The following is a 57671-nucleotide window of genomic DNA, read 5'->3' on the forward strand; positions in this document are numbered from 1 at the left end:
GCCTTCACCGGCCAGTACGAGGGTGACGAGCAGGTCTACGTCGTCCCTGCCGATGGCGGCGTCCCGAAGCGCCTCACGTGGTACCCGGCGCACGGTCCGGGCGCGCCGCGGCACGGCGGCGACAACCAGGTCTACGGCTGGACGCCCGACGGGGCGAAGGTCCTCTTCCGCTCCCTCCGCGACGCCGAGAGCGCGATGGTCCAGACGGCGCTCTACATCGTCCCGGTGACGGGCGGCCTCCCGGTGAAGCTCCCGATGTACACGGCGGGCGCGGGCGAATTCAGCCCCGACGGCAAGCGGCTCGTTTACTCGCCCCTCTTCCGCGACTTCCGCACCTGGAAGCGCTACGAGGGGGGCTGGGCGCAGGACCTCTACGTCTACGACCTGGCGGCGGGGACGCAGACCGTCCTCGCGCCGTCGAAGCGGACCGAGCGCGACCCGATGTGGATCGGCGAGAAGATCTTCTTCGTCTCCGACCGGGACGGCACGCTCAACCTCTACTCCGTCGCGGCGGACGGCTCCGGGCTCGAGAAGCTGACGCAGTCGACGACCTGGGACGTCCGCTGGGCGAGCTCGGACGGCGCCGGGCAGATCGCCTACGAGCTCGGCGGCGAGCTGCGCCTCTGGGACGTGAAGGCGAAGAAGGAGACCGCCCTCGCCATCACCGTCCCGTCCGACGGCCTCGCTTCGCGGCCTGCCCGCGTCTGGGCCGAGAAGCGGATCGAGGGCTTCGGCCTCTCGCCGAAGGGTGAGCGCGCCCTCTTCGTCGCCCGCGGCGACGTCTTCACCGCGCCGATCGAGAAGGGGCCGACCCGCAACCTGACGCGCTCCTCGAACGCCCACGACAAGCACGCCACCTGGTCCCCCGACGGCAAGACGATCGCGTACGTCTCCGACCGCACGGGCGAGGAGCAGCTCTGGCTCGTCCCGCAGGACGGTTCCGGGAAGCCGGAACAGCTGACGACGACGTTCGGGTCGATGCTCACGGCGCCGGCCTGGTCGCCGGACGGAGCGCGCCTCGCCCTCGCCGACAAGGACGGGAAGCTCTACGTCGTGACGGTGTCCGGCAAGAAGGTCGTCGAGATCGCCGACGACCGCTTCGGCGGCATCTTCGACTACGCCTGGTCGCCCGACGGCGCGCACCTCGCGTTCTCGATGGGCGAGCACACCCAGATGCGCGTCCTCCACGCCTGGAGCGTGGCGGACGGCAAGGTCAGGCGCCTGACGAGCGAGATGTTCTCGTCGTTCGGCCCCGCGTGGGACCCCGAGGGCAAGCTCCTCTACTTCCTCTCGAATCGCGAGTTCGCGCCCCAGATCTCCGACATCGAGTGGAACTACGCCGGCAACCGCAGGACCGGCATCTTCGCCCTCGCCCTCCGGAAGGACGTCGCGAACCCCTTCGCCCCCGAGAGCGACGAGGTGAACGCGGCCGACGCGAAGGACGGGAAGAAGGACGCCGCAAAGAAGGACGGCGACGACAAGGACGCCGCCGACGCGAAGAAGGGCGACGCGAAGGACGCGAAGAAGGAGGCCGCGAAGCCGCCGAAGCCCGTCGTCGTCGAGTGGGACGGCCTCGCCTCGCGGGTGGTCCGCGTCCCGGTGGAGGCCGACAACCTCGACGGGCTCACCGTGACGAAGACGGCCCTCCTCTACGCGAAGGAAGGGGCGGCGTTCTACGGCCGCGACAGCGACCGGAAGACCTCCCTCGCGATCTTCGACCTGAAGGAGCGCGAGGAGAGCGAGCTCGTCGCCGACGTCGACGGCTGGGCCGTGTCGGACGACGGGAAGAAGGTCCTCGTCCGCGGCGGCGGCAAGGAGAAGGGCTTCAAGCTCTGGGACGTCAAGCCGAAGGCGAAGGAGCCGAAGAGCGTCTCGACGAAGGAGCTCGCCGTCGACCGCGTCCCCGCCGAGGAGTGGGCGACGATCTTCGACGAGGTCTGGCGCCGCTACCGCGACTTCTTCTACGTCCGCAACATGCACGGGTACGACTGGAAGGCGATCGGCGACCGATACCGGCAGCTCCTGCCGCACGTCTCGCACCGCTCCGACCTCACGTACGTCCTCGGCGAGATGGTCTCCGAGCTGAGCGTCGGGCACGCCTACGTCGAGGAGGGAGACATCGAGCGCCCGGCGCGGGCGAAGGCAGGGCTCCCCGGTGCCCGCTTCGAGCTCGACGAGAAGGCCGGGCGCTACCGCATCACGAAGATCTTCCGCGGCCACAACGAGGAGGAGAAGTACCGCTCGCCCCTCACGGCGGTCGGCGTCGACGCCCGCGTGGGCGACTACGTCCTCGCCGTCGACGGCGAGGAATTGAAGGGGAGCGACAACCCTTACCGACTCCTGGCGCACAAGACGCACCCCGTCACCCTCACGCTGAACGCGAAGCCCTCCCTCGAGGGGGCGCGCAAGGCGACCTACGAGCCGGTGGACGACGAGGCGGACCTCCTCTACCTCGACTGGGTCCTCGAGAACCACGAGAAGGTGACGAAGCTCTCCGGCGGGCGGGTCGGGTACCTGCACATCCCCGACATGGGCGCCCCCGGCATCTACGAGTTCCTGAAGTGGTACTACCCGCAGATTCGCAAGGAGGGGCTCGTCGTCGACGTCCGCTCCAACGGCGGGGGCAACGTCTCGCAGTGGATCCTCGAGCGGCTCGATTCGAAGCTCCTCGGGACCCGCTTCGGGATGGCGAGCGACGAGCCGATGACCTACCCCTACGCCGTCTTCCACGGGCACATGGCGGCGCTCATCAGCGAGACCTCCGCCTCGGACGGCGACATCTTCCCGGCGCGCTTCAAGAAGGCGGGCCTCGGCCCTCTGATCGGCAAGCGGACCTGGGGCGGCGTCGTCGGCATCTCGGGCCGCGGTCCGCTTCTCGACGGCGGGCAGGTCTTCGTCCCGCAGCAGGCGACGAACGACGTGGACGGGAGCTACATCATCGAAGGGCTGGGCGTGTCGCCGGACATCGAGGTCGAGAACGACCCGGTCTCGGTGGCGGCCGGGCGTGACCCGCAGCTGGAGCGGGGCGTGGCGGAGGTCCTGAAGGCGATCGAGAAGGACCCGAAGAGGCTCCCGAAGAGGCCCGCGGACCCGGTGAAGACGAAGTAGACCAGGGCGGGAGCGGGGAGCGGGCAGGGCCCGCTCCCCGTCCGGCGGCGGATCAGGGAATGCTGCCGCCGGCCAGGCGGGCCTCGGCGATCACGAAGAGCCCGTCGGCGCGGCGGGGCAGGTCGAGCCAGGAAGGGAGAATCCGGGCTTCCCGTGCGGAGAAGAGGGGAATCCACGGGAGGTCGGCGTCGAGGAGGTCCGAGAGAGCGCGGAGCTTCCGGAGGCGGTCCTCGGCGCGGGTCGTCGCCGCGAGGTCGGCAAAGGCGAGGTCCACCTCGGCGTTCGAGTACCCGGTCCGGTTGAGCGACCCGAGACCACGCGACACGTCCTTCGTGTGGAACGCGTTCCTGAGAGCCTGACCGGCGTCCTGACCCACGAACCAGCTGTAGAGGTAGAGCGGGCTCCGGCCGTCGATGCGCGCCACGAACTCGTCGGAGGTGTGGAGCACGACGCGAAGCCGTATGCCGGCTTGGGCGGCCTGTCTCGCGAGGACCTCCGCGGCCCGTCGCCCGTTCGGGTTGACGTCGAGATCGGCGTCGAACCCGCCCGGGAAGCCGGCGAGCGCGAGGAGGCGGCGCGCCTCCGCGAGGTCGCGCCGGGGCGGGGTCCGTCCCGGGTCGAAGCCGAAGGCGCCGGGCGGGATGAGCTGCCCCGAAGGAACTCCTCCCGCGACGGTTCCGGACTTCACCAGCTCCGGCAGGTCGAGGGCGAGGCGGAGGGCGCGGCGCACGCGGACGTCTCCGAGAGGGCCAGGGTCCGCGGAGAGCCCGACAGCGAGGTACGTCAGGCCGCCCGACTCCGTGACCACGACGCGGTATCGCGGGTCTTCCCGGATCTCCTCGACCATCGAGGGGGTCGGGTCGAGTACGGCCGCGACCTCGCGGCGGCGCAGGAGCCTGAGCCCTTCCGCTGGGCTCGAGAAGCGCCGGAACACGACTTCATCGAGGAGGGGGGCCGGGTGATGGGGGCGGGGATGCCGCCTGAGGAGGACCCGGTCCGGCGCGCTGGCGACGATCCGGAACGGCCCGGAACCCTGGAAAGTCCCGCCCGCTTTTCGCGGGATGAAGACGGCCGAGACGGTGAGGAGGAAGTCCTCCGCCGGCCTGTGGGTGCGGAACTGGACGGTCCGCTCGTCGAGGACCTCGATCGACCGCAGGTCGGCGAGCGCCGCGAGCGACCCGCGCGACGTCCGCGAGGCGTGGGCCGCGTTCACGATGTCCTGGCTCGTCACGGGCGTGCCGTCGTGGAACAGGGAGTACTCGGAGATGCGGAAGACCCAGGTGTCGGGGGTCGGGTTCGTCCAGCTCTCGGCGATCGCCGGCCGGATGCCGACCGCCGTCCCCTCGGCGAGCGGCTCGTAGATGGCGGTGAAGAGGCTGCGCGCCACGAGGCGCGAGTCGGCGTACGGGTCGAGGGTGGCCGGGAGCAGGGGGACGAGGACCTCGAGCGTCCGCTCCGGAGGCGGCCTCCGGCACGCCGCGCAGAAGAAGAGCAGGGCGGCGACACCCGCCGCCCCGACACCGAGCGCCGCCGGGGTTCTCGAGAGGGCACGCCTCACGACGCCAGGCCCGCGCTCCGACCGACCGGAGAAGTGCCGTGGCCGGGGATCCTTTCTGATCCTCACTTCGGTGGCAGCAGCTCCTTGACCAGGGCGTCCGCTCCGTCCACCCGTTCCATCATCCAGAGCGCGTATCTGAGGTCGACGTTCACGTTCCGCGAGCGTTCGGGGCTCCATCCGAAATCGCCCGCCACGTTCTCCCACACCCGGTCGAAGTTGAGGCCGACGACCTCGCCGTTTCCGTTCATCGTCGGGCTCCCCGAGTTCCCGCCGGTCGTGTCGCCGTCGGTCAGGAAGCCGACCGGGACACTCCCGAGCAGCGGGTCGGCCCACCGGCCGAAGTCTGCGGCGCGGGCCGCGTCGAGAACCCTCTTCGGCGAGGCGAACGGCTCGGCGCCGCGCTCCTTCTCGAGGACGCCCTTCAGCGACGTCCGGGGCGTGAACGTCACCGCCTCGCGCGGGGAGTAGCCCTTCACCGTGGCGAACGAGACGCGGAGCGTCGCGTTCGCGTCGGGGTAGATCGCCTTCCCCTTCGAGCTGCGCAGGGCTTCGAGTGCCGAGAGGTAATTTGGCCGCCAGACGAGGAGCGCTCCGTTCGTCTCCTTCCGCGCGGCCCGGAGGGCGGCGAAGTCGGGGTGGAGCGCGACGGCGAGCCTCACGTGCGGGTCGTTCGACGCGGCGAGCGTGGCCCAGGGCGCGTCGACGTTCGCGAGGCGCACGTTCTCGTCGCCGAGCGCGGTGGCGGCGTCCATCCCGGCGAGCCTGGCCTCGATGGATGCGACGGTCGCCTCCTTCCCGAAGGCCTCGTCGAACGCTTGAACGGGTTTCTCGCGAGATGCTGCCTGTGCCTTGGCGACGAGATACGCGAGCGCCCTGCGGGCGGCGGAGGGGGCGAGGGAACGGGTCACGTCCTTCTCGCGCTGGCGGGCGCGGTCCAGGTCGCGCTCCTGGTAGCCCGCCTCGCGTTCCAGGTCGGGCTTGCGCCGCTCGTCCGCTCGCCGGACGGCCGAGAGCGCCGACCCGAGGTGCGACGTGAGCTTCTCGATCTCCTCGAGGAAGAAGCGCCGGTCCTGCCCGGCCCGGTCGGCCGCGAGGACCCTTTCCAGCTCGGCAGGGGCGGCGGCCCACGCGGCGGGGAGGTCCTTCCGGTTCGCGAGAAACGCGGCCAGCTCCTTCGCCTCGGCCTCGGCCTTCGCGAAGACGCCGTTGCGCGCGAGCCCCTCGACCTGCCCCCGCGCGTTCGTCTCGCCGTTGCCGTAGCTCTTGATCGCCGCGGCGACCCGGAGCGCCGTGTCCGGGTCCTTCCTGCCTTCGGTCTCGAGGATCGCGATGAGATCCGAGAACGTCTTGCCGCGGAGCGGGTAGAACCACTTCTCCTGGTTCGCGACGGCGGAAGGCGTCAGGTAGCGCTGCGTCCTGCCGGGATACCCGGCGATCATCACGACGTCGCCCTCGGCGATCCCCTTCGAAGCGACCTTCAGCCACGTCTTCGGCCGGTACGGCACGTTCTCTTTCGAGAAGGGCGCGGGCTTGCCGTCCGGCGAGACGTAGACCCTGAGGACGGAAAAGTCCCCCGTGTGGCGCGGCCAGCGGAAGTTGTCCTCCTCGCCGCCGAAGTCGCCGACGTCCCGCGGCGGCGCGTAGACGAGTCGCACGTCGCGGAACTCGACCTGCTCCATCAGCCGGAACGTCCGCCCGTCCTCGAACGCCGCCACGGCGCAACGCCGGTCGGGCGCCTTCTCGCACTCGGCGACGATCTCGTTCTTCGCGCGCTCCACCGCATCGGCGCGGGCGGCGTCTCCCTTCGCCTTCGCGAAGGCGCTCTTCGGCCCGCGCACGCGGTCGGTGACGTCGGCGAGGCGGGAGAGAATGCGGACCCTTCCGGCCCCTCCGCGCGCCTCCACCTCCTCGGCCCGCGTCCGGGCGACGAAGCCGCCCAACAGGTAGTTCTTCTCGGGCGTCGAGGCGAGCTGGATCGCCGAGAAGGCGCAGTGGTGGTTCGTCAGGAAGAGCCCCTCCTCGGAGACGAGCGCCCCCGTGCAGCCTCCGAGGCCGAGGACGGCCGTGAGGAGGCCGCCGCCCTGGCCGTCCCAGAGGTCCCTGGCCGTCACGTTGAGCCCGCGGCTCGACAGCTCGCCCCAGCGGGCCGTGCCGAGCGTGGCGAGGGCCTCGGGGGGCCACTGGCCCTCGTCGGCGGGAGCGGGGAGTGGAACGGCGAGGAGGACGAGGACGGCGGGGAGGAGGAGGGGGTGACGGAAGCGTCGCGTCATGGCTTTTTCCGGCGGCATCGTAGCCCGCCGGAGGCCTTCGCGCCTTCCCGCGAGCGCTACTTCGTCGTTTCGGCGAAGAAGGCCTTCATCGCCTCCCAGGAGCGCCGGTCGGCCTTTGCGTCGTAGGCGGCCCCCTTCGAAGGGTCGGTCCCCGCGCCGGGATTCGTGAACGAGTGGACGGCTCCCGAGTAGTAGACCATCTGCCAGTCGACCTTCGCGTCGTCCATCTCCTTCTGGAAGGCGGCGACCTCGGCCGGCGGGACGTACGGGTCGGCCGCGCCGTGCAGCACGAGGACGCGCCCCTTCACGTTCTTCGCATCGGCGGGGTCCTTCGTCGCGAGACCGCCGTGGAACGAAACGGTGCCAGCGAGCGGGGCGCCGCTGCGCGCCAGCTCGAGGACCGTCGTCCCCCCGAAGCAGTAGCCGATGGCGAAGAGCTTCGCCGCGTCGACCCGGCCGTTCTTCGCGAGCGTGTCGAACGCGGCCCGGGCCCGCGAGCGCAGGAGCGGCAGGTCGCCCTTGTACTTGCCGGCGAGCTGGCCGGCCTCCTTGGTGTCCTTCGCGCGGATCCCCTTGCCGTAGATGTCGGCCGCGAAGGCGACGTAGCCGAGCCCGGCGAGCTTCGTCGCGCGTTCCTTCGCGTAGTCGCCGAGGCCCATCCACTCGTGGACGACGACGACGCCCGGGAGCCTTCCCTTCGCCGCGTCGTCGTACGCGAGGAACCCCTCGCAGGTCTGGTCTCCGTCCTTGTACTCGACGATCTCGGTCTTCACGGCTGCGAAGGCCGGAAGCGCTGCGGCGGCGCCGAGCGCCAGGGCGAGAGCGGGAATGATGTCGGACGTGGTGCGCATGGGGCTTTCCTCCTGAGCGGTCGGGTCGTTCGGGCGGGGAAGATACCCGAAACGGGCGGATTCTGAAAAGGCGTCTCAGGTCAGGCCGATCCGGAGATGGCCTTCGCACACCTCTTCTGCGGTGAGGCGAACCGTCTCGATCCTGGATGAGGTCTTGTTTATCCCTTGGATCTTCCCGGGAGCCGGGACCTGGCATCCGGTTCTCAAGACGACGCGTCATGAATCGTCCCGAAGGGAGCCTCTCGGCGAGGCAGACGTACCCGAGGCACGGGGAAATCGCTTCTCCAGGGGACGCAGCGACGCTGACCCGGGGTTCCCTGAGGGCCGGCGAGAGGGGACGAGAGGCGCGATCCGATGCAAGTTCAGAGAGACCAATCCCGTGGATTGGATTTGTGGCGGGTCGCGAGAAACCCGATTCCGGGAATCGCGCCCGGGGCGGCAGGTGCGTCGCTACCTGCAGGTCTCGAGCCCGGACTGCCAACGAGGAGGTGCATCGGCGGTCCGCTGTAGCCAGTCACGTCCCGAGGTCCATTTGCAGTTCACCTTCGATCGGGCGTCGAAACGCCCGGCGCGAGCTCTCCCGGTCTTCGGTCCCTTCAGTGTGTTTCCTGCCCAGCAGGGAAAGGAGAGGTCATTCATCATGAAGACACGCACCCTCCGGTTCATTCTCCTCGCCGTTCCACTCCTGGTGACCGTCACCCTTCTCGCCCAGGGTCTCCCGACCGGCACCATCAGCGGCAGGGCCATCAACGAGAACCTGGGCCTGCCCGGCGTCGTCGTGACGGCGAAGTCTCCGTCCTTGCAGGGGACCCGCACGGCGGTCACCTCGATCAACGGCGACTACGCCCTGCCGAACCTGGCGCCGGGCGACTACACGCTGACGTTCACGATGACCTCGTTCCAGACGGTCACGCGGAACCTCAAGGTGAACGCCTCGCAGTCCGCCGTGATCAACGTCAACATGCAGCTCTCGGCCGTGGCCGCGGAGGTGACGGTCGTCTCGACCTCGGAGTCGATCTCGCAGACGGCCTCGGCGGCGACGACCGTCACCTCCGACCTGACGAAGAAGCTCCCCGTGACCCGGACCCTGCTCTCGGCGGTCGCCCTCTCGCCCGGCGTCAACGCGAACGGGCCCGGGGGCGCCACCACGATCTCGGGCGCCGAGTCGTACGACAACCTCGTCACGATCAACGGCGTCGTCACCCAGGACAACATCCGCGGCTCCCCGCAGAACCTGTTCATCGAGGACGCGATCCAGGAGACGACCACCTCGACCGCCGCGATCTCCGCGGAGTACGGGCGGTTCACGGGCGGCGTCATCAACGCGATCACGAAGTCGGGCGGGAACGCCTTCAGCGGCTCGGTCCGCGCCACGCTGAACAACGACAGCTGGCAGGCGACGAAGCCGCTCCAGACCGTCGACTACACCGACAAGACGATCCCGACCTACGAGGCGACGCTCGGCGGCCCGATCTGGAAGGACCGGATCTGGTTCTTCGCCGCCGGCCGGAGCCGCGAGACGGACGCGACCGCGCAGACGTACCTCACGAACGTCGGCTACCCTTCGACGACCGAGGAGATGCGGCTCGAGGGGAAGCTGACGATCACGCCCTTCCAGAACCACACGGTCACGGCCTCCTACATCGACATCGCCAACGACGCGACGAACGTGAACCCCGGGTACTCCCCGATGGAGACCAAGGTCCTCTACAACCCCAGCTACCCGCAGTCGCTCCTCGCCTTGAACTACAACGGTGTCCTGACGAACCAGGTCTTCGTCGAGGCGCAGTACTCCCAGCGCAAGTTCGCGTTCGAGGACGCGGGCGGCTCCTCGCGGGACCTGATCGCCGGGACGAACATGATCGACGCGACGCTCGGCGGCCTCTACAACGCCTCCCCGTTCTGCGCCGTCTGCGATCCCGAGACCCGCGACAACGAGAACTTCCTCGCCAAGGGAACGCTCTTTCTCTCGACGAAGAGCCTCGGCTCGCACAACGTCGTCTTCGGGTACGACAACTTCAACAACAAGGTCTTCTCCAACAACTACCAGTCCGGGAGCAACTACACCGTCTACTCCTCCGCCACGATCGTCCAGGGGCAGGACGTCTACCCGGTCATCGGGAGCGACGCGTTCCTGGTCTACTGGCCGATCTTCGAGCTGAGCAAGGGAAGCAACGTCCGGACGCATTCGTTCTACGTGAACGACACCTGGCGGCTGAACAACAACCTCTCCTTCAACGTCGGCCTCCGCTACGACAAGAACGACGGGAAGGACAGCCGGGGCGTGACGACGTCGGACGACAGCGCGTTCAGCCCGCGCCTCGCCGCAACCTGGGACGTCAGGGGAGACGGCCGCCTGCGCGTCGGCGCGAGCTACGCCCGGTACGTCGGCGGGCAGCAGGAGAACTTCATCGGCGGCGCCTCGAGCGCCGGCAGCCCCGAGATCTGGGTCTGGTACTACGAGGGAGACCCGATCAACGACGACGAACCGGCGAACCCGGTCACGACGGCGGCCACGCTCGAGCAGATGTTCCGCTGGTTTGGCATCACGGGCATCAACCAGTTCCCGACCCGCCCCGGCATCTCTCCGATCCAGGCGACGGTTCAGGGCGTCTCGACTCAGATCCGCGAGAGCCTGAAGTCGTCCTACACGGACGAGTTCGGCCTGAGCGTCGCGGGGAGCCTCGGGACCCGCGGCAACTTCCGGCTCGACGGGATCTACCGCAAGTTCGGCGACTTCATCGACACGTTGACCGACACCTCGACAGGCAAGGTCACCGACTCGGTCGGGATCACCTACGACCTCGCGCTCCTGCAGAACACGAACGCCGTCGAGCGGACGTACGCGGCTCTCCAGGCCCAGGCGGCCTACCGCTTCTTCGACAGCCTGAACCTCGGCGGGAACTACACGTACGCGCACACCTACGGCAACGCCGTCACCTCGGACGCGACCTCCGGCCCCCGCCCCTTCGGCTGGACCTCCTACCCCGAGTACGCCGACCCCAGCTGGAACATCCCGATCGGGAGCCTGCCGCAGGACCAGACGCACCGTCTCGTCGCGTACGCGGTCTATGACCTTCCCCTTCCGAAGGTCCTCGGCGCGCTGAACTTCTCGGTGCTCCACACGTGGAACTCGGGTACCCCCTACGGCGCGGTGGGAAGCGTGTCCACGGGGCCGTACGTGGCGGACGTCGGGTACGAGACCCCGCCCGCCTCGGTGAACTACTACTTCACGAAGCGGGACGCGTTCCGTCGGCCGAACATCAACAGCACGGACCTCGCCCTCAACTACTCCTACTTCTTCGGACCGGTCGAGATCTTCGTCCAGCCGCAGGTGACGAACGTCTTCGACAACGAAGCCGTCATCGCCGTCAACACGACGGTGGAGACCCGGGTCAACCGCCGCAACGACTACCTCGCCTTCGACCCGTTCACGCAGACTCCCACGCAGGGCGCGCGCGGCACGGGCGCGAACTGGAATTACGGCCCGAACTTCGGCAAGCCGACGAGCTCGGCGAGCTTCCAGGCGCCGCGTCTCTTCAGGATCGGCTTCGGCGTCCGCTTCTAGGTCATCGCGTTCCCCGTACCCCGAAGCCCCGGCCTGCGCCGGGGCTTCTTTTTCCGACGGGCCCGCCGGGGGCCGCTATCCTCGAAGGACGGACTGACGTGCACCCGTCGCGACGCACCCCGATCGTGCTCGTCCTCCTCCTCGCCTCCGGCTGCGTGCGAGGGGGGCCGAAGGCCTCCGCACGGTTCCCCGGAGCCCCCGTCATCCTCGTCTCCGTCGACACGCTCCGGGCCGACCGCCTCCCGTTCTACGGCACCACCGGCCTCGAGACGCCGGCGCTCACGGCCCTGCGGGCCGACGCGGTCCTCTTCGAGACGGCGTACGCGCAGGCACCCCTGACGCTTCCGTCGCACGCCGCGCTCCTGACCGGCGTCGGTGCCGGCGAGCACGGGGTTCTCGACAACGCGGGCTACACGATCGCGCCCTCCGTACCGACGCTCGCAGAGGTGATGAGGGCGAACGGCTACGAGACCGGGGGAGCCGTCTCGAGCGTCGTCCTGGAGGGCCGGAGCGGGATCTCCAGGGGGTTCGACTTCTGGGAGGATTCCTTCGAGGCCCCGGTCCCCGGTCAGCCGATGACGCTGGTCCAGAGACCGGGAGCCGATACGGAAGCGATCCTCTGGCGCTGGGTTGCCGGCCGCAGGGAGAAGCCCTTCCTGGCCTTCCTTCACATCTTCGAGCCTCACAGTCCCTACGCTCCGCCGGAGCCGTTCCGGAGCGCGTACGCCGATCCTTACGACGGGGAGATCGCCACGGCGGACGCGGCGGTCGGGGCGTTTCTCTCGAGGCTGAAGGCCGCCGGGCTCTACGACAGGAGCCTGATCGTCTTCCTCTCGGACCATGGCGAAGGGCTCGGCGACCACGGCGAGAAGGAGCACGGCATCTTTCTCTACCGCGAATCGATCAGGGTCCCGCTCCTTCTGAAGCTCCCGGACCGCAGCCTGGCCGGAGCGACGGTCGCGTCGCCTGTCGGTCTCACCGACGTCTTCCGGACGATCTGCGAGACGGTGGCGCTCGAGGGATGTCCTCTGCGGCCCGGGACCGTTTCGCTCGTCGCCCTGGCGAGTGGTACGGATGTGCCGTCGCGCCGCATCCTCTCGGAGACCTTCTACCCGCGGACGCGCTTCGGCTGGAGCCCGCTCGCCTCGCTGGCCGACGAACGGTGGCACTACATCGAGGCGCCGCGGCCCGAGCTCTACGACCTCGCCGCCGACCCGGCGGAACGGACGAACCGGGCCGGGGAGAAGGCCGGTCCGATCCGGTCGATGCGGGCCGAGCTGGAGGCGCGCCGGTCCCCGTTCCGGCCGCCGTCGCCGGTCGACGCCGAGAAGGCCCGCCAGCTCGCGTCGCTTGGCTACATCACGGCGACGTCCTCCCCGGGCGGCGGGGCCCTTCCGGACCCCAAGGACGTCATCGCTTCCCTCGAACCCCTCCGGGAAGGGATGGCCGCGCTGCAGGCCGGGCGTTTCGCCGACGCGGTCCGGCTCCTTTCGGGTCTCCTCGACGCGAACCCGAGGGTGCGGGACGGGTGGGAGCTCTACGCGCAGGCGCTCCTCGGGCTGGGCCGAAACGAGGAGGCGGTCGAGGCCGTCCGCAGGATGGTTCCGCTCTCGCCTCCCGGATCGACGAGCGTCCTTCTCTCCGTCGCGACGGTCGCTCTCCAGGCCGGACAGGTCGAGACGGCCGTGCGCCACGCCGAGGCGGCGGGAGCGCTGGGCGACCCGGGAGCGGAGGAGGTCGTCGCCCGGGCGCGCCTGGCGGCCGGAGATCTCAGGGGGGCGGAGGAGGCCGCGCATCGGGCTCTCGGCCGGGGAAGCTCACGGACGCGGGCCCTCCTCGTCCTGGCCCGGGTGGCGACGTTGAGGGGCGACCTCGCCCGCGCCCTCCAGCTGGCCGACGAGGCCCAGGTGGCCGCGGGAGGAGAGCTGGCCGGCGGGCGTTCGGGACTCCACTTCGTCCGCGGCGACGCCCTTGCGCGCCTTGGCCGGGTCGCGGAGGCCGAGGCAGATCTCGAGAAGGAGGTCCGGCTCTTTCCGGCCCGGATTGAGGCCCGGGCAGCGCTCGTCGCCCTCTTTGCGGCCGCCGGGCGCCAGGACGACGCCACCGAAGCCGTTCGCGGCCTACTCGAAAACGTTCCCGGCCCGGAAGGACCGGCGGCGGCGATCAGGAGCCTTCAGGCAATCGGCAGAGTCGCCGAAGCGGAAGCGGTCCGCCGGGCCGCCGCCACGCGCTACCCTCTCGACGTACGGTTCCGGGAGCGTTGAAGGCCGCGCGGGTCCTGGACGGCGGCGCCGCCGACGGTATCCTCCACCGCGGAATGCAGAGGGCGTTGGTGCAGGTTGCCGCGGTGGTGGTGGCGGGCTTGTCGCTCGTGCCCGTCGTCGGCTGTTCCCGGGCCAGGTCGCCCGCTCCGAGCCCGAGGTTCCCGAACGCCCCCGTCGTCCTGATCTGCGTCGACACGCTGCGCTCCGACCGCCTGCCGATGTACGGATACGCGAAGGTCGCCACTCCCGCCTTCGACGCCCTGCGGAAGGACGCGGTCCTCTTCGAGCACGCGTACTCGCACGTCCCCCTCACGCTCCCGGCCCACGCGTCGCTTTTCACCGGCCTCGAGCCGGGAGGCCACGGGGTCCTCGACAACTCGGGTTACCGTCTCGCGGCCAGCGACCCGACGCTCGCCGCGCTGCTGAAGGGGGCGGGCTACGCGACGGGCGGGGCGATCTCGGCGGCCGTCCTCGCGTCGCCGAGCGGCATCTCGCGGGGCTTCGACTTCTACGACGAGCGCGTCGAGGCGCGCGGCGCGGTCTCGATGCTCGACTTCGTCGAGCGCCCCGGCGGCGAGACCGCGGCGCTCCTCCTCGGCTGGGTCCGCCAGAACGCCGCGCGCCCCTTCTTCGCCTTCCTCCACACCTACGAGCCGCACGCGCCGTACCTGGCGCCGGAGCCGTTCCGCTCGCGGTACGCCGACCCGTACGACGCCGAGGTCGCGGCGTCGGATGCGATCGTCGGGCAGTTCCTCGAAGGGCTCCGGAAGGACGGCCTCTACGACCGCGCGCTGATCCTCTTCCTCTCCGATCACGGCGAGGGGCTGGGCGACCACGGGGAACAGCAGCACGGGATCTTCCTCTACCGCGAGTCGATCCAGGTGCCACTCCTCGTCAAGCTGCCCGGGCAGGCGCTCGCCGGATCGTCCGTCGCCGCGCCGGTCCAGCTCACCGACGTCTTCACCACGATCGGAGACGTTCTCGGCGTCCCGGCCTTCCCCGGGCGTCCCGGCACCGTCTCCCTCACGGCCCTCGCGGCGGGGGGGCCCGCCCCCGCGCGCCGCGTCTTCGCGGAAAACTTCAGCCCGCGGATCCGGCTCGGGTGGAGCGAGCTGCGGGCGCTGGTCTCCGAGCGGCACCACTACATCGAGGCGCCGACGCCCGAGCTCTACGACCTCGTGGACGACCCCGGGGAGAAGGTGAACCTCGCGCTGCGCAGGCCGCCGGAGCTGCGCGCGATGGTGGTGGAGACCGAGCGGCGCCGGACGGCGCTCCGAGGGCCCGCGCCGGCCGACGCGGAGACGGCGAAGAAGCTCCAGGCCCTCGGCTACCTCACCGGAACGGCCCGGGACGACGGCGGAGCGCGCCCCGACCCGAAGGACGCCATCGGAAGCCTCGTCCGCCTGCAGCAGGCCGCCGAGCTCCACACGGCGGGGAAGAGCGCCGAGGCCGTGCCGATCCTCCTCGAGGTCCTCGCCGCCAATCCCCGCCTCGTCGACGGCTGGGAGATCCTCTCGAGCGCGCTCGAGAGGCTGGGGCGGATGGAGGAGGCTCTCGCAGCGCTGAAGAAGACGGTCGCTCTCTCGCCGCCGGGGCGATCCAACTACGTGGTGAACGTCGCCTCGCTGGCCCTCAGGGCCGGCCGGCTGGACGAGGCCCGCCGGCACGCCGAGCTGGCCCGCGACCTCGGCGACACGCGGGCGTACGTCGTACTCGGGCGCGTCCTTCTGCGCGAGGGCCGGCTCGCCGAGGCGCTCCGCGCGGCAGACGAGGGGCTCTCGCGCGCGGGCGGTGCACCGCCCGAGGGGCTCCACGTGGTACGTGCCGAAGTCTTCGGCCGGCAGGAGAAGCTCGACGAGGCCGAGGCGGAGCACCGCCTCGAGCTCGAGGCGCATCCGAGGAACGTCGATGCGCACTCGGGCCTGGCCATCGTCGCGGCCGCGCGCGGCGACCTGGCCGAGGCCGCCCGGCGCGTCGCGGCGATGGTGCGCGCCGTGCCGACGGCGGAGGCGTACCTCGCGGGGTTCTTCAGCCTCAGGAGCTTCGGGCAGGCCGGCGAGGCGCGGGCGCTCCTTGCCGAGGGGCGGCGGGCGTTCCCGCTCGACCCGTACCTCGCGCGCGAGGAGGCCGCCGGCGAAAACCCGGGGAGAATGCGCCGATGAACCGCCGCACCTCGCCACTCGTGGCACTCGTGGCGCTCGTCGCCCTCGTGGCCCTCCCGCTCCTGCTCCTCGCGTCGTGCACGCGGAAAGCGGCGAGGACCGCCGCGCCGTCCGTGACGCCCGGGGCGCCGGTCATCCTGATCGTCGTCGACACGCTCCGCTCCGACCGCCTGCCGTTCTACGGGCACGTCGGCGCGGTCACGCCCGCCCTCTCCGCGCTCCGGGAAGACTCGGTGCTCTTCGAGAGCGCGTGGAGCCCCGTTCCGCTCACTCTTCCGGCCCACGCGTCGCTCTTCACCGGGGCCCTGCCGGGCGTCCACCGGGTCCTCGACAACGGGGGCTACCGCCTCGGCGCGACGCTCCCGACGCTGGCGGAGGTGCTGAAGGGGCAGGGGTACGGCACGGGAGGTGCGGTCTCGTCGATCGTCCTCGGCGCGTCGAGCGGCATCGCGCGCGGTTTCGACTTCTGGGAGGACCGGATCGAGCCCGAGGCTCCGGGCCTTCCGGCGAACCGGGTGCAGCGGCCGGGGAGCGAGACGGCCAGGCTCCTGGGCGGCTGGCTCGACGGCTCGAAGTCGGGCCGGCTCTTCGCCTTCCTGCACCTCTACGAGCCCCATTCGCCCTACGAGCCGCCCGAGCCGTTCCGCAGCCGGGTCGCCGACCCCTACGACGGCGAGGTGGCGGCGGCGGACGCGGCCGTGGGTGCGTTCCTCGACGAGCTGAAACGTCGGGGGCTCTACGAGAAGTCGCTCGTCGTCTTCCTCTCGGACCACGGCGAGGGTCTGGGCGACCACGGCGAGGACGAGCACGGCGTCTTTCTCTACCGCGAGGCGATCCAGGTCCCGCTCCTCCTCAAGCTCCCGTCGGCCAGCGCGGGCGAGAAGCCACCGCTCGCCGGCGCGCGCGTCGCGACGCCCGTCCAGCTCACCGACGTCTTCCCGACGATCGCAACGGCCGTCGGCGTGCCGGACTACGCGATGCCGCCCGAAGCGCGTTCGCTCGTCCGCCTCGCGGCGGGGGAGCTGGCTCCCGAGCGGCGGATCCTCGCCGAGACCTGGTTCCCGAGGATCCGGTTCGGATGGAGCGAGCTCCACGCGCTCACGGACGGGAAGTGGCAGTACGTCGAGGCGCCGCGGCCGGAGTTCTACGACCTCGAGACCGACCCGCGGCAGGCGAAGAACCTGGCCTCCGAGAAGCCGGGCCCGCTCCGGGCGATGAAGGCCGAGCTGGAGAAGCGGAAGAGCACCTTCGTCGCGCCGGAGGCCGTCGACGACGAGCACGCCAGGAAGCTCGCCTCGCTCGGCTATCTCACGATGACGACGGCCGCGAGCGGCCCGCTACCCGACCCGAAGGACGAGATCGAGACGCTCGGCCTCCTGAAACAGGGCCTCGGCCTCGCGAAGGCGGGGCGCGTGCCGGAGAGCACGGAGGTGCTGAAGCGGCTCCTCGACAGGAACCCGAGGATCGTCGATGCGTGGGAGGCCTACGCGCAGGGTCTCGCCCGCCTCGGGCGGACGGACGAGGCCCTCGCGGCGATCCGCAAGACGGTGGAGCTCTCGCCGCCGGACCGGACGAACTACCTGATCTCGGTGGCGAACCTGTCTCTCCAGGTCGGACGCCCGGACGAGGCCCTCCGAAACGCGGACCTGGCGATCGCCCGCGGCGACACGGGAGGGCACGAGGTGAAGGCGCGCGCGTACCTGGCGATGGGGGACGACGCGAAGGCCGAGACCGAGGCGCGGCGGTCGATCGAAACGGGGGAGGGCCGCAAGCGCTCCTGGCTCGTCCTCGCCACGGTCGAGGCGGGCCGGGGGAACTTCCAGGAGGCGCTCCGGATCACCGACGACGTGAAGGCGAAGGTTGGCGAGCGCGGCCTCGGTGACCTCATCGGGTTCCACTTCCTCCGCGGGAACCTGCTCGGGAGGCTCGGCCGCTGGGACGAGGCGGAGGCCGAGCTGCTGGAGGAGACGCGAAAGTTCCCGCAGAACCTCAACGGCTGGAAGACGCTCGCCTTCGTCTACGGGTCCCGGGGACGCATGCCAGAGGCCCGCAAGGTCATCGACGAGATGCTCCGCGCCGTCCCGGGGCCCCAGGCCTGGGCGGCAGGTGCCGAGCTGCTCACGGCGATGGGAGACGCCGCGGGCGCCGAGAGGCTCCGGGCCGACGCGGCGCGCCGGTTCCCGGGCCTGTCGGCGGGCGGAGGCCCGCCACGGTGATCGGGCCTTCCCGGGCTCTCCGCGCCGTCGCGCCCGTTCTCGCGCTGCTGGCCTGTGCCGCGTGCCGGCGCACGTTGCCGGAGAAGGAGCCCGGAGCCGCGACGTTCCCCGGTGCCCCGGTCGTCCTCGTCTCCATCGACACCCTCCGCTCCGACCGCCTCCCGGCCTACGGCTACACGAAGGTGAAGACCCCGCACCTCGACCGCTTCGCGGCCGACGCCTGGCTCTTCGAGAAGGCGTGGGCGCCGACGCCGATGACGCTCCCGTCCCACACGTCGATGCTCACGGGCATGCTCCCGCCCGAGCACGGCGTGAGGAACAACTCCGGCTTCGTCTTCCGGGGCGACCTCCACCCGAGCCTTCCGCGGCTCCTGAAGGAGCAGGGCTACGCGACGGGCGCCGCCGTGTCGACCTACGTCCTCCGCCGCGAGACGGGGCTCGGGGCGCTCTTCGACTTCTACGAAGACTCGGTGCCGACGACGCCCGGAGTCGCGACGGTCCGCTATCAGCGCCCCGGCGAGAAGACGCTCGCCTTCGCGAAGGAGTGGCTCTCCGGGCGTGCCGGCGGGCCGTTCTTCCTCTTCTTCCACATCTTCGAGCCACACCTCCCGTACGAGCCCGCCGCGCCGTTCCTGGCCGAGTACGGCGCGACGTACGAGGCCGAGATCGCGACCGCCGACGCGATCGTCGGGGACCTCTTCGAGCACCTGCGCGCGCTCGGCGTCTACGAGAAGGCGATCGTCGTCGTCACCTCGGACCACGGCGAGGGGCTCGGAGATCACGGAGAGGAGCAGCACTCGCTCCTCCTCTACCGCGAGGCGATCCAGGTCCCGCTCCTCGTCAAGCTCCCGGGCAGCCGCGGCGGCGGAAGCCGCGTGGCGGCCCCGGTCCAGCTCTCCGACATCCTCCCCACCGTCACCTCGGCGCTCGGCCTGCCGACGCCCGCGGGAGTGAGCGGCAGGTCGCTCTTCGCGGCCGGGGCGAAGGGCGCGGCGGCGCGGACGATCTACGGCGAGACGCTCTACCCGCGCCTCCAGCTCGGCTGGGCCGACCTGCGGAGCGCCCTCGACGACCGCTGGCACTACATCCACGGCCCGCGCCCCGAGCTCTACGACCTCGTCGCCGACCCGGGAGAGAAGAACGACCTGGTGACGGCGGAGAGGCCGACGGCGGCGCGGCTCGCCCGCGAGCTGCTGCGGTTCCCGCAGGGCAACGAGAAGCCGGCGCCGGAGGACGAGGAGACGCTGAAGAAGCTCGCGGCCCTGGGTTACATCGGCGGCCTGCGCGACCGCTCCGGCGGGGGCGATCTCCCGAACCCGGTCGACCACATCGCCGACCTTCGCCGGATGGAGGAAGGGTGGCGCCTCGCCGGGATCGGCCAGACGGCCCGGGCCATCGAGCACCTCGGGGCGATGGTGGCCCGGAACCCGGGGATGTCGGAGGCGTGGATCAAGCTCGCGGAGCTGCAGGCCGATGCGGGGCGCGACGACGAGGCCGCCGCGGCATATCGGCAGGCGCTCGACCGCTCGCCGGTCCCGCTCCCCGACATCGCGATCGCACTCGGCGTCGTCGAGCTGCGCCGCAAGCGTTTCGACGAGGCCGAGAAGCTCGCGCGGGGGGCGCTCTCCGACCACCCGACGAAGGGCCACATCCTCCTCTCCCGCGTGGCGCTCGCGAGGAACGACTTCGCCGCGGCGGAGCGCGAGGCCCGCGAGGCCGCCGGTGGGCGTGACCCGGAGCCCTCCTCGATCCTCGCGCTGGCCGAGGTGAAGCTGAAGGCCGGGCGGACGGCCGAGGGGCTCGCCGACGTGGAGCGGGCGGCGGCCCGCGCGAAGGAGCTGCGCCTCCCGCAGGTCTGGAACCTCGAGTTCCTGCGCGGCGACGCCCTTGCCCGGATGAACCGGTTCGACGACGCCGAGGCGGCGTTCCGGGCCGAGATCGCGGCCTTCGCCGGCAACTCCCAGCCCTGGGTGAGCCTCGCCGTCCTGCGCTTCATGAGGGGAGACCGCCCCGGCGTCGACCGCCTCCTCGAGGAGATGTACCGGGCCGCCCCGTCCGCGAGGACCGCGCTCCTGGCCGCGAGCACCCTCGACTCCCTCGGCGAGAAGGGGAAAGCGGCGGCGTGGCGGCGGCGGGCGGAAGAGGGCGGCGCCCCGGTCGCCCGGGCCACCGCGGCCAGGCCCTGATACCCGGGTTCACTGCCAGCCGACCTGGATCGTCTCGCCGGGCCGATCCAGGGGTCCCAGGCGGTTCGATGGAATTCGGCTTCCCCCCGGGAGCCAAACACGGCATGATTCGTTCATACAGGTTCTGAGATCGCACACGAATATGAGTCGGATGGGAGATTCGCATCTGGTTCGAGACCGCGTAACGCGCCCGGTAACAGGGGTTTGTCCGGGACGTGCCGTGCTGGAACCGCCTGCGGGGCTCCACTCGAACCTCTACGTAATTCTCGATCCGTCTCCAAATTCTCGTCTCGACTCGGGCCCCGGACCCGCTGTCTGCAGAAAGGAAGGAGGTTCTCCGCTGTTTCCGGAAGTTCCCGGTTGATGGACGGGACGGTTCGCCCCGGCGATCCGCTCCGTCGCTGACGTTCTCAGTTTTTTTCCGCTCCGGCGCGGAGCGAATTTTGAAGGGAGGATGGAACCATGAAGAGACTAGGGATTGTTCTCGCCGTATTCGCGGTCGTTCTGTTTACCGGTACGGCACTCGCACAGGAGCAGACGGGCCAGATCGTCGGCAAGATCACGGCCGACGGAGGAGAGTCGCTTCCGGGCGTCTCGATCGAGATCAAGGGCCCGAGCGGCACGCTCGTGGCGGTCACGGACGCGAAGGGTGATTACCGCTTCGCCCGCGTGACCCCCGGCGCATACAAGCTGACGGCCCGCCTCCAGGGCTTCCAGACCTATGAGGCCTCGCGGATCTCCGTCGCCCTCGGCGACAGGGCCACCGTGAACGTCACCCTCAAGATCAGCTCGGTCATGGAGACGGTCGTCGTCACCGGCGAGCGGGTCCAGATCGCCGTCGGCGAGAACTCGACGACGGCCACGATGGCCTCCGAGCAGATCTCGCTGCTTCCCAAGGGCCGCGACTTCACCTCGATCGTCGCGCAGGCCGCCGGCGCCTCCCAGGAGACGCTCATGCTGGGCGGCATCTCGATCGACGGCGCCTCGGGCTCCGAGAACCGCTTCGTCATCGACGGCGTCGACACGACCCAGCCGCAGGACGGACTCTCCGGCCAGCAGATGATCACGGACTTCATCGAAGAGGTCCAGGTCAAGTCGGCCGGCTACTCGGCCGAGTTCGGCGGAGCGCTCGGCGGCGTCATCAACGCCATCACGAAGAGCGGCACGAACGAGTTCCACGGCTTCGTCGGCCTCTACTACGGCGACTCCAGCCTGAACTCCAACGCGAACGGCGACGATCGCCCCGTCTACCAGCAGTCGTGGCCCGGCTACTACCGGACCTACGACAAGGACGACGCGACCTCGATCGAGCCCGGCTTCGCGCTCGGCGGGCCGATCATCCAGGACAAGCTCTGGTTCTTCGCGGGCTACAACCCGAACATCCGCAAAGACACGCGCGTGCCCTACGGATCGACGACGGGCTACGACATGGACCGCATCAACCACTTCTTCTCGGCCAACCTCAAGGGGAACGTCGGGTCGAAGTTCGTCTACAAGATCTCGGCGAACATCAGCCCGTTCGAGCAGGATGGCAACCTTCCGGCCTTTGACGGCTCGACCCCCGCGGAAGCGGACCTCGACGTCAACACCGATATCCCGACCTCGAGCTATTCCGCCTACGCCGACTTCGTCCCGACGAACAACTTCTACGTGAGCGGCCGCCTCGGCATGTACGAGACGGACACGGAGACGGGCGGCCTCGACGCCACGAACCGCATCAGCTTCACCGCGGGCATCGCCCCGTTCCCGACGGACAGCCCGCTCTACAAGCCCACCGGCTTCACGAGCGTTCCGCTGGCTTCCTTCCGGCAGACGGACGAGGACAGCTGGAAGCGCACGTCGGCCGGCTTCGACCTGAACCTCTTCGCGACCGCCCTGGGCAGCCACTCCTTCAAGGCGGGCGTCCAGTACGAGCTGATCAAGAACAAGGTCGTCTTCGGCGACAACGGCAACTTCTTCGAGACCCGCTGGGGCCTCTCGGACCGCTTCGGGCAGGGCGTCCGGGGCACGTACGGCTCGGTGGCGGTCTATCGGTTCCAGACCGTCGGATCGGCCGAGAGCACCAACATCGGCCTCTTCATCCAGGACACCTGGGCGATCCACCCGAACTTCACGCTCAACCTCGGCGTCCGCACCGAGCAGGAGCGGGTCCCGAACTACGGCTTCGAGAAGGACCCGACCCTTCCCGAGTACGCCATGGAGTTCAACTTCGAGGACAAGCTGGCTCCCCGCCTCGGCTTCTCCTGGGACGTCACGGGCAAGCAGCAGCTGAAGGCCTACGGCAGCTACGGCACCTACTACGACATCACGAAGCTCGAGATGCCGCGCGGCTCCTTCGGCGCCGACCGGTGGATCACGCACGTCTACCCGATCAACGAAGGCCGGCAGGACTGGACGCAGTGGGCCGCGAACTGCGGCCTCTCCGACAACCTCCAGCCCGCGCAGAACCCCTGCGGCAACTACTTCGGCGTCGCGTCGAAGAACCGCGACCTGCGCAGGCCGACCGACCCGACAGACTCCATCGACCCGGACCTCCAGCCCATGGAGAACCGTGAGTTCCAGCTCGGTCTCGACTACCAGCTCACGAAGAACTCGGTCGTCAGCGCGCGGTACGTCAACAAGAAGCTCATCAACACCATCGAAGACATCGGCTACCTCGTGTTCTACGACGACGGCACCTCCGGCGAGGAATACATCACCGGCAACCCCGGCAAGGGCATCGTCGCCGGCGACCCGGACGGAGCGGGCCCGCTTCCGGCCCAGCCCGAAGCGATTCGTGACTACGAGGCGATCGAGCTCACCTTCAACAAGCGCTTCTCCAACAACTACTCCCTCCGCGCCTCCTACGTCTACAGCAGCCTGACCGGCAACTACTCCGGCCTCGCGAGCTCCGACGAGTTCGGCCGCACCGACCCGAACGTCGCCCGCTACTTCGACGGTCTCGCCTACGGCTTTGCGTCGGACGGCTCTCTCGTCGACGGCGAGCTCAACACCGACCGTCCGCACGCCTTCGAGGTTCAGGGCGTCTACCAGGCTCCCTGGGGCACGAACGTCGGCCTGAACTTCTCGTACGCGTCGGGCAGCCCGGTCTCGACGGACGCCTCCTTCAACGGCGTCAACTTCTTCCCCAACGGCCGCAACGACATGGGCCGCCTCTCGGCCATCACCCAGACCGACCTTCTCCTCGCTCACCCCTTCAAGATCGGTGACTTCAGCCTCGAGCTGAGCCTGAACGTCATCAACCTCTTCGACGAGGCCGAGGTGACCCGCGTCGGCAACGTCAAGTACTTCGACGACGTCTGCGACGCGACCGCCTGCGACGGCTCGAACGCCGAGTACTTCGGCACCATCGTTCCCTACAACTACGACGCGTTGATGGAGGCCTACTACGGCGGGCCGGAGGAGGCCAAGGCGGCGATGGTCCCCTCCTATGGCCGGCCGTTGGCCTTCCAGGGCCCCCGGACCTTCCGCTTCGGACTGAAGTTCATCTTCTAGCCCTTACGGATTCCCTGGTATCCCCGGAAGCGGGAGCGCGAAGGCGCTCCCGCTTTTCTCGTTTCTGGCGCGCCGGACAGGGCGCCGAACGCCTTGACTGGCGCGCCAATGAAAATGGCGCCCCGGTTTCCCGGAGCGCCACGGAGGGATCGCGAGGAAGGGAAACGGAGGGGAGCCTCAGTGCTTGTCGAACTGCTCCTCTTCCGTGGAGCCCTTGAGCGCCGCGGTGGCGACCTCGCCGCCGGCGACGGTCTGCTGGATCTGGTCGAAGTAGCCGGCGCCGACGAAGCGCTGGTGCTTGATCGCCTTGAAGCCCCACTCGCGCTCCATCTGGAACTCCTCCTCCTGGAGGGCGGCGAAGGCGGTCATCCCGGTCTTGGCGTAGTTGTACGCGAGCTTGAACATGGAGGCGTTCAGCGTGTGGAAGCCGGCGAGCGTGATGAACTGGAACTTGTAGCCCATCTCGCCGAGCTCCTCCTGGAAGGTGGCGATCTCGGCGTCGGAAAGCTTCTTCTTCCAGTTGAACGAGGGGGAGCAGTTGTAGGCGAGGAGCTTGCCGGGGAACTTCTCGTGGACGCCCTGGGCGAAGGCCCGGGCCTCGCCGATGTCGGGCGTGGAGGTCTCGCACCAGACGACGTCGACGTAGGGCGCGTAGGCGCAGGCGCGGGCGACGGCGTAGTCGAGGCTTCCCTTGACGATGAAGAAGCCGTCGGCCGTCCGCTCGCCGGTGAGGAACTCCTGGTCGACCTTGTCGATGTCGCCGCGGATCAGCCCGGCGCCGAGGGAGTCGGTCCGGCCGATGAAGACCGTCGGGACGCCGAGGACGTCGGCCGCGAGGCGTGCGGCGATGAGCTTCTGGATGAAGTCGTGGATCGGGACGAGGACCTTGCCGCCCATGTGGCCGCACTTCTTCAGCGAGGAGAGCTGGTCCTCGAGGTGGATGCCGCCGGCGCCCGCCTCGATCATCGACTTGATCAGCTCGAACGTGTTCAGCGGGCCGCCGAAGCCGGCCTCCGCGTCGGCCACGATCGGCGCGAAGTAGTAGATGTCGGACTTGCCTTCCATGTGCTGGATCTGGTCGGCGCGCATGAGGGCGTTCGTGATCCGCCGGATGACGGTGGGGACGCTCGTCACCGGGTAGAGGCTCTGGTCGGGGTACATCGTGAGGGCGTCGTTCGCGTCGCCCGCCACCTGCCAGCCCGACATGTAGATCGCCTTGAGGCCGGCCTGCACCTGCTGCACGGCCTGGTTGCCCGTCAGCGCTCCGAGGGCCGGAACGAACTTCTCCGTGTGGAGAAGGTTCCAGAGGCGCTCGGAGCCCATGCGGGCCACCGGGTAGTCGATCTGGATCGTGCCGCGAAGGCGGTCCACGTCGGCGGCGCTGTACGGGCGGACGATCCCGCGCCACCTGAGGTCGTTGGACCAGGACCGCTCGAGCTCCGGAATGGACTGGCTTCGGTACATGAAGGCCTCCTCGTCGTAGGTCGACATCGGAGCGACTTTATCCGACTTCTGCAACGCAGCACAACGGGAGAACGGCTGTCAACTCCGGAGCGTCAACCGGCCCTGCGAGGCCCCGCCGGCCGGCCGCCGCACCTCAGGCGGACGCGGCGTCGAGGACCGCCCGGACCCGCGGGAGGGCGGCGCGGATGTCGTCGACCGAGACCGACCCGACCGAGATCCGGAACCACCCGCTCTCTTCCTTCAGGCCGAACGCCTGGAACGGGACGACGCCGAAACCCGCCTCCCGAGAGGAGCAGCTCGCGGACGTCCTCGTTCGTCCGGAGCGGGGTGCCGCGGTGGCTGCTTTCCGACGAGGCCGATCTTCACCGAGAGGTAGATCGCGCCCTGCGGCTCGACCACGTAGACGGGCAGCCCCGCCGCGCGCATCGCCGAGAAGCCGTCGTGGAGGAGGTCGAGGCGCTCCCTGATGCCGCGCTTCATCCCGGCCTGGAAGGCTCCGATCGCGTCCGTCCGGCCCAGGAACGCGGCCGTCGCGACCTGCTCGGGCTTCGGGGCCCAGGCGCCGACGTGCCCGAGGATGTCGGCCATCCGGCTCCGGACGACGGGCGGCATGAGCCCCCAGCCGACGCGCAGGCCCGTGGCGCAGAACGACTTCGAGATGGCGTCGAGGAGGATCGTGTAGGGCGCGAGGTCGGGCAGGAGGCCGACCGGCGTGGCGTGCGTGGCGCTCCCGAACGTGAGCGTCCAGTAGACCTGGTCGAAGACGAGGTAGAGCGGCCGGCGGCCGCGCCAGGCGCGATGCCGGTTCTCGGCCAGGACGAGCTCGCCGATCTTCGTCAGCTCCTCGGGGGCGATGACGGTCCCGGTCGGGTTGGCGGGCGAGTTCAGGACGAGGAGGCGGGCGCTGCCGAGGTGCGGTGCGAGCTGCTCGGCCGTCGGGAAGAAGTTAGAGGAGGCGTGGACCGGGATCTCGATCGCCCGCGCGCCGGAGAGGTGGACGTAGTGGTCGTTGTTCCACGACGGGACGGGATAGAGGACCTCGTCGCCGTTGTCGAGGAGAGTCCGATAGATGCCGTAGAGGATCGGGCGCGCGCCTGCCGCCACGAGGATGCCGTCGACGGGGTAGTCGATCCCCAGCTCGCGGTGGTACCAGGCCGCGATCGCCTCGCGCAGCGGGAGGATGCCGTCGGAGGCGGGGTAGTTCGTCTGCCCGGCAGAGAGGGCCTTGCGGATCTCCTCGTCGAGGGCCCCGGGAATGGGGAAGTACGCGGGGTCGAAGTCGCCCACCGTCAGGTTGCAGACGTCCTCGCCGCGGGCCTTCATCGCGCGGATCTCGGCCGCGATCTTCAGGATGACCGACCCCTGGACGCCCCGGGCGAGGGCGGAAAGCGCGGCGCCCGACTCGGGCGCCGGCGTGAAGCGCAGCGGGATGCTCATGATTGCGCCGGAGTGTAAACGAGGGAGAAAGCTCGACGTCCTCACATCGCCGGCACGGACGACAGGTCGAGGACGCATCCCGCGAGGCCCTCGGGGGGCACGTTGCAGGCCGGCGAGGCGAAGGCGTGGCCGGACGGCGGGCGGGCTCCCCAGACCTCGTATCGGCCCGGCACCGGGACGCGGATCGCGAAGCGTCCGCTGGCGCCGTCGACGAGCCCGTCGCCGAAGTCCCGGTTCGCGCGGGAGAGGACGAGGACCCTCTCTCCGGGCACCGTTCCGTTCGCGACGACCGCTCCCGTCACGAGGATCCCGTCGCAGGCGAGCCGGACGCGGGCCGTGGCGCCGTCCTCGACGGTGGCGGAGGCCTCTGCATTCGCGACCCCGCCCGCTCCGCCCAGGGTCCGCCCGGCCGCGTCGCGATGGCTCCAGGCACGGGTGAAGGTCCAACGTCCCGGCTCGGCGTTCTCGACGACGAAGCGGCCGTCGGGGCCGACCTCGAGGTTTTCGCCGCTCGAGTGCCGCCTCGCCTCCGACCCGAACCAGACGGACGTCCGCGCGAGCTCGGCGGGCGTGCCGCAGACGAGCCCCTCGATCTTCCCGCCTCGCCGGAGAGCCAGCTCCGCCGACGTCGCCTCGGGGGAGAGATCGATCCACGTGAGCGCGTAGCCCGGCGCCTTCGCGGCGAGCCGGACGGGAGATCCCTCGGGCAGCCCGCTCAGCTCGAACGCCCCTTCCTCGTCGCTCGTCGCGTGGGCCCAGTCGAGGAGACGGGGCGAGAGCGCCCACTCGGCCGTCAGTTGCGCCTTCGCGATCGGCGCCCCTCCTTCCGCGGCAACGACCCGGCCCGGAATCGTGCGGCCCTCCTCGAGCGTCAGCGTGCCGAGGTCGAGCTCCCGAGACTCCCCGAGGGTGGGGAGGGCCTCGAGCTCCCGCCGTGCCGAGATGTGTCCGCGTGCGCGGACGAGGAGGTTCCCGTCCCATCGGTAGAGTCGGTGGAACGCGAAGACGCCGGTCGCGTCCGTCAGGATCGGACCGGGCTGGCTCCGGTGCTCGCGGGCGACGCCGTCGGCGTCCTTGAGGGCCCAGCTCACGCTTACTCTGGCGCCCTCGATCGGCTTCCCGTCGGCGTCGACGACGCGGCCCGTCACCCGCTGCGCCCTCTCGAGGACGACCTGGAGCGACGTCTCTCCTCCGAGCCGGCCCTTCGAGACCTCGTGTCCCTCGGCCTTCGCCTCCCAGGCGAGGTCCTCGTCGACCGGGAGGCCGGCGAGCTTGAACCCGCCGTCGCCGCCGCTCTTCGCGGTGATCACGGGGCGGGGCGTGCCGTCGAACGGGCCGGCTGCGGTCCGGACGACGACCTCCGCTCCGGCCACGACCATCCCGAGGTCGTCGCGCACGCTTCCCGCCAGCGACCGTCCGCCGCGGAGCGGCACGTCGACAGAGAGCGTCGGCCCGGCGGAGAGCGTCACGCCCCTCTCGTCGGACGAGACCCCCGGTCCGCTCCACGCGAGGACCCAGCGGCCCGGCGCGAGCCCCTCGAAGACGGCCTGGGAGCTCTCGGGGCGGCGTGCCAGGACCAGGCGCCTCTCGATCTCGGCCGCACGCGGGCCCGGCATCTCCGCAGGGAGGGCGGGGGTCAGCGTGACGACGAGCGGCTCCTCGACGCGTTCGCTCGGCGAGAGGAACGAGACGGCGAGTCTCCCCGTCGGGGCCTCCGGTGCGGGCGTCGCGGCCGGCGGCGGCGCCGCGACGGGGCTTTCCGCCGCGCGGACCGGCAACGCGGCCCATGCGGCGAGGAAGAGAATGCCCAATAGGGTCAGGTCTCGAATGGTGTATTGCTGGGTGCGCGCGATGGACGAATGAGACGGGTCGATCACGGTTTCTCCTGTGCGGGGACGGGCCGGAGGTCGAGGAGGCATCCGTCGAGGCCGCCCGCCGGGACGTTGCAGGCGACGGGGGCCCATTTCAGCCCGGAAGCCGGGGCCTCGTCGATGTAGGGCTCGTACGGGCCCGGCACGGGAACGAAGAGGGAGAACCCGCCGGCCGCGTCGGTCATCGCGTCCGGCTCGGCCCCTCCCGGGCCGGAGAGGACGACCACTTTCGCAGCGAGAGGAGATCCTTCGCGGAGAAACAGGCCGGAGAGGCGAATCCCGTCACAGCCGAGGGCGATCGTCGAGGTCCGGCCCTCTTCGACGACGACCGTGGCCTTCGTCCCGCCGACCATGGCGCCGTAGGCCCCCGGCATGAGGGGGTTCTCGTAGACCCACGCCCGGGTGAAGGTCATGCTTCCGGTCTCGACGCCTGTGAAGACGAAACGGCCCGTGGCGTCGGCCTTCTGTGCGCCCTTGCGCGAGTTGACGTTCGGCTGGCTCGTCATCCAGATCTCCGAGCGCGAGAGCTCGAACGGACGGCCGCAGAGCCGCCCCTCGACGCGCCCGCCGCGTCCGAGGACGACCTCGACGTCGTCGTCCGTCCCGCCGAGGTCGAGGTTCCGCGGGGCGTAGCCGTCCTTGCGGGCCGAGAGCGCCACGGGCTCCTTCGGCGCGATGCCGGAGATCTCGAAGCTCCCGTCCTCTACGGACACGGACTCCTGCTCGTCGAAGACGATGGCCTTCCCGTCCCTCTGCGCGACCGAGGTCTTCAGCGCCACGCCGGCGAGCGCGAGGCCCGAGCCCCCTTCGACGACCCGGCCCCGAACCGTCCGCCCGCGCTCGAGGCGGATTTCGCCGAGCGAGAGCTCCTTCGGCCAGCCGGTCTGGGTGAGCGGCTCCAGCTCGCGCCTCGCCTGGCGGAGTCCCTTCGCCCTGATCTCGACGCGGCTTTTCGACGGCATCTCGCGGTGGAAGGAGAAGCCGCCGTCGCCGTCGATCTCGATCTTCGAAGCGTGGTTCCGGCTCGAGCGATCGGTGACGTACCGGACGACGATCTGCGCCTCCCGAAAGGGCAGGCCGTCGGGGTCGACGAGCCGCCCGGAGACGTGCTGCGCCCGTTCGACGACGATCTCGAGCCGGGTTTCGCCGCCGAGAATTCCCTCGGCCTTCATGTGGCCGGACGAGCGGACGACCCACGAGATCGGCTCGCCCGCAGGAGCCCCGGAGATTGAGAAGCCGCCGTCGGCCGCGGTCCGCGCCTCGTCGAAGTACGGGTCGCTGCGGTCGAACACAGCCCGCGCCAAGACGAGAACGCGCGCCCCCGCGACCGGAGAGCCGAGGTCATCCCGGACGGCCCCCTCCACGGTGATTCCGCGCTGCAGGGAGAGCGTTCCCGCGTCGACCAGCACGGCGGCCACGGTGACCGCCTTCGTCCCGTTCGCCACGTTCGGCCCGTTCCACGAGAGCGCCCAAGTCCCGGCCGGAACGTCGTCGAAGACGGCCTTCGCGCTCTTTGGACGCGGGGGAAGCGTCAGCTTTCGCTCGGCGACGCTTTTCACGGGCCGGTTCGTGCCGATGCCGGGCCCCGGGGCGAGGGAGACGACGAGCGAGTCCTCCCTCTTCTCGTCGAGAGAGAGAAACGCGACCGTCACGGAGCCGCTCGCCTTCAGAGATACGACCAGCGGGGGCGACCCCTCAGCCGGGAGGTCCATCTCGGCCGGAGCGAACCCCGGGGCCTGAAGCCGGAGGCGGCGCGCCCTGCCGCCGGCCGGCTCCGCCGGAAGAACGACGCGTACGGCTTCGTCCACGGTCTGGGTCGGGGCCTTCGTGCACTCCGGCAGCAGGCACGCCGTGACACCCGCGACGGGCCGTTCCAGGCGGTCGAGGACCCGGAGAACGACGATGCGCGAGGGCGTGGCGGCCGACGTCCCGGCGGGCGGGGAGGGATCCTGCGGCGACGCGAGGACGGGGGCGGCTGCGAGGAGGAACGCGGCGAATCGTACCGTTCGGCACATGGCGTCGCCAGTCTACCGGCGCCGGGTCGCCCGCGCGGGCGCGCTACGCGTAGCGCCCTTCGATGTACTCCGCGGTCCTCGGGTCGCCCGGGTTGAGGAAGAGGTCTTCGGTGCGGGCGTGCTCGACCATCTTTCCCATGAGCATGAAGATGCACTCGTCGCTCGCCCGCCGCGCCTGCGCCATGTTGTGCGTCACGATGACGATCGTGTAGCGCCCGGCCAGCTCGAACATCAGCTCCTCGATGGCGCGCGTGCCGCCGACGTCGAGGGCGGAGGCGGGCTCGTCCATCAGGATGACCTCGGGCTTGAGCGGGAGGAGGCGCGCGAGGCAGAGCTTCTGCTGCTGCTCGAGGAGGAGGCCCGTCGCCTTCGCGTTCAGGCGGTCCTTCAGGTCCTTCCAGAGCCCGACCTCGGTGAGGGCCTTCTCGACCGCCTCGTCGAGGAGGGAGCGCTTCAGCTCGGTGCGCGGCGCGTGGACGCGCAGGCCGAAGACGACGTTCTCGTAGACCGAGATGGGGAGGGGGTTCGGGCGCTGGAAGACCATCCCCACGGCGCGGCGCAGCTCGATGAGCGACACGTCGGGGTCGTAGATGCTCTCCCCGAGGATCCGGATCTCCCCGGCGGTGCGGACGCTGCCGTAGCGCTCGTTCACGCGGTTGAAGCAGCGCAGGAGCGTCGTCTTGCCGCAGCCGCTGGGGCCGATGAGGGCGGTGATGATCCCGCTCTTGATGTCGGTCGAGACGTCGAAGAGCGCCTGGAAGCTGCCGTACCAGAGGGAGAGCCCGCGGGTCTCGATGGCGTTCGGTACGGCGCTCACCCGAACACCCCGTTGACGTAGTCGCGGGTCTTCTCGCTCCGGGCGTCGCCGGAGAAGACGACCTCGCTCGCGTCGAGCTCCACGATCTCGCCTTCCAGCAGGAACATCGTCCGGTCGGAGAGGCGGCGGGCCTGCTGCGTCAGGTTCGTCACGAGGATGATCGTGATCTCCTCCCGCAGCTCCTTGAGGACGTCCTCGATCCGCATCGTCGTCACGGGGTCGATCGCGATCGAGAACTCGTCGAGGCAGAGGATCTCGGGCCGGTGCGACAGCGCGCGGGCGATGGTGAGGCGCTGCTGCTGGCCGCCGGAGAGGGCGGTGCCGAGGCTGTCGATCCGGTCCTTCACCTCGTCCCAGAGGGCGGCCTGCCGGAGGCACTTCTCGACCATCGGGTCGAGGTCGGCCTTCCGCGTCAGGCCCGAGCAGCGCGGGGCGAAGGCGACGTTGTCGTAGATCGACAGCGGGAGGCCGGTCGGGAGCGGCGCGACCATCCCGATCTTCCGGCGGAGGGCGAAGACGTCGCTCATCGTCCGCACGTCCTCGCCGCCGACGCTCACGGTCCCCGAGACCTTCGCCGCGGCGGTGAAGTCGATCGTGCGGTTCAGGCAGCGCAGCATCGAGGTCTTCCCCGACTGGGCCGGCCCGATGACGGCGAGGATCTCGTTGCGATAGACGTCGAAGGAGATCCCGTGGAGGACCTCCTTCCCGCCGTAGGCGAGGCGGAGGCCGGAGACCTCGATCTCCTTGATTCCGCCCGTAGAGCCGTCCTTCGTGTCGTCCTTCACGTCGTCCGCCACGGCCTCACCACTTCTTCCGGTTCCGGAGCCAGATCCGGACGACGATCGCCGTGGCGTTCACCAGGAGGACCGAGCCGAGGAGGACGACGGCGGTCGCGTAGGGGAGCGCCTCCTTCACGTTCGGGACCTGGGTGGCCAGGGTGTAGAGGTGCATGGAGAGGGCCATGCACTGGTCCGTCAGGGCGTACGGGAAGAGGTCGCCCCGCTCGACGGCCTTGAAGAAGACGGCCCCCGTGAACATGACGGGCGCCGTCTCTCCGGCGGCGCGGCTCACCTGGAGGATGACGCCGGTGAGGATGCCGCTGATGGAGTTCGGCAGGACGACCGCGCGGACCGTCTGCCAGCGCGTCGCGCCGACGTTCCAGCACGCCTCGCGGAAGGCCATCGGCACCGAGGCGAGCGCCTCGCGCGTGCTCGCGATGATGACGGGGAGCGTCATGATGGCGAGCGTCAGCGACGCGGAGAGGATCGAGTAGCCGAACTTCGCCGCGTAGACGAACGCGCCGAGGCCGAAGAGGGCGTGGACGATGCTCGGGACGCCCGCGAGGTTGATGACGGCGAGGTTGACGAGCCGGTTGAACCAGTTGTCCTTCGCGTACTCGTTCAGGTAGATCGCGGCGAGGACGCCGATCGGCGCCGAGACGAGGAGCGAGATGCCGACGAGGTAGAGGGTCCCGACGAACGCGGGCCAGATGCCGCCGTCGGTCATCCCGCGGCGCGGGACGTCGAGGAGGAACTCCCAGCTCAGGGCCGGCCACGCCAGGACGACGAGGTAGCCGACGATCAGGACGAGCGGCACGATCATCGCGGCCGACATGAGGGCGAAGACGCCCTTGGCGACCGACTCGGCGATCTCCTTGCGGGCGACGTGCGGGGTCCTCGCGAAGCGTCCGGCCACGGCTACTTCCTCCGGATCCCGCGGACGACGAAGTCGGCCGTCAGGTTCACGACGAGCGTGATGAGGAAGAGGAGCGTCCCGGTGAGGAAGAGGACGCGGTAGTGGTCGGAGCCGGAGGGGGCCTCTCCGAGCTCGGCGGCGATGTTGGCGGTGAGGGTCCGTACGGAGTCGAGGAGGCTCCCCGGGATGTGCACGGCGTGGCCCGTCGCCATGAGGACGGCCATCGTCTCGCCCACCGCGCGCCCGACGCCGAGCAGCACGGCCGCGAGGAGGCCGTTCTTCGCCGCGGGGAGGAGGACCCGGTAGACGAGCTGCCAGCGCGTGGCGCCGAGGGCGACGCCCGCCTCGCGGAACGAGTCGGGGACGGCCTTCAGCGCGTCCTCGCCGATCGAGACGATGACGGGGACGCTCATGAGGGCGAGGATGATCCCGCCGTTCAGGACGTTCACGCCGACGGGCGCGCCGGTCGAGCTGACGATCAGCTTGCTCATGACGGTGAGGCCGACGAAGCCCCAGACGACGCTCGGGATGGCCGAGAGGAGCTCGATGACGACCTTGAGCGTCTCGCGCACGCGGGGCGAGCAGAACTCGGAGAGGTAGATCGCCGCGCCGAGGCCGAAGGGGACGGCGAGGACCATGGCGAGGGCGGTGACGCTCACCGTGCCGACCGTCAGCGCGAAGGTGCCGTAGCGGACGTTCGTGGCCGAGGTCGGGTACCACTCGGTCGAGAAGAGGAACTGCTTCAGCGAGAAGCCCTCGCTGAAGAGGACCGGCGCGGCCTCCCTGAGGACGAAGAAGAAGATCGCGGCGACGAAGACGATCGCGCTCACGCCGCTCAGCCGGATGACGGCCTCGAGCGCCTTCTCCGCGAGGACGGCGGCGCGCGGCCGCACGGGACGTGCCGTCGTGTCCACTCGGAAGGCCCTCCTCAGGGCTTGGGCTGCGCGGTCCCGGTTGCGGCCGGGGCCGCGGAGGGCGCTTCGGCCGCACCCGCTGCGACCGGCACGTAGCCGGCGTCCTCGACGACCCTCTGGCCGGCGGGGGAGAGGATCCAGTCGATGTACGCCTTCACGGCCCCTTCGGGCTCGCCGAGGGTGTAGAGGTGGAGCGAGCGGGCCAGCGGGTAGCTCTTGTCGTGGACCGCCGCGATCGTCGGAGCGACGGCCGGGGCGCCGGCCTTCGGCGCGACCGGGACCATCTTCACGGACGCCGTCGCGTACCCCATGCCGCTGTAGCCGATCGCGGTGGGGGTCGTGCCGACGAGCTCGACGACTTCCTTGGAGCCGTTCAGGTCGCGCGAGCCGAGCCGGAAGTCCCGGTTGCCGAGCGCGTGCTCGCGGAAGAACTCGTAGGTGCCGGAGCTCGACTGCCGGCTCACCCGCACGATCGTGTCGTCCTTCACGCCGGGAATCGTCACGCCCAGCTCCGACCAGCGGGTCACCTTGCCGCCCTCGGCATAGAGCTCCGTGAGCTGCTCGACCGTGATCTCGGTGATCGGGTTGTCCTTGTGGACGTAGACGGCGAGGGCGTCGGAGCCGACGTTGAAGCCGACGGGCGACTTGCCCGTGTTCTTCAGGGCCTGCTCGGCCTCGCTCGGCTTGAGGTCGCGGCTGGCGTTCGCGACGTCGACGGCCCCCTTGAGGAGGGCGGCGATGCCGACGCCCGAGCCGCCGCCGGAGACCTCGACCTCGACGTCGGGGGCCGCCTTGCGGTACTCCTCGGCCCAGACCTGGGCGACGTTGACCATCGTGTCGGAACCCTTGTTCTGGATGACGGTTCGCGACGCCTTCGTTTCCTTCGTCTCCTTTGCCCCTCCGCCTCCACAGGCGGAAACGGCGAGGGCCGAGGCGAGGGCGAGAGCGGACAGCCGGAACGGCGCCTGGGGACGGGGTCGGGTCATGGGCTCTCCTGCGGTGGATTCGGTCTAGTCGAGCGTGATGCCGAGAACGGCGCCGACGAGGTCGCGGACGTTTCGGGAGAGGAAGTCGTAGGTCGCCTCGTAGGCGGCGCGGATCTCGTCCGGCGAGCCTTCGACCATGGACGGGTCGTCGACGCTCCAGTCCACGTAGACGAGGTTTCGCGGGGAGCGCGGAAAGGCCGCCTGGGCCTCCTTCGCGACGCCGACGATCACGTTGTAGTACTCGAGGTTCGGGACCTGGTCGATCCCCTTCGGCGCCACGTGGCTGACGTCGTGCCCCTTCTCCTTCAGGAAGGCCATGGCTCTCGGGTCGACCGCCCGCGGGTCGAGCCCGGCGCTCGAGAAGACGAATCTGGGCTGGTCGAGCGACTGCGCGATCGCTTCGGCCATCTGGCTGCGGCAGGCGTTGCGCTCGTCCACGAAGAGGACGCGGAACGTGTCGGCGCCCGGGTGCTTGGCGACCTCGCCCGTGCACATGTAGAGGGTCTCCATGCACATGTTGCGGGCCTGGTCGGCCACGCGCTCGAACCGGCGCCCGATCGTCGAGAGCGTCATGAGCATCTCGGGGGGAATCCGCGATTCGCGGACCGCGTCGACGAGCTCGGTGACGAGCTTGCCGAGGAGCGCGTCGACGGCCGGCTCGCTGACGGCGGCCGTCCTCGCGAGCTCGGCGTCCTGCGTCGCGAACGCCTGGATCGCGTCGTGGAGCATCGGGATGGCGATGTCGGCCATCTCGACGAGGCGCCTGCGGAGCGGCTCGGGCGCCTCGGGCAGGTCGCTCAGGCGGAGGATCTGCCGCGCGATGCTCTCGGCGTAGTCCCCGACCCGCTCCAGCTCGAGATTGACCTTGATGGCGCTGTAGGCGAGGCGCAGGTGGATGCCGACGGGCTGCTGCCGCACGAGGAACTCGAGGCAGAGCCGGTCGATCTCCTTCTCCTTCTCGTCGATGAGCTGGTCGCGCAGGATGACGGCGTAGGCCCGCTGCCGGTTGCCGCCGGTGAGCGCTTCGACGCAGTCGCGCAGCGCCCGCTCGGCGAGGTCGGACATCTCGAGGAGCTGCTGGCGGATCCGGTCGATGTCGCGTTCGAGGGAGAGTTCGAGACGAGTCGGCATCCTCTTGTTGATGGCGAGAGAGGAGGCTGCCTCCCCGCTATCTCCTTGCAACGGAGGACGATAGCAGATGCCAAGCTCGTGTCAAGAACGCGTGGACGGCTGGCCTGCCTGCCTATCTCCTCACGCGTCCGCTGCCGTCCCCGGCGGCGAGACGGTCGACCTCGGCCACGCTCACGCGGTTGAAGTCGCCCGGGATCGTCTGCTTCAGGGCGCTCGCGGCGACGGCGAACCGGAGGGCCTCCTCGGGCGGGCGCCCCGTGACGAGGCCGAAGATGAGGCCCGCGGCGAACGCGTCTCCGCCCCCGATCCGGTCGACGAGGGTGACGTCGTACCGCGGGCTCTCGTGAAAGCTCGCGGCGCTGGCATCCCAGAGGACCGCGCTCCAGCCGTTGCGGCTCGCGGAGCGGCTCTCGCGGAGCGTGATCGCGACGGTCTCCACGCCGAGGTCGCGCGCCACCCGCACGGCCGTCTCGCGGTAGGCCTCCGGGTCGAGCCCGCCGGAGGTGACGTCGGCGCCCCGGACCTCGTACCCGAGGCAGGCCTGGAGATCCTCCTCGTTCGCGACGAGAACGTGGGCGCGCGCGGCGAGGGGGAGCATGACGGCCTGCGCCTCGCGCTCGGTCCAGAGCTTCCTCCGATAGTTCAGGTCGAGGCTGACCCGCGCGCCGGCTGCGCGCGCCGCCTCGACGGCGTCCTTCGTCGCCTGGGCCACTTCGGGGCCGAGGGCGGGCGTGATGCCGGTGACGTGGAACCAGGCCGCCCCGTCGAGGAGGCGCGGCCAGTCGAACGTGCCCGGGTTCGTCCCGGCGATCGCGGAACCGGCCCGGTCGTAGATCACGTTGCCGGCGCGCTGGCTCGCGCCCGTCTCGGCGAAGTAGATGCCGAGCCTCTCGCCGCCGCGGAGGATGCCCGCGACGTCCACGCCTTCCGCGCGCAGGGCCGAAACCGCGGCATCCCCGGCGGCGTTCGCCGGAACGCGCGTCACGTAGCGGCTGTCGAGGCCGAAGTGCGCGAGGCTGACCGCGACGTTCGCCTCGCCGCCGCCGAACGTCGCGGAGAGGAGCGGCGACTGGAAGAGCCGCTCGAATCCCGGCGGGGAGAGCCGCAGCATGATCTCGCCGAAGGTGACGGTCGTCTTCATAGGGTGCTCCGCGCCGCGGCGACCGCCGCGACGAACTGACGGGCCCTTTCGGTGATCTCGTCGAAGCGGCGGGCGGCGACCGTCTCGGCGTCGACGAGGGCCGTCCCGACGCCGATCGCCACGGCTCCCGCGCGGATCCACTCTCCCGCGTTCGCGAGCGAGACACCGCCGGTGGGCATCAGGCGAAGCTGAGGGAACGGTCCGCGCAGGTCCCGGAAATAGCCGGGCCCGAGGGCGGTGGCGGGGAAGACCTTCACGATGTCGGCACCCGCCTCCCACGCCGCGAGGATCTCGGTCGGCGTGAAGCACCCCGGCAGCGCCGCCACGTCGAACCGGTGGCAGACGCGCAGGACCTCCTCCCGGAAGACCGGGCTGACGACGTAGCGCGCCCCGGCTTCGATCGCGGCCTGCGCCGTCTCGGCGTCGAGGACGGTGCCGGCGCCGAGGACGACGTCCGGCGGGAGGGATGGCGCGATCTCCCGGATCAGCTCGATCGCTCCCGGGACGGTCATCGTGACCTCGAGCGCCCGGACGCCCCCGGCGGCGAGGGCGTCGACGACGGCGCGAAGGGCTCCGGCGTCCTTCAGGCGGATGACGGCGACGACGCCGCACGCCTCGAGGGCGGCGACGGTCTCGGCGCGCGTGGGCACGGGCCGTTCCCCTACCGCGCCAGCCAGCCGCCGTCGACGGCGAGGACGTGGCCGGTGACGTAGTCGCTGGCGGGAGAGGCGAGGAAGACGACCGCGCCGGCGAGGTCTTCCGGCTCGCCCCACCTTCCGGCGGGGATCCGCTCGAGGATCTGCCGGCTCCGGTTCGCGTCGGCGCGGAGGGCGGCGGTGTTGTCGGTCCTCATGTAGCCGGGAGCGATGGCGTTGACGTTGATTCCCTTCGGCGCCCACTCGTTCGCGAGGGCCTTCGTCAGCTGGGCGAGCCCCCCCTTCGCCGCGGCGTAGGACGGGACGAGGATCCCGCCCTGGAAGGAGAGGAGGGACGCGACGTTGACGATCTTTCCACGCGCCCCGCGGGCGATGAGCCGCTTCCCGACCTCGCGCGACAGGCGGAACGGGCTCGAGAGGTCGACGGCGAGGACGAGGTCCCAGTCCTCGTCCGAGTGCTCGGCCGCCGGAGCGCGGCGGATCGTCCCGGCGTTGTTGACCAGGACGTCGACCGGACCGAGGGCGGCCTCGGCTTCCCCGACGAGCCGCAGCGCCGTCGCGGGGAGGCTCAGGTCGCCGACCACGGCGGCCGCGCGCCGCCCGAGGGCGCGGACGGCGGCCATCGTCTCCTCCGGGGGCTCGACGAGCCCGTGGCAGACGACGTCGGCGCCGGCGGCGGCGAGGGCCTCGGCCATGGCGCCGCCGAGTCCCGACGTGGCGCCCGTGACGAGGGCGACGCGGCCCTCGAGGGAGAAGGATGCGTGCGTGCTCATGGCCCGGAATTCTATATGGTCAGACCTTTCCTGCGAAGGGATGCGGCTGAGGACGAAAGAGGGCCGACCGGCTGCGACCGGGCGGCGGCTGGCCGCTCCGGGCGCCGGAGCGGCCGCGAGCGACTCACAGAGCCGTTACGAGGGCCGCCCGGGCCGGTGCCCACGCGCTTCGGACTTGACTCGTCCTGGCCCGGGTGCTATCCATGGCGAGGACCACTTAGAGGATGAAATGAGAAAAGGTCAGACCGCAGAGATCGAGCGACCGAAATCCGAGGGCGCCGTGGGCGCCAAGGTCGTCGAGCACGTCCGCCGCCTCATCGAGGGCGGGAGCCTCCACCCGGGAGACCGGCTGCCGGCCGAGCGGGACCTCGCCCTGCAGATCAAGGTCAGCCGGCCGTCCCTGCGGTCGGGCCTCAGGACCCTGCAGGCGATGGGGGTCATCGAGGCGCGCCAGGGCTCCGGGACCTACATTGCCGACGGGCCGCCGAAGCTGGGGGACGGGCCGCTGCGCTTCCTCGCGGCGCTCCACGGCTTCACGCGCGACGAGATGTTCGAGGCGCGGCGCGTGCTCGAGGTGGGGACGGCGGGTCTGGCGGCCGAGCGGGCGACGGCCGAGCACATCGCCCTGATCGCCGACGAGGTGACGAGCATGTTCGCCTCGCTCGACGACCCACAGACCTTCCTCGTTCACGACCTGCAGTTCCACCGGGTCGTCGCCGCGGGCTCCGGGAACCCGGTTCTCACGACGCTCATCGACACGCTCGCCGAGCTCGTCTTCGAGTACCGCAGGGTGACCGTCGAGCGCGCGAAGGACCTGAAGGAGTCGGCGGAGCTCCACCGCCAGATCTACCGGGCGATCAAGGACCGTGAAGGCGACGAGGCGCGCCGCCTGATGAGCGAGCACCTCAGCCTGGCCCGGCAGGCCCAGGCCTCCGAGGAGGAGCCCGCGCCGCACCACGAGGGGGAGCGCCCGAAGGCCCGGAGGGCGAAGTGACCCTTCCGGCCCTCTCACTCGAGGGACGTGTCGCCGTCGTGATCGGCGGCACCTCGGGAATCGGCCTCACGCTCGCGCAGGGGCTCACCCGGGCCGGGGCCGACGTCGTGCCGATCGCCCGCCGGCGCGAGCACGTCGAGGACGCGGCGGCGCAGGTGGAGGCCCTCGGCCGGAGGTCGCTCCGGGTGACGGCCGACGTCACCGACCGCGCGTCGCTCGAGGAGGCCCTCGGTGCGTGCGTCTCCGCGCTCGGGAAGGTCGACGTCCTCGTGAACTGCGCCGCCTGCACGAAGCGGACGCCCACGCTCGACCTCGGCGAGGAGGAGTGGCACCGGATCCTCGACACGAACCTGACCGGGACGTTGCGCGCGTGCCAGGTCTTCGGGCGGCACATGCTCGAACGGGGGAGCGGCCGGATCGTGAACGTCGCGTCGCTCGCGTCGTTCGTGGCCCTCTTCGAGGTGGCCGCCTACAACGCGAGCAAGGCCGCCGTCGCCGCCCTCACGAAGTCGCTCGCCCTCGAATGGGGGCCCCGGGGCGTGAACGTGAACGGCATCGCCCCGGGCGTCTTCCGGACGGCTCTCAACCAGGAGCTCCTCGACGGCACCGAGCGGGGGCGCGAGCTCGTCGCCCGGACGCCCCTGAAGCGCTACGGGAGGATGGAGGAGCTGCAGGGGGCCTGCGTCCTCCTCGCGTCGGACGCATCGAGCTTCATCAACGGCGAGGTGATCGTCGTCGACGGCGGGTTCCTCGCGAGCGGGGTGCTGAGTTGAAGGTCGAGAGCGTCTCCGTCCGCGACGTCCGCTTCCCGACCTCGCGGGAGAGGGACGGCTCCGATTCGATGAACGAGGGGGACTACTCGGCCACCTACGTCACTCTCGGGACGGACGACGGTCTCGAAGGGCACGGGCTGACCTTCACGAACGGGCGCGGCAACGAGCTCTGCGTCGCGGCGGTGAAAGCCCTGGCGCACCACCTGGAGGGACGCGACCTCGACCCGTTCCCGTCGGGGATGCTCAGCCTCGTTCGCGACCTCACGACCGACTCGCAGCTGCGGTGGCTCGGCCCCGAGAAGGGGATCCTCCAGATGGCGACGGGCGCGCTCGTCAATGCGGCCTGGGACCTCCAGGCACGCCGGGCCGGCAAGCCCTTGTGGAAGCTTCTCGTCGACCTCCCGCCGCAGGAGCTCGTCGCCGCTCTCGACTTCTCCTACGTCACCGACGTGCTGACGCCGGAAGACGCCGTGGGTCTCCTCGAAGAGCGGGCCGCCGGGAAGAGCGAGCGCGAGGACGCGCTTCTCAGGAACGGCTTTCCGGCGTACACGACGTCGACCGGCTGGCTCGGCTACTCCGACGAGAAGGTCCGGCGGCTCTGCCGGGACGCGGTGGCAGACGGGTGGACCGCGTTCAAGATGAAGGTCGGCCCGAGCCTCGAGGAGAACGCCCGCCGGGCCGCGCTCATGCGTGAGGAGATCGGACCGGGCCGGCGGCTCATGCTGGACGCCAACCAGTGCTGGGACGTGCCGGAGGCGATCCGGCAGGTGAAGGCGCTCGCGGGATTCGACCCGTACTGGATCGAGGAGCCGACGAGCCCCGACGACGTCCTCGGCCACGCGGCGATCGCGCGTGCGGTGGCGCCGGTCGGTGTCGCCACGGGAGAGGTCTGCCAGAACCGCGTCGTCTTCAAGCAGCTCCTGCAGGCACGGGCCCTGCGCTTTCTCCAGGTCGACGCGTGCCGGATGGCGGGTGTCTCGGAGGCCCTCGTCGTCATCCTCCTCGCCGCGAAGTTCGGAGTCCCCGTCTGCCCGCACGGCGGCGGCGTCGGCCTCTGCGAATACGTGCAGCACCTCTCGTTCTTCGACGCCATCGCGCTCGGCGGCCGCGACGAGGGGATCTGCGAGTACGTCGACCACCTGCACGAGCACTTCCTCGACCCGTGCGTCGTGCGGAGCGCCCGGTACGTCGCGCCCGAGGCGCCGGGGACGAGCATCGCGATGAAGCCCGAGTCCCTCGAGAGGTACGAGTTTCCGGGCGGCGCCGCCTGGCGGGACTGAGTTGTCCATGCGCATCGCGCACCACGAGCGGAGAAAGCCGCGTTCCGCGGCCTTCTCCTGAGGAGACAAGGCCATGAGGCCCTTCATCCACGACGACTTCCTTCTTTCGACCGACGTCGCGACGGAGCTCTACCACGGCTTCGCGCGCGACCTGCCGGTCATCGACTACCACTGCCACCTCCCGGTCGCCGAGATCGCGACGGACCACCGCTTCGCGACGATCACCGAGATCTGGCTGAAGGGGGACCACTACAAGTGGCGGGCGATGCGGACGAACGGGGTCCCCGAGAGGTTCTGCACCGGGGACGCCACGGACCGCGAGAAGTTCGAGGCGTACGCGCGGACCGTCCCGGCGACGTTGCGCAACCCGCTCTACCACTGGACGCACATGGAGCTGAAACGCCCGTTCGGGATCGACCTCCTCCTGGACGAGCGGACGGCGGCCGAGGTCTGGGAGCGGACGAACGAGAAGCTCGCAGGGCCCCTGTTCACGACGCAGGGCCTCCTGAAACAGTTCCGGGTCGCCACCGTCTGTACGACCGACGACCCGGTCGACGACCTCACGCACCACGCCGAGCTGGCGAAACGCCCCGACCCCGACACGGTGGTCCTCCCGACGTTCCGGCCCGACAAGGCGGGGGCGGTCGACGACCCGTCCGCCTGGAACGCGTGGGTCGACCGGCTCGAGGCCGCTTCCGGCCTTTCCATCGGGAGCTGGCAGGCCTTCCTGGAGGCCCTCGACAGCCGGCACGCCGCGTTCCACGCCGCGGGGTGCCGCGCCTCGGATCACGGCCTGACGCAGATCGAGGCGGAAGACTGGGACACGGACGGGTGCGCCGCTGCGTTCGTGGCCCTGCGGGGCGGGGGCGGGGTGGAGGCGGGCGCGTCGCGCCGCCTGCAGTCGGCCCTCCTCCACGAGCTGGCGCTGATGGACCACGCTCGCGGGTGGGTGCAGCAGTACCACCTCGGCGCCCTCCGGAACAACAACACCCGGATGCGACGGGCATTGGGGCCCGACACCGGCTTCGACTCCATCGGGGACTTCCCTCAGGCCGAGTCGCTCGCGCGGTTCCTCGACCGGCTCGACGAGGCGGACCACCTCGCGAAGACGGTGCTCTACAACCTCAACCCGGCCGACAACGAGCTTTTCGCCACGATGATCGGGAACTTCCAGGACGGGACCGTCCCCGGGAAGCTCCAGTACGGCTCGGCCTGGTGGTTCCTCGACCAGAGGGACGGGATGGAGCGGCAGATCGGCGCCCTGTCGAACCTCGGGCTCCTCTCCCGCTTCATCGGGATGGTGACCGACTCGCGGAGCTTCCTCTCCTACTCCCGGCACGACTACTTCCGGAGGCTCCTGTGCGAGATCCTCGGCAGCGACGTGAAGAGGGGTCTCCTCCCCGACGACCGGGCCCTCCTCGGCCGGCTCGTCGAAGACGTGTCGTTCTTCAACGCGAAGGGCTACCTCGGGATCCCCCTCGGCCGGCTCGGCCGGGACGCGGGGTCCCGGGCGGCCTGACCGGAGCTTCGGTGAGACGAGGCGGCGTCCGGGTGGGACCGGGACGCCGCCCCCCCTCCCGTCCCTGCGAGCCTTTCGGTCAGGTGGACGCCGAGAAGGAAAATCATTCGGTCTGACCACTTACGAGGCTGCCGGGGGACACCCGGGAGCCCGGCAGATCACTTAGCGGGCTGATCTGCACCCCTTTTTGAGCGCCGCAGGCAGACCTGCCGGAATCCGCACGACTTCAAAGATTTTCAAAATTGGTAAAACAACTGCTTGACACGACGATTCTCGTGGTGATACGAATTGCGGTGGCAAATCGAACCTGGCTGCAGGCCGTCCCCGACCGGAACCGACTCGACCGTGACGCGGAAACAGGAGGCGCCATGACACCGCGGATTCGCTCGCTCAATACGATCCTCTGGGTGCTCTTGCTCGGCATCAGCTCCTTCGCGCTCGCACAGGACTACCGCGGGACGATCAAGGGGCGGATCGTGGACAACTCGGGCGGAGAGCTGCCCGGGGTGTCCGTCACGGTCACGAACGTGGAGACGAACGTCTCCGCGAACGCGATGACCGACGCCAAGGGCTTCTACCGGGTCCCCTACCTGAACGCCGGCAAGTACGACGTGACGGCGAAGCTGACCGGGCTGCAGCCGACCGCCCGGAAGGGGATCTCCGTCAACGTCGGTTCCGTCCTGACGGTTGATCTCATCATGACGATCGGCGTCTCCTCGGAAATCGTCGTCACCGGCGGCGCCCCGCTCCTCGACCAGACCTCACCGGTCACAGGGCAGGTCGTCACGCGGGAGCAGATCAAGGAGCTGCCGCTGGCCGACGGCACGGCCTACATGCTGAGCCGCATCGCGCCCGGCATCTCGGAGGCGTCGGACCTCCACTTCTCGCGCCCGGGTGACAACGCCAACCTCGGCGGCGTCGTCGCGAACGGCGTGAGGGGCGGCAACGACTTCACGCTCGACGGCGCCCCGAACATCGTCTCCGACCGGCGCGTCGGCTTCTCGCCGCCCTCGGAGGCGATCTCGGAGTTCAAGGTCGAGACGAACGCCTTCGACGCCCAGTCCGGCCACACCGCGGGCGCCGTCATCAACCTCGCGCTCCGGAGCGGGACGAACCAGTTCCACGGGGCGGCCTCCTACTTCAACCGCTCGAGCGACCGGACGGCCAAGTCCCCCTTCCAGCACAAGCAGGGGCAGGACGTCATCAGCCGCGACTACGACCGCTTCGCCGCGATGATCGCCGGGCCGGTCGTCAAGGACTCGACGTTCTTCATGGTCGCGTACGAAAAGCTGGAAGACCTCACGGGCGAGCCGGCGACGTACACCGTCCCGACGGAGAAGATGCGCAAGGGCGACTTCTCCGAGCTCCTCGGGCTCGGCATCAAGATCTACGACCCGCTGACGGGGACGTCGAACCGGACGGCGTTCGCCGGGAACATCATCCCGACGAACCGGCTCAACCCGATCGCGCTCGCCCTCCTGAAGTACTACCCGATGCCGAACCAGGCCGGGAAGTCGGACCAGTCGAACAACTACTACTCGCCCCAGGACCGGACCTACGACTACAACTCCGTCATCGGGCGCATCGACCAGAGCCTCTCCGGCGGGCACCAGCTGTTCCTGAACGGCTACTGGAACCAGCGCCTCGAGGACCGGTACAACTGGGCCGGCGTCGTCGAGGACTTCGCCGTCACGCAGGGCGTCGACACGCGCGACAACTTCGGCACGACGCTCGGCTACACCGGGACGTTCTCCTCCTCGCTCATCGGGGACGTCCGCCTCTCGTACTCGAAGTTCGGCGAGCGCCGGAGCCCGTCCCAGGACTTCGACCCCGCCTCGCTCGGCTTCGACGCCGCGACCGTCGAGCTCTTTCGGGGCTACGACTACCTGCCGCGGTTCGACATCGCCGGCATGGCGACGCTGGGCGCGCAGCGGTCCGACTACACGCGGGGCTTCAACCGCCCGTTCTACAACTACGGGGCCGCCCCGTCCGTCACCTGGCTCCTGAAGGACCACACGGTCCGGGCCGGGTACGACTTCCGCTACCAGAAGTGGTGGAGGACCGACGACGGCTACCTCGGCGGCCGGTACAACTTCACGGGCGCCTACACGCGTGCCAACAACAGCGCCACCATCCAGGCAGGCCAGGCGCTCGCGCAGTTCCTCCTGGGCCTCCCGACCTCCGGCGGCAACAGCCTCATCGACTGGAACACCTACGGCGACTACAGCCAGATCAACAACGCGCTCTACGTGAACGACGAGTGGCGGGTCGGCAAGAAGCTGACGATCAACGCCGGCCTGCGCCTCGAGATCGACAACGGGCTCACGGAGGCGAACGACTGGAACATCTACGGCTTCGACCTCACGAGCTCGAACCCGGTCGAGGCCGCGGCGAAGGCGGCCTACGCGAAGAACCCGATCCCCGAGATCCCGGTCGGCGAGTTCGCGGTCCGGGGCGGCCTCCTCTACGGCCAGGGTGCGACCTGGGACACTCTGACGAAGCTCCTCCCGCGCCTCGGCGCCTCGTACGTCCTGACGGACAAGACCGTCGTGCGCGGCGGCATCGGCCTCTTCTCGTTCCCCTACTTCTTCGACAACATCAACCAGACGGGGTTCTCCCAGTCGACGCTCCTCGTCTCGACGGAGAACAACGGCGGGACCTTCATCGCCGACCTCAACAACCCCTTCCCGAACGGGCTCACGTCGCCGACCGGCTCCTCGCTCGGCCTCGCGACCTTCAACGGCCGGGACCTCGTCTCGACGACGGCGTCGATCATGCAGCAGGACCGCGAGAGCCCGACGTACACGCGCTGGTCGGCCGGGGTCATGCAGGACCTCGGGAAGGGGTGGCGCCTCGACGCCGCTTACGTCGGCAGCGAGGGCAGGAACCTCGCGGTGCGCCGCGACATCAACTACATCCCGCGGGAGTACCTCTCCACGAGCGCGTCCCGCGACGCGGCGGTGGAGACGTACCTGAGCACCAACGTCCCGAACCCCTACAAGGGTCTCCTCCCGGGGACCAGCTTCAACGGTTCGACGATCCAGCGGCGCCAGCTCCTCAGGCCCTACTCGGAGTTCGGCCGGGTCGCGGTGGAGGAGTACACCGGGACGGACTCGTATAACGCGATGCAGCTCTCGGTCCAGAAGTCGTTCAAGGACGGGTCCTCCGTCCTGGCCACGTACACCTGGTCGAAGCTGATGGACGAGCTGGCCTACGTGGATCCCACGGACGCCGCGCCCTCGAAGCGGCTCTCGCCAGACGACCGCCCGCACCGCGCGACGCTGGCCGGGATCTTCAAGCTCCCGTTCGGAAAGGGCCGGAAGTGGGGCTCGAACTGGAGCGGGATTCTCGACGCGGTCCTCGGCGGCTGGCAGCTGACGGCGGCCTACCAGTACCAGGTGGGGCAGCCGGTCGTCTGGAGCAACAACCTCTACTTCGACCCGAACTGCAGCCCGGAGGACGTCAAGACCGACTTCTCGAACAAGGACGGGCAGATCGGCGGCTTCGACCGGCCCGCATGGAACACGTCCTGCTTCTACTTCCCTGACGCCCAGGGCCTCATCTCGGACCCGCGCATCGCCGTCAGCGACGCGAACATCCGGACGTTCCCGACGGTCATCGACAGCGCCCGGTACCCGGACCTCCACCTCCTCGACTTCGGCATCTCGAAGACCTTCGTCCTCTATCAGGACGTCACCCTCCAGGTCCGGGCCGAGGCGATCAACGCCCTGAACTACACCGTCTGGTGGAACCCGGACATCAACCCGCGGAGCGCGACCTTCGGCTACTTCCGGGAGCAGCGGAACAACCCGCGCGACTGGCAGCTGGGAGCCCGGCTCAGCTTCTGATGCGCCTCTCCTCCCTGATCCGGCCCGCGGCGAGCCTCCTCCTCGCCGCGGGTCCCCTTTTCGCCGCGGGCCCCTCCACGCGCCTCGCGGTGACGAATGGCCTCGATCGCCCCCGCGTGGGCGAAACCGTCGCGGTCCCTTCGGGGACCGCGCCCGGTCTTTCGGCCGCCGAGCTCGCGAAGGTCGCTGTCATCGACGAGGCGACGGGAAAACCGCTCCTCTCGCAGGCGGTCGACTCCGACGGCGACGGTGCGCACGACGTCCTCGTCTTCCAGGCCGACTTCGCGCCCGGAGAGACGAAGCGGTACGTCCTGAAGCCGGGCGAGCGCGCCGCGTACCGGAGGGAGGACTTCCGCGTCTACGGGCGCTTCGCCCGGGAGCGCTACGACGACTTCCTCTGGGAGAACGACAGGGTGGTCCACCGGATGTACGGCCCGGCGCTCGAGACGTGGCAGGCCGAGCCGCTGACGTCGAGCACGGTCGACGTCTGGTGCAAGCGGACGTCGCGCCTCGTGATCAACGACTGGCTCATGGTCGACGACTACCACCGCGACACCGGCGAGGGCGCCGACTTCTATTCGGCCGGCAAGAGCCGCGGCGCGGGCGGGAGCGGCGTCTGGAAGGACGGGCGCCTCTTCGTCGCGCGGAATTTCCGGCACTCGCGGGTCCTGGCCGCCGGGCCGATCCGTCTCGTCTTCGAGCTGACGTACGACGCCTGGGATGCCGGCGGAGCGAAGGTCTCGGAGGTCAAGCGCGTCACGCTCGACGCCGGCTCCCGCTTCAACCGGTTCGAGAGCGTGTACTCCGTCGATGGCGGCACCGTGTCACACGCGGCCGGGCTGAAGAAGCCGGCCGGGGCCGCGGTCCGCGTGGAGAAGACGGCCGGGACGGTCCGGTCCTGGGAACCGGTCAAGAAGGGCGAGAACGGGAACCTCGGCCTCGCTCTGGTCGTCGACCCGTCCCTTCTCGCCGAGGTCGTCGAGGCCGACGGGAACACGCTCGCCGTCGGGAAGCCCTCGGCCGGGCGGCCGGCGATTCACTGGGCGGGGTCCGCCTGGGACCAGGCCGGGGACGTGAAGACCGTCGAGGAGTGGGACCGCGAGATCGCCGCGTTCGCCGAGAGGGTACGCTCGCCCCTGAAGGTCGAGATCTCGAACCCGTGAGGGCCGACATGGAAAACCGATACCTGGTCGATTCCGTCCGCGCCGAGACGATGAGCGCGGCCGGGCTCCGCGCCGCGTTCCTCGTCGAGGGGCTCTTCGCCCCGGGCGAGGTGAAGCTCCTCCACTGGGAAGGCGAGCGGACGATCGTCGGCTCGGCCGTTCCCGCGGCAGCGCCGCTCGCCCTCGAACCGCCCGCCGAGCTGAGGTCGCCCTTCTTCTGCGCGCGCCGCGAGCTCGGCGTCGTCAACGTCGGCGGGGCCGGACGCGTGACGGTCGACGGGGTCGTCCACGAGCTGGCGCACCGGGACGCCCTCTACGTCGGCCGCGGCGCCAAGCAGGTCGTCTTCGAGAGTGACGCGGCGGCCGCGCCGGCGCTCTTCTACCTCGTCAGCTACCCGTGCCACGCCGAGCACCCGACCCGGAAGGTGACGCCCGCCGAGGCACAGACGTTCCGGCTCGGAGAGCCGGCCCGCGCGAACGTGAGGACGCTCCGCCGGTACATCCACCCGGCGGCGCTCCCGACCGGGCAGCTCGTGATGGGGGTGACGGATCTCGAGACGGGCAGCGTCTGGAACACGATGCCGCCCCACCGGCACGCGCGGCGGACCGAGATCTACCTCTACTTCGACCTCGAGCCGGACGCGGTGGTCTTCCACTTCATGGGGCGCCCCGGGGAGACGCGGCATCTCGTCGTCAGAAACCTCCAGGTCGTCCTCTCTCCCGTCTGGTCGATGCACTTCGCCGCCGCGACGAGCCGCTACGCGTTCGTCTGGGCGATGGGGGGCGAGAACCAGGAGTTCGACGACATGCAGGGCGTCCCTCTCCCGGAGCTGTGACCGTGCGGCGCCTCGTCCGGGCTATCCGCGCGCCTTCCGCCGCGATCGCGGCGCTCGCCCTCCTCTCGGCCCTCGCCCCGGCGCTGGGCGCGCAGGCGCCCGCGGCCGACGATCCGTGGGCGCGGCTGCCGGCGATCCTCTCGCGCATCGTTGCGCCCCAGTTTCCCGCGAGGGACTTCGCCGTGACGAAGTTCGGCGCGAAGGGCGACGGGCTGAAAGACGCGTCCGCGGCTTTCCGGAAAGCGATCGAGGCCTGCCAGAAGGCGGGTGGCGGGCGCGTCGTCGTCCCCGCCGGGACGTTCCTCACGGGTCCGATCCGGCTGCGGAGTCACGTGAACCTCCACCTCGAAAAGGGGGCCGTCGTCCGCTTCCTGACCGACTCGGCGCTCTACCTGCCGCCCGTCCTCACGCGCTGGGAGGGGATCGAGCTGATGGGCTACTCGCCCCTCGTCTACGCCCTGGAGGAAGAGTCGATTGCCGTGACGGGCGAGGGGACGCTCGACGGAGGCGCAGGCCCGGAACACTGGTGGCCCTGGAAAGGGAAGGGGCCCGAGAGCCAGAAGGCCGACCGGGACCGCCTCCTCCGGATGGCGGAGGACGGCGTTCCGGTTTCCGAGCGCGTCTTCGGCGAGGGCAGCCGCCTCCGGCCCCCCTTCATCGAGCCGTACCGCTGCCGCAACGTCCTGATCGAGGGCGTCACGATCACGAACGCCCCGTTCTGGGTGATCCACCCGGTCCTCTCGCAGAACGTCACCGTGCGGAACGTCAAGGTCGTCTCGCACGGCCCGAACAACGACGGCTGCGACCCCGAGTCCTCGTCGGACGTCCTCATCGAGGACTCGCTCTTCGACACCGGGGACGACTGCATCGCGCTGAAGTCGGGGCGCAACGCCGACGGGCGGCGCCTGGCGACCCCGGTGGAGCGCGTCGTCGTGCGGCGGTGCACGATGAAGGCGGGGCACGGCGGCGTGACGATCGGGAGCGAGATCAGCGGCGGGGCGCGCGACGTCTTCGTCGAAACGTGCGAGATGTCGAGCCCGGACCTCGAACGAGGGCTTCGGATCAAGACGAACGCGATGCGCGGCGGCATCGTCGAGAACGTCTTCGTGAGGGACGTGACGATCGGCGAGGTCGGCAACGCGATCGACATCGACATGCTCTACGAGGAAGGGGCGAACGGGACGTTCCCGCCCACGGTCCGCAACGTCCGCGTCGAACGGATGACGGTGGGGAAGGCGGTCCACGCCCTCTTCCTCAGGGCGCTCGACGGGGCACCCCTCCGCGGGATCGCCGTCTCCGACAGCGCCTTCGGCAGCGTCGCGAAAGGGAACCGGATCGAGGGGACCGTCGACCTCGACCTGCGCAACGTGACGCTCCGCCCCAGCCCGGCGTCGCCTCGAAAGTAGGGCGGATCGCCTGGGGGTCTGGTCTACGCTCTACACTCTGCGGGCCGCAGAGTGTAGAACGTAGACCAGACCCCGTTAATGGGCTGGCGAGATTCCGCGTACGATAGGAACGCAGCGATGCGCGTGAAGGTCCTCCTCCTCCCGGCGCTCCTGCTCTTCGGCGTCGGTGGTCCGGCCCGCGCGCAGGAACCGAAGCCCGTCCGGGTCCGCGCCTCGCAGGTTGCCGATTCCGAGGGGCTCGTCCTCCGATTCGCCTGGCGATACGCGCCCGGGGACGCTGCGGGGCGGGAGGCCCCGGGCCACGACGACTCCACCTGGCAGGTCGTCCTCCCGACGCTCTCGGACGGGGCGCCGCCGGGCTGGCCCGGCATCGGTTGGTTTCGGCGCCACCTGCTGGTCGAGCCCGCGCTCCAGGGCTCGGCCCTCGCCCTCCGGCTCGAGACGCCCGGGGCCGCGGAGGTCTTCCTCGACGGGCGGCTCGTCCTGAGCGCCGGGCGCGGCCAGTCCCCTCCCGAGCTCCCTTCGCCGCGCCGCGAGTCGAGCCTCGTGACGCTTCCCGGTCGGCACCACGTGCTCGCGGTCCGCTACGTCTTTCCGGTCGGTGTACCCGCATCGGGGGACGGGATCGGCTTCCAGCTCTCGCTCGCCGTGCCCGGCCGGGATCCTGCCGCAGGGGTGGAACCCGGCTGGTTGAACGGCCTCAGGGGAGCGATCGTGGCGCTCCCCGCGTTCCTCGCGTTCCTCCATCTCGCCCTCTACGCGTTCGATCGCCGTGCGCGAGAGAACCTCTTCTACGCGATCGAGATGGCCGCCTTCGCGCTCGTCGTGCTGCGCGAGTACCGAGAGAAGCTCCTCGCGACCATGGCGCAGCGCGAGACGCTCGATGCCCTCATCCAGGGGATCCCCGTCCTCGCCATCCTCTTCGGCCTGCTCACCTACTACGCGGTCCGGACGATGCCGTACCCGCGCACGTGGCGACTCTTCGCGGGGTCCGGCCTGTTCCTTCTCGTCGCCTCGTATGTCCTGCCGCCCATCGCGGGATACGCCTGGATCCCCTTCTTCGCCGCCGTCGTGGTGGAGGTCCTGCGGATCGAAGGGAGCGGGCGGACGATCGACCGCCGGGGAGCCGGCATCTTCCTGGCGAGCTTCGCCGTTCTCCTGCTCACGATCGTCCTGCAGGTCCTGATCGTCGTCGGCGTCCTGGAGTCGGTCGCCGGCACCCGTGCCGTCTACGCTTTCGGCATCGTGGCGTCCGCGGTCGGGATGTCGCTCTACCTCGCACGCTCGTTCGGCGAGGCGCGCGTCGTCGCGGCGGAGAGCGAGCGGAAGGGCCGCGAGCTCGAACGCGCGCGGGAGCTGCAGCTCTCGATGCTCCCCCGGGTCCTCCCGAGGGTCGCCGGCCTCGACGTCGCCGCGGCGACGCACACGGCAGCCGAGGTGGGTGGCGACTTCTACGACCTGCGCTCCGAGGGCGACGGGTCGATCCTCGTGGCGTTCGGCGACGCGACAGGGCACGGCCTCGCTCCGGGGATCCTCGTCACCGTGGCGAAAGCGCTCTTCACCGCGATGCCGGCCGGCAGAACGCTCCCCGAGCTGCTCGCGGAGTGCGGCCGCGTCCTCTCCGCGATGAGCCTCCAGCGGCTGAAGATGTGCCTCGCCCTCGCGCGCGTCTCGCCGTGCGACGTCGCATTCGCTTCGGCGGCGATGCCCCCGCTTCTCGTTCACCGCGCGGGGACGGGTGCGGTCGAGGAGCTCGGCGCCGGCGGGCTCCCGTTGGGGGGCCGGCTGGCCGGGCGCTACGAGGAAAGGCGGACGTCGCTCGGGCCCGGCGACACGCTCCTCTTCGCGAGCGACGGCCTCGCCGAGCTGCGGTCCGCGGACGGCGGAGAGCTGGGCTACGACGGGGCTGCGAGGGCCTTCTCTGAGGCGGCTTCCGGCGCGAACGCGCACGACGTCGTCGACGCCCTCGGAGCGGCGCTTGCGCGTGCCCGGGCCCTGCGGCCGCTCGAAGACGACGTCACGTTCGTCGTCGTGCGGGTCACGCACGGGTCCGCCCATCCGACGCACCCTGCGCGCTGAGCGTACGCTTCCCGGCGTCCGGGCCTCAGCCCGGCCGCAGAAGAGGTGAGTAAGAGATGACGGAGAACTCCGGCAACGGTTCCCGGAAGCCGGCGACCCGGAAGAACACGCCGGTGGCACGCGCGTGGCGCGAGGCCTGGAGCAACCCGGGCTTTCGGCTCCGCCTCGCGCTCACGCTGCCGGCTCTCGTCGGCGTTCTCGCTCTCCTCACCCGGTTCCTCGAGGTCGTCGAGGCGCGGCCGGGCGTGACGCTCCCGGATCCCGTTCTGGCCGTGCTCGCGCCACGAGACCTGACGTGGCTGACCTTCGGCCTGATCTACGCCGGTCTCGTCATCGGCGTCGTTCGGCTCTCCACTCAGCCCCGCGGGCTCGTGCTGGCGCTCCAGGCCTACGCCGTCATGGTGCTGCTGCGCATCGCCGCCATGTATGTCACCCCGCTGGATCCGCCGCCCGGGATGATCCCGCTGAACGACCCCCTGGTGCGCCTCTTCGGGCCGGGGAAGCTCCTGACGAAGGACCTGTTCTTCTCGGGCCACACCTCCACCCTCTTCCTGCTGGGGCTCGCGGTATCGGGCTGGCGCTCCAGGGCCTTCTTCCTGTCCTCTGCGGCGGCCGTGGCCGCGTGCGTCCTCTGGCAGCACGTCCACTACACGATCGACGTTCTCGCAGCCCCGTTCTTCGCATACGCCAGCTGGCGGGTCGCGGTGCTTCTCGACAGGAACGCCGGCAGCGACGGGGCCTGAAGAGTCGGGAGGGTCTACGGGGCGGCAGGGAGCGCCGCGACGCTCACGCCGCCCCTCTCCGCGCGGACCACCCGCGACCAGAGCGAGAGGTTCGGGTCGAAGAGGAACCGAAGGAGCAGCAGCGTCCAGGAGCGGTGCCAGAAGAGGGTGTCGTACGCCTCCGGCGCCGCCTTCCGGACGGCGGGGAGACGGCTCCACGGCACCGACGGGAAGTCGTGGTGCTCGTTGTGGTACCCGACGTTCAGCGCGGGAATGTTCAGGATGCCGTAGTAGCTCGTCGTCTCCTGGTCCCCGTTGACGAGGTAGTGCTCCTGAATCCACCGGGCGCCGAGGGGATGGAGCCCTACGGAGAAGAAGAACGCCGCGCCCAGGAAGAGGAGCGCCTTCGGCCCGAGGAGCATCAGCACGAGGACGTCGAAGGCGACCTGCGCGGCGATGTTGACGAAGACCCAGCCGTCGAAGAGGCGGATCTCTTTCAGCCGCGGCGGCCGCGACACCTGGAAGATCGGGAAGAGGAACAGCCAGATCGCCTTCCCCACGAACGACCGGCCGACGAGGCGCGCCTCCCAGAGGTTCGGGAGGTCCGCGTCGAGCTCGTAGACGCCCTGGAAGGCGTGGTGCTTCAGGTGGTACTTCTGGAACGAGAGCGCGCTCGGGAGGAGGTGAGGGAGGTTCGCCACGATGGCGATCACCCGGTTCCAGGTGCTGCTCCGGAAGACGAGGTTGTGCGCGCACTCGTGAATGAGGACCCACAGCGTATGGCTCACGAAGGCGCCGCCGGCGAACGCGGCGACGAGCACGACCCATATGGCCGCGTCCCTGAGGAGCCACGCGGCGCCGACCTGGACGCCGACGAGGAGGAGCACGAGGAGCGCGCTCCACGGGTTCCGACCGACCAGCTCGCGAATGGCGGGGTGCCGCTTGAGGATCTCCCTGGCCCGTCCGGCGTGGGGCTCGCGGGCTGTCGAATACGAGAAGTCGTCCCTGCGGGGACCGGCGGAACCAGAGACCGATGTGTCGGCGACGCTCGTCATGGCAAGCCCTCTCCGCGCATTGTCGTCCGAAGAGGGTGCGAAGACGGGGTCAGGTCTACCTTCTACACTCTACGGGCCACCGTAGAGTGTAGAAGGTAGACCTGACCCCCCCTCTAAGCGAGTCCTGCGGCGGGGGCGAGGTCGGCGATCTTCACGGGCTTTCCCGTCTCCGAGCTCGTGCGGGCCGCGATCCCGGTGAGGCACGACATGGCGCCGGCGCGCGAGTCGGGGACGTGGAGGTGGTCCGGGACGGGGGCGGTCCCGAAGACCGCGTCGAGGAGGCGCGGGTCTCCCCCCGAGTGGCCGCCGGGGAGCTTCTGGAGCGTGATCCGCTCCACGTCCTTCGCGAAGTTCCGCGCGACGAGGATCTCGGTCTCGTACGGCACCTCCCACGGCTGCCGCTCGTAGTCGCGAACCTCGATGCGGCCCTTTTCGCAGTTGAAGGCGACGCGGAACCCCTCGAACGGCATGAAGGCGTTCAGGGAGTAGGACATCGTCGTGCCGTTCGAGTACGAGATGACGGCCTGCATCGTGTCCCAGGTGTCGCAGTCCTCGCGGAAGACGCAGCCGTCGCGGAGGTAGCCGTCGGCGCCGGCCGGGCCGGCGTAGAGGGCCATCAGGCGCGGGTTCGCCGTCATGTCGAAGAAGAACTCGCACGACGCCTTGTGCGGGCAGGTCCGGCAGTGGGTGTGCCGCTGCGCGCCGTTCTTCCCGTATCGGCGGAGGTTGGAGAAGGCCGAGACCTCGACCGGATCGGCCCCGAGCCACCAGTTCACGAGGTCGAAGTGGTGCGACGCCTTGTGGAGCCAGAGGCTGCCGCCCTGAGACTTCAGCCGGTGCCAGCGGCGGAAGTAGTCGGCCCCGTGGAAGACGTCGAGGTACCAGGAGAAGTCGATCGACGTGACCTTCCCGAGGCCCGAGGTGCGCAGCAGCGACCAGATCTTCTCGAGCTTGGGCGAGTAGCGGTAGTTGAAGGCCATGGCGACCTTCCGCCGGTTCGTCCGCTCGGCGTCGAGGATCGCCTTGCACTGCGAGAGGCCCGTGACCATCGGCTTCTCGGTGACGACGTCGACGCCGCGGTCGAGGGCCCTCGCGATGACCGCCGAGTGGGTCGCGTCGACCGTGCAGACGGCGATCCGGTCGACCTTGACGGCGTCGAGCATCCGGTCGAGGTCGGCGTAGACGGGCGCCTTCGTCCCCATCAGGGTGTTCGCGGCCTCGGCGCGCTGCGGGTTGACGTCGCAGAGGGCGACGAGGTCGAGCGTGTCGCCGTGGCGCTTCAGGGCCTCGGCACCCCACATGCCGCTGCCGCGGTGCCCCGTGCCGACGATTGCGTAGCGGGTTCGGCGCGCCGGTTCGGCGGCAGCGCGGGCGGGGATCGCGGCCGCAGCGGCCGCGGCGCCGGCGGCGTAGAGGAACTCGCGGCGGGAAGGGGAGCCGGCCGGGGTGGGGGTTTCGTCCGTCATCGTGGAGCCTCCATGGCGTGCTTCGCCTTCCAGGCGGGGTAGTCCTTCGCGAGGAGGGCGGCCGGTGCGTCGACGTACCAGGCGTAGCCGGTCCGCCGTTCGTGCTCGATCTCGGCGAGGCTCCACCGGACGACGCCGTCCCGTCCGCAGAAGAGCGGCCTGTTCGTCCCGATCTCGTAGAAGCGGGCCCAGACGGGAGGAGCGGCAGGATCCGGCGTTGCGACGACGTCGACGCCGCCTGGGTGCGACGTCGCGCCCCGGCGCTCGACGCGAAGGCCATCGATGCGCACGGAGCGAAGCCAGGCGACGGCGGCGTCGACGGCGGCGACGACGTCCCGGGACGGGGCGGGAAGGCTCATCAGGAACCGGACGATCCCGACGCTCTCGGCCGACGCGAGGGCGACGGGCTCGAACGTGCGCGCCGGACGCGGGGCGAGGGTCTCTGCGTCGTGCTGGGCGCCCCAGGCCGTGCGATTCCCACGCGTGACGATCTGCGAGGCGAGGATCGCGGAGGTGCCCTTCTCGACTGCACGGGCGGCCCGTGCGCGGCGGTCGCCATCGACGAACGCGAACGGCTCACGGCCCTGGGCGACGTCGAGGAGGAGGGCGAGGACCCCGGCCATTGCGCCGTCGTTGAACGTGAGATGCCGTGAGTAGTCGCTGCGCAGAGGGAAGAACTGAGGCCACCCGCCGTTCGGATACTGCGCGGCGAGGAGGAAGTCGATCCCGTCGAACGCCCCCTTCCGGAAGCGCTCGTCCCGCGCGGCGGCGAAGAGACGGGCGAGGAAACGGACCTGGGTGTACGTCGCCCCGTTGTCGATCGTCGTGTCCGCGCCCGCCCGGTGACGCAGGAGCGCCTCCCGTTCGCGAGGCGAGAGAGCCCGGGTCATCTCGACGTTCTTCGGCCAGCCGCCGTTCGAGCGCTGGAAGAGGAGAAGGCTCTCTCCGATCCGCGCCGCCTCGGCCGTCGAGAACCAGGCCGTGGGCCGCTCGAGGAGCGGAAGGAGCGAGCGGACACCGGAGATGCCCCTGTCCTTTCCCTCCGCGGCCCCGTCGGGAATCGAGTCGCCGGCCTCCTGCGACGGCCTGCCGGCAACAGGGGTCGAATCCGCTCCCGCGGCAGGTGCGCCGGCCGGATGGAACGCGACGGCCAGGTCGGGGATCACCCGGCCGAGCTCCTCGGCGACGAGGCCGCCGAACACGGCGCTCCCCTGCGCGGAGAGGTGCGTCCGGTCGAGGGTGCCGTCCTCCTTCGGGACGCCGAGCGCGGCGACCTCCGCCGGGCTCATCGCGTCGACCGCCTCGATGGAGAGCCGGTGGAGGTCCAGGAGCGGGACACGCCCCTCGAGAGCGACGGCGCGGACGGCGTCGGCGTAGAAGCCGAGGTCCGACCGGACACAGCCCGCCTCGTCGACGTATCGCCGCGTGAGCGGCGTCAGGAGGACAGGGCGCGCTCCGGCGGCCCGAGCCTCGTCGACCATCCGGGTCAGGTTCTTGCGGTAGGTCGTGAACGCGTCCGTCTCCCTCTCGGGCCCCTTTCCGGGTGCATCGTTGTGGCCGAACTGGACCAGGACGACGTCGGGCCCTTCGGCGAGGACCTTCTCCCAGTGACCCTCCTCGACGAAGCTCTTCGTGCTCCGCCCGCCGCGGGCGTGATTCGCGCACGTGGCACCGGCGCCCAGCAGGGAGGCGAATCCGGTTCCCCAGCCCTGTCGCTCGGTAACGGTGGAGTCGCCCGCGAGGGCGATCCGGAACGGGCGAGCGCTGGTGGTGAAGACCCACGTCTCGCCGCGGACCCTTCCCTCGGGCCCGATCGCGTCGACGCGCCACGCGTAGCGCGTACCGGCGGCGAGCGGGCCGGCCTTCCAGCCCGTCGTCCCCGCGTCGAGCCGCACCGCTCGCGGCGGTTCGCTCCCCGGGCCGAAGAAGAGCTCGTATGCCGTCGCCCCGCG

35 protein-coding genes and 1 pseudogene (2 of these 36 only partly in view) are annotated in these 57671 nt (G+C 70.3%); 17 read left to right on the top strand and 19 right to left on the bottom strand.

Annotation, left to right across the window (positions count from 1 at the left end):
- Positions 1–3108, top strand: partial view of a PD40 domain-containing protein gene (locus IPN03_11550; GenBank protein ID MBK9374336.1) — the 3' portion only. 255 nt of this gene lie to the left of the window's left edge; the window shows 3108 of its 3363 coding nt (coding positions 256–3363); its start codon lies beyond the left edge, outside the window; the stop codon is at positions 3106–3108.
- 52 nt (positions 3109–3160) lie between these two features.
- On the opposite strand, the gene IPN03_11555 is transcribed toward IPN03_11550, so the two are convergent.
- From IPN03_11555 to IPN03_11565, 3 genes are read right to left on the bottom strand one after another with little or no spacing between them, the layout of a single operon-like run.
- Entirely contained in the window at positions 3161–4732 is a 1572-nt protein-coding gene (locus IPN03_11555) for a hypothetical protein (GenBank protein MBK9374337.1), read from the bottom strand.
- Positions 4729–6936: a S46 family peptidase gene (locus IPN03_11560; GenBank protein ID MBK9374338.1), complete on the bottom strand. Its 2208-nt coding sequence runs from the start codon at positions 6934–6936 to the stop codon at positions 4729–4731. The genes IPN03_11555 and IPN03_11560 overlap by 4 nt, the downstream gene beginning before the upstream one ends.
- A gap of 56 nt (positions 6937–6992) precedes the next feature.
- Positions 6993–7787 (bottom strand): dienelactone hydrolase family protein, encoded by a 795-nt coding sequence (locus IPN03_11565; protein ID MBK9374339.1) that lies wholly within the window; start codon positions 7785–7787, stop codon positions 6993–6995.
- Between the two features lie 640 nt (positions 7788–8427).
- Here IPN03_11565 and IPN03_11570 point away from each other — a divergent pair.
- The 6 genes from IPN03_11570 to IPN03_11595 all read left to right on the top strand — a co-directional run bounded on the left by IPN03_11570 (position 8428) and on the right by IPN03_11595 (position 23678).
- Positions 8428–11355 carry a TonB-dependent receptor gene (locus IPN03_11570; protein ID MBK9374340.1) on the top strand — a complete coding sequence of 976 codons (2928 nt, stop codon included), beginning with the start codon at positions 8428–8430 and terminating at the stop codon, positions 11353–11355.
- A 98-nt stretch (positions 11356–11453) separates the two neighbouring features.
- On the top strand, positions 11454–13619 hold the full coding sequence (locus tag IPN03_11575; protein MBK9374341.1) for a sulfatase-like hydrolase/transferase: 2166 nt from the start codon (positions 11454–11456) through the stop codon (positions 13617–13619).
- Complete coding sequence (locus IPN03_11580) at positions 13616–15781, top strand: sulfatase-like hydrolase/transferase (protein MBK9374342.1); 2166 nt, start codon at positions 13616–13618, stop codon at positions 15779–15781. Before IPN03_11575 ends, IPN03_11580 begins: the two co-directional genes overlap by 4 nt.
- Positions 15778–17997 carry a sulfatase-like hydrolase/transferase gene (locus tag IPN03_11585; GenBank protein MBK9374343.1) on the top strand — a complete coding sequence of 740 codons (2220 nt, stop codon included), beginning with the start codon at positions 15778–15780 and terminating at the stop codon, positions 17995–17997. The genes IPN03_11580 and IPN03_11585 overlap by 4 nt, the downstream gene beginning before the upstream one ends.
- Entirely contained in the window at positions 17994–20183 is a 2190-nt protein-coding gene (locus IPN03_11590) for a sulfatase-like hydrolase/transferase (protein ID MBK9374344.1), read from the top strand. The genes IPN03_11585 and IPN03_11590 overlap by 4 nt, the downstream gene beginning before the upstream one ends.
- A 462-nt stretch (positions 20184–20645) precedes the next feature.
- Positions 20646–23678, top strand: coding sequence for a TonB-dependent receptor (locus IPN03_11595; GenBank protein MBK9374345.1), 3033 nt, complete (start codon positions 20646–20648; stop codon positions 23676–23678).
- A 177-nt stretch (positions 23679–23855) separates the two neighbouring features.
- Here the strand turns inward: IPN03_11595 and aceA are convergent, their stop codons facing one another.
- The 13 genes and pseudogenes from aceA to kduD form a co-directional block, all read right to left on the bottom strand.
- Entirely contained in the window at positions 23856–25142 is a 1287-nt protein-coding gene (gene aceA, locus IPN03_11600; protein MBK9374346.1) for an isocitrate lyase, read from the bottom strand.
- Positions 25143–25275: 133 nt separating this feature from the next.
- Positions 25276–26579: pseudogene (locus IPN03_11605) on the bottom strand (aminotransferase class I/II-fold pyridoxal phosphate-dependent enzyme).
- 41 nt (positions 26580–26620) lie between these two features.
- Positions 26621–28456: a carboxypeptidase regulatory-like domain-containing protein gene (locus tag IPN03_11610; protein ID MBK9374347.1), complete on the bottom strand. Its 1836-nt coding sequence runs from the start codon at positions 28454–28456 to the stop codon at positions 26621–26623.
- The gene (locus tag IPN03_11615) at positions 28453–30465 is read right to left on the bottom strand and encodes a hypothetical protein (protein MBK9374348.1); all 2013 of its coding nucleotides are present in this window, start codon (positions 30463–30465) and stop codon (positions 28453–28455) included. The genes IPN03_11610 and IPN03_11615 overlap by 4 nt, the downstream gene beginning before the upstream one ends.
- 43 nt (positions 30466–30508) lie before the next feature.
- Positions 30509–31282: a phosphate ABC transporter ATP-binding protein gene (locus tag IPN03_11620; GenBank protein MBK9374349.1), complete on the bottom strand. Its 774-nt coding sequence runs from the start codon at positions 31280–31282 to the stop codon at positions 30509–30511.
- A complete protein-coding gene (locus tag IPN03_11625) occupies positions 31279–32031 on the bottom strand; it encodes a phosphate ABC transporter ATP-binding protein (protein MBK9374350.1) in 753 nt (250 codons plus the stop codon). Before IPN03_11625 ends, IPN03_11620 begins: the two co-directional genes overlap by 4 nt.
- 52 nt (positions 32032–32083) lie before the next feature.
- Positions 32084–32896 carry a phosphate ABC transporter permease PstA gene (pstA, locus tag IPN03_11630; GenBank protein ID MBK9374351.1) on the bottom strand — a complete coding sequence of 271 codons (813 nt, stop codon included), beginning with the start codon at positions 32894–32896 and terminating at the stop codon, positions 32084–32086.
- A gap of 83 nt (positions 32897–32979) precedes the next feature.
- Complete coding sequence (gene pstC / locus IPN03_11635) at positions 32980–33870, bottom strand: phosphate ABC transporter permease subunit PstC (GenBank protein ID MBK9374352.1); 891 nt, start codon at positions 33868–33870, stop codon at positions 32980–32982.
- Between the two features lie 35 nt (positions 33871–33905).
- Positions 33906–34877: a phosphate ABC transporter substrate-binding protein gene (locus tag IPN03_11640; GenBank protein ID MBK9374353.1), complete on the bottom strand. Its 972-nt coding sequence runs from the start codon at positions 34875–34877 to the stop codon at positions 33906–33908.
- A gap of 24 nt (positions 34878–34901) precedes the next feature.
- A complete protein-coding gene (phoU, locus tag IPN03_11645) occupies positions 34902–36008 on the bottom strand; it encodes a phosphate signaling complex protein PhoU (GenBank protein ID MBK9374354.1) in 1107 nt (368 codons plus the stop codon).
- A 112-nt stretch (positions 36009–36120) separates the two neighbouring features.
- Positions 36121–37149 carry a sugar kinase gene (locus IPN03_11650; protein MBK9374355.1) on the bottom strand — a complete coding sequence of 343 codons (1029 nt, stop codon included), beginning with the start codon at positions 37147–37149 and terminating at the stop codon, positions 36121–36123.
- A complete protein-coding gene (gene eda / locus IPN03_11655) occupies positions 37146–37799 on the bottom strand; it encodes a bifunctional 4-hydroxy-2-oxoglutarate aldolase/2-dehydro-3-deoxy-phosphogluconate aldolase (protein ID MBK9374356.1) in 654 nt (217 codons plus the stop codon). The genes IPN03_11650 and eda overlap by 4 nt, the downstream gene beginning before the upstream one ends.
- 11 nt (positions 37800–37810) lie before the next feature.
- Entirely contained in the window at positions 37811–38578 is a 768-nt protein-coding gene (gene kduD / locus IPN03_11660) for a 2-dehydro-3-deoxy-D-gluconate 5-dehydrogenase KduD (protein MBK9374357.1), read from the bottom strand.
- Between the two features lie 229 nt (positions 38579–38807).
- Here kduD and IPN03_11665 point away from each other — a divergent pair, with 229 nt between their 5' ends.
- The 10 genes from IPN03_11665 to IPN03_11710 all read left to right on the top strand — a co-directional run bounded on the left by IPN03_11665 (position 38808) and on the right by IPN03_11710 (position 53219).
- The gene (locus IPN03_11665; protein ID MBK9374358.1) at positions 38808–39572 is read left to right on the top strand and encodes a FadR family transcriptional regulator; all 765 of its coding nucleotides are present in this window, start codon (positions 38808–38810) and stop codon (positions 39570–39572) included.
- Positions 39569–40345, top strand: coding sequence for a glucose 1-dehydrogenase (locus IPN03_11670; protein MBK9374359.1), 777 nt, complete (start codon positions 39569–39571; stop codon positions 40343–40345). The genes IPN03_11665 and IPN03_11670 overlap by 4 nt, the downstream gene beginning before the upstream one ends.
- A 68-nt stretch (positions 40346–40413) precedes the next feature.
- A complete protein-coding gene (locus tag IPN03_11675) occupies positions 40414–41625 on the top strand; it encodes a fuconate dehydratase (GenBank protein ID MBK9374360.1) in 1212 nt (403 codons plus the stop codon).
- A 73-nt stretch (positions 41626–41698) separates the two neighbouring features.
- Positions 41699–43144 (top strand): glucuronate isomerase, encoded by a 1446-nt coding sequence (uxaC, locus tag IPN03_11680; GenBank protein MBK9374361.1) that lies wholly within the window; start codon positions 41699–41701, stop codon positions 43142–43144.
- Between the two features lie 368 nt (positions 43145–43512).
- Positions 43513–46992 carry a carboxypeptidase regulatory-like domain-containing protein gene (locus IPN03_11685; GenBank protein ID MBK9374362.1) on the top strand — a complete coding sequence of 1160 codons (3480 nt, stop codon included), beginning with the start codon at positions 43513–43515 and terminating at the stop codon, positions 46990–46992.
- On the top strand, positions 46992–48155 hold the full coding sequence (locus IPN03_11690; protein MBK9374363.1) for a DUF4861 family protein: 1164 nt from the start codon (positions 46992–46994) through the stop codon (positions 48153–48155). The genes IPN03_11685 and IPN03_11690 overlap by 1 nt, the downstream gene beginning before the upstream one ends.
- 8 nt (positions 48156–48163) lie before the next feature.
- Positions 48164–48991: a 5-dehydro-4-deoxy-D-glucuronate isomerase gene (kduI, locus tag IPN03_11695; protein ID MBK9374364.1), complete on the top strand. Its 828-nt coding sequence runs from the start codon at positions 48164–48166 to the stop codon at positions 48989–48991.
- A 23-nt stretch (positions 48992–49014) separates the two neighbouring features.
- Positions 49015–50397, top strand: a complete 1383-nt coding sequence (locus IPN03_11700; protein MBK9374365.1) for a glycoside hydrolase family 28 protein — start codon at positions 49015–49017, stop codon at positions 50395–50397.
- Between the two features lie 117 nt (positions 50398–50514).
- Positions 50515–52476 (top strand): SpoIIE family protein phosphatase, encoded by a 1962-nt coding sequence (locus IPN03_11705; protein ID MBK9374366.1) that lies wholly within the window; start codon positions 50515–50517, stop codon positions 52474–52476.
- A 56-nt stretch (positions 52477–52532) separates the two neighbouring features.
- A complete protein-coding gene (locus IPN03_11710; protein MBK9374367.1) occupies positions 52533–53219 on the top strand; it encodes a hypothetical protein in 687 nt (228 codons plus the stop codon).
- Positions 53220–53233: 14 nt separating this feature from the next.
- On the opposite strand, the gene IPN03_11715 is transcribed toward IPN03_11710, so the two are convergent.
- From IPN03_11715 to pelA, 3 genes are all read right to left on the bottom strand, one after another.
- On the bottom strand, positions 53234–54253 hold the full coding sequence (locus IPN03_11715) for a fatty acid desaturase (GenBank protein ID MBK9374368.1): 1020 nt from the start codon (positions 54251–54253) through the stop codon (positions 53234–53236).
- Positions 54254–54366: 113 nt separating this feature from the next.
- On the bottom strand, positions 54367–55719 hold the full coding sequence (locus IPN03_11720) for a Gfo/Idh/MocA family oxidoreductase (protein MBK9374369.1): 1353 nt from the start codon (positions 55717–55719) through the stop codon (positions 54367–54369).
- A protein-coding gene (gene pelA, locus IPN03_11725; protein MBK9374370.1) for a pectate lyase crosses the window boundary here: on the bottom strand, positions 55716–57671 show its 3' portion. 1146 nt of this gene lie beyond the right edge of the window; the window shows 1956 of its 3102 coding nt (coding positions 1147–3102); the start codon falls outside the window, past its right edge; its stop codon occupies positions 55716–55718. Before pelA ends, IPN03_11720 begins: the two co-directional genes overlap by 4 nt.

It is taken from the genome of Holophagales bacterium (assembly GCA_016719485.1).
Lineage (GTDB): Bacteria > Acidobacteriota > Thermoanaerobaculia > UBA5066 > UBA5066 > UBA5066.

Bases quoted from the DNA above. Each gene is read 5' to 3' on its own strand.
- uxaC (MBK9374361.1), top strand. From the start codon at position 41,699: ATGAGGCCCTTCATCCACGACGACTTCCTTCTTTCGACCGACGTCGCG.
- IPN03_11615 (MBK9374348.1), bottom strand. From the start codon at position 30,465: ATGTGCCGAACGGTACGATTCGCCGCGTTCCTCCTCGCAGCCGCCCCC.
- IPN03_11710 (MBK9374367.1), top strand. From the start codon at position 52,533: ATGACGGAGAACTCCGGCAACGGTTCCCGGAAGCCGGCGACCCGGAAG.
- IPN03_11715 (MBK9374368.1), bottom strand. From the start codon at position 54,253: ATGACGAGCGTCGCCGACACATCGGTCTCTGGTTCCGCCGGTCCCCGC.
- IPN03_11685 (MBK9374362.1), top strand. From the start codon at position 43,513: ATGACACCGCGGATTCGCTCGCTCAATACGATCCTCTGGGTGCTCTTG.
- IPN03_11690 (MBK9374363.1), top strand. From the start codon at position 46,992: ATGCGCCTCTCCTCCCTGATCCGGCCCGCGGCGAGCCTCCTCCTCGCC.
- IPN03_11665 (MBK9374358.1), top strand. From the start codon at position 38,808: ATGAGAAAAGGTCAGACCGCAGAGATCGAGCGACCGAAATCCGAGGGC.
- IPN03_11570 (MBK9374340.1), top strand. From the start codon at position 8,428: ATGAAGACACGCACCCTCCGGTTCATTCTCCTCGCCGTTCCACTCCTG.
- IPN03_11650 (MBK9374355.1), bottom strand. From the start codon at position 37,149: ATGAAGACGACCGTCACCTTCGGCGAGATCATGCTGCGGCTCTCCCCG.
- aceA (MBK9374346.1), bottom strand. From the start codon at position 25,142: ATGTACCGAAGCCAGTCCATTCCGGAGCTCGAGCGGTCCTGGTCCAAC.
- phoU (MBK9374354.1), bottom strand. From the start codon at position 36,008: ATGCCGACTCGTCTCGAACTCTCCCTCGAACGCGACATCGACCGGATC.
- kduD (MBK9374357.1), bottom strand. From the start codon at position 38,578: ATGAGCACGCACGCATCCTTCTCCCTCGAGGGCCGCGTCGCCCTCGTC.
- IPN03_11675 (MBK9374360.1), top strand. From the start codon at position 40,414: ATGAACGAGGGGGACTACTCGGCCACCTACGTCACTCTCGGGACGGAC.
- IPN03_11560 (MBK9374338.1), bottom strand. From the start codon at position 6,936: ATGACGCGACGCTTCCGTCACCCCCTCCTCCTCCCCGCCGTCCTCGTC.
- IPN03_11595 (MBK9374345.1), top strand. From the start codon at position 20,646: ATGAAGAGACTAGGGATTGTTCTCGCCGTATTCGCGGTCGTTCTGTTT.
- IPN03_11720 (MBK9374369.1), bottom strand. From the start codon at position 55,719: ATGACGGACGAAACCCCCACCCCGGCCGGCTCCCCTTCCCGCCGCGAG.
- IPN03_11585 (MBK9374343.1), top strand. From the start codon at position 15,778: ATGAACCGCCGCACCTCGCCACTCGTGGCACTCGTGGCGCTCGTCGCC.
- IPN03_11705 (MBK9374366.1), top strand. From the start codon at position 50,515: ATGCGCGTGAAGGTCCTCCTCCTCCCGGCGCTCCTGCTCTTCGGCGTC.
- pstA (MBK9374351.1), bottom strand. From the start codon at position 32,896: ATGTCGGCCGCGATGATCGTGCCGCTCGTCCTGATCGTCGGCTACCTC.
- IPN03_11565 (MBK9374339.1), bottom strand. From the start codon at position 7,787: ATGCGCACCACGTCCGACATCATTCCCGCTCTCGCCCTGGCGCTCGGC.
- kduI (MBK9374364.1), top strand. From the start codon at position 48,164: ATGGAAAACCGATACCTGGTCGATTCCGTCCGCGCCGAGACGATGAGC.
- IPN03_11640 (MBK9374353.1), bottom strand. From the start codon at position 34,877: ATGACCCGACCCCGTCCCCAGGCGCCGTTCCGGCTGTCCGCTCTCGCC.